The organism is Bartonella sp. AA74HLJMH (assembly GCF_042197045.1).
GTDB lineage: Bacteria > Pseudomonadota > Alphaproteobacteria > Rhizobiales > Rhizobiaceae > Bartonella.
The window spans coordinates 1-57,671 of record NZ_JBHIRJ010000006.1 but is presented as its reverse complement, the minus strand read 5'-3'; the positions used below and the strand labels follow the sequence as shown (position 1 = coordinate 57,671).

At 36.1% G+C, this 57,671-nt stretch carries 47 protein-coding genes, 2 tRNA genes and 1 other RNA gene (1 of these 50 running past the window's edge); 19 read left to right on the top strand and 31 right to left on the bottom strand.

The features are described 5' to 3' along the window. The 11 genes from mraY to ettA all read right to left on the bottom strand — a co-directional run. A protein-coding gene (gene mraY / locus ACFINH_RS05325; protein WP_375611992.1) for a phospho-N-acetylmuramoyl-pentapeptide-transferase crosses the window boundary here: on the bottom strand, positions 1-553 show its 5' portion. 518 nt of this gene lie to the left of the window's left edge; the window shows 553 of its 1,071 coding nt (coding positions 1-553); its start codon is at positions 551-553; the stop codon falls past the left edge of the window. 22 nt (positions 554-575) lie between these two features. Next, positions 576-1,997 carry a UDP-N-acetylmuramoyl-tripeptide--D-alanyl-D-alanine ligase gene (murF, locus tag ACFINH_RS05320; RefSeq protein WP_375632328.1) on the bottom strand — a complete coding sequence of 474 codons (1,422 nt, stop codon included), beginning with the start codon at positions 1,995-1,997 and terminating at the stop codon, positions 576-578. After that, positions 1,994-3,445, bottom strand: a complete 1,452-nt coding sequence (locus tag ACFINH_RS05315) for a UDP-N-acetylmuramoyl-L-alanyl-D-glutamate--2,6-diaminopimelate ligase (RefSeq protein WP_375632327.1) — start codon at positions 3,443-3,445, stop codon at positions 1,994-1,996. Before ACFINH_RS05315 ends, murF begins: the two co-directional genes overlap by 4 nt. A gap of 23 nt (positions 3,446-3,468) precedes the next feature. Next, entirely contained in the window at positions 3,469-5,211 is a 1,743-nt protein-coding gene (locus ACFINH_RS05310) for a peptidoglycan D,D-transpeptidase FtsI family protein (RefSeq protein ID WP_375613364.1), read from the bottom strand. Beyond that, a complete protein-coding gene (locus tag ACFINH_RS05305) occupies positions 5,211-5,615 on the bottom strand; it encodes a hypothetical protein (RefSeq protein WP_375611988.1) in 405 nt (134 codons plus the stop codon). The genes ACFINH_RS05310 and ACFINH_RS05305 overlap by 1 nt, the downstream gene beginning before the upstream one ends. Next, positions 5,612-6,610, bottom strand: a complete 999-nt coding sequence (gene rsmH, locus ACFINH_RS05300) for a 16S rRNA (cytosine(1402)-N(4))-methyltransferase RsmH (protein ID WP_375632326.1) — start codon at positions 6,608-6,610, stop codon at positions 5,612-5,614. Before rsmH ends, ACFINH_RS05305 begins: the two co-directional genes overlap by 4 nt. Before the next feature lie 264 nt (positions 6,611-6,874). Then, positions 6,875-7,265, bottom strand: an RNA gene (gene rnpB / locus ACFINH_RS05295) — RNase P RNA component class A. A gap of 83 nt (positions 7,266-7,348) precedes the next feature. Continuing rightward, positions 7,349-7,858, bottom strand: a complete 510-nt coding sequence (locus tag ACFINH_RS05290) for a lytic transglycosylase domain-containing protein (RefSeq protein ID WP_375613362.1) — start codon at positions 7,856-7,858, stop codon at positions 7,349-7,351. A 1,361-nt stretch (positions 7,859-9,219) separates the two neighbouring features. Next, on the bottom strand, positions 9,220-9,597 hold the full coding sequence (locus tag ACFINH_RS05285) for a hypothetical protein (protein WP_375632325.1): 378 nt from the start codon (positions 9,595-9,597) through the stop codon (positions 9,220-9,222). 2,157 nt (positions 9,598-11,754) lie between these two features. Further along, positions 11,755-12,693: an ArsR/SmtB family transcription factor gene (locus ACFINH_RS05280; RefSeq protein WP_375632324.1), complete on the bottom strand. Its 939-nt coding sequence runs from the start codon at positions 12,691-12,693 to the stop codon at positions 11,755-11,757. A gap of 640 nt (positions 12,694-13,333) precedes the next feature. Then, positions 13,334-14,983 carry an energy-dependent translational throttle protein EttA gene (gene ettA / locus ACFINH_RS05275; RefSeq protein ID WP_375613359.1) on the bottom strand — a complete coding sequence of 550 codons (1,650 nt, stop codon included), beginning with the start codon at positions 14,981-14,983 and terminating at the stop codon, positions 13,334-13,336. Positions 14,984-15,143: 160 nt separating this feature from the next. Here ettA and ACFINH_RS05270 point away from each other — a divergent pair, with 160 nt between their 5' ends. After that, positions 15,144-15,680 (top strand): hypothetical protein, encoded by a 537-nt coding sequence (locus tag ACFINH_RS05270; RefSeq protein ID WP_375613358.1) that lies wholly within the window; start codon positions 15,144-15,146, stop codon positions 15,678-15,680. A gap of 46 nt (positions 15,681-15,726) precedes the next feature. Next, on the top strand, positions 15,727-16,335 hold the full coding sequence (gene pncA / locus ACFINH_RS05265; protein ID WP_273790795.1) for a bifunctional nicotinamidase/pyrazinamidase: 609 nt from the start codon (positions 15,727-15,729) through the stop codon (positions 16,333-16,335). Positions 16,336-16,788: 453 nt separating this feature from the next. Here pncA and ACFINH_RS05260 read toward each other — a convergent pair whose 3' ends face one another. Next, positions 16,789-17,841: a DUF475 domain-containing protein gene (locus ACFINH_RS05260; RefSeq protein ID WP_375613357.1), complete on the bottom strand. Its 1,053-nt coding sequence runs from the start codon at positions 17,839-17,841 to the stop codon at positions 16,789-16,791. A 359-nt stretch (positions 17,842-18,200) separates the two neighbouring features. Between ACFINH_RS05260 and ACFINH_RS05255 the strand changes: the two genes are divergently transcribed. Together ACFINH_RS05255 and ACFINH_RS05250 are read left to right on the top strand one after the other, a co-directional pair. Beyond that, on the top strand, positions 18,201-18,740 hold the full coding sequence (locus ACFINH_RS05255) for a helix-turn-helix domain-containing protein (RefSeq protein ID WP_375632323.1): 540 nt from the start codon (positions 18,201-18,203) through the stop codon (positions 18,738-18,740). Between the two features lie 387 nt (positions 18,741-19,127). Beyond that, the gene (locus ACFINH_RS05250; RefSeq protein WP_142416545.1) at positions 19,128-19,307 is read left to right on the top strand and encodes a DUF1508 domain-containing protein; all 180 of its coding nucleotides are present in this window, start codon (positions 19,128-19,130) and stop codon (positions 19,305-19,307) included. A gap of 530 nt (positions 19,308-19,837) precedes the next feature. Here ACFINH_RS05250 and ACFINH_RS05245 read toward each other — a convergent pair. From ACFINH_RS05245 to ACFINH_RS05230, 4 genes are all read right to left on the bottom strand, one after another. Then, entirely contained in the window at positions 19,838-20,008 is a 171-nt protein-coding gene (locus ACFINH_RS05245; RefSeq protein ID WP_375621377.1) for a hypothetical protein, read from the bottom strand. Positions 20,009-20,060: 52 nt separating this feature from the next. Beyond that, entirely contained in the window at positions 20,061-20,372 is a 312-nt protein-coding gene (locus tag ACFINH_RS05240; protein WP_375611977.1) for a hypothetical protein, read from the bottom strand. Between the two features lie 305 nt (positions 20,373-20,677). Then, positions 20,678-20,926: a hypothetical protein gene (locus tag ACFINH_RS05235; RefSeq protein WP_375632322.1), complete on the bottom strand. Its 249-nt coding sequence runs from the start codon at positions 20,924-20,926 to the stop codon at positions 20,678-20,680. A gap of 21 nt (positions 20,927-20,947) precedes the next feature. After that, positions 20,948-21,073: a hypothetical protein gene (locus ACFINH_RS05230; protein WP_375611975.1), complete on the bottom strand. Its 126-nt coding sequence runs from the start codon at positions 21,071-21,073 to the stop codon at positions 20,948-20,950. A 610-nt stretch (positions 21,074-21,683) separates the two neighbouring features. On the opposite strand from ACFINH_RS05230, the gene ACFINH_RS05225 reads away from it, so the two are divergent. Further along, positions 21,684-21,998, top strand: a complete 315-nt coding sequence (locus ACFINH_RS05225; protein WP_007347852.1) for a helix-turn-helix domain-containing protein — start codon at positions 21,684-21,686, stop codon at positions 21,996-21,998. Here the strand turns inward: ACFINH_RS05225 and ACFINH_RS05220 are convergent. Beyond that, positions 21,922-22,104, bottom strand: coding sequence for a hypothetical protein (locus ACFINH_RS05220; protein ID WP_375611974.1), 183 nt, complete (start codon positions 22,102-22,104; stop codon positions 21,922-21,924). The genes ACFINH_RS05225 and ACFINH_RS05220 overlap by 77 nt on opposite strands. 1,696 nt (positions 22,105-23,800) lie before the next feature. Next, positions 23,801-23,877, bottom strand: a tRNA-Ile gene (locus ACFINH_RS05215). A 170-nt stretch (positions 23,878-24,047) separates the two neighbouring features. Between ACFINH_RS05215 and ACFINH_RS05210 the strand changes: the two genes are divergently transcribed. Next, the gene (locus ACFINH_RS05210) at positions 24,048-24,791 is read left to right on the top strand and encodes an SIMPL domain-containing protein (protein ID WP_375613351.1); all 744 of its coding nucleotides are present in this window, start codon (positions 24,048-24,050) and stop codon (positions 24,789-24,791) included. Positions 24,792-24,820: 29 nt separating this feature from the next. On the opposite strand, the gene ACFINH_RS05205 is transcribed toward ACFINH_RS05210, so the two are convergent. The 3 genes from ACFINH_RS05205 to dnaG all read right to left on the bottom strand — a co-directional run bounded on the left by ACFINH_RS05205 (position 24,821) and on the right by dnaG (position 30,236). Next, entirely contained in the window at positions 24,821-25,282 is a 462-nt protein-coding gene (locus ACFINH_RS05205; protein ID WP_375613350.1) for a YcgN family cysteine cluster protein, read from the bottom strand. 610 nt (positions 25,283-25,892) lie between these two features. Beyond that, a complete protein-coding gene (gene rpoD, locus ACFINH_RS05200) occupies positions 25,893-27,908 on the bottom strand; it encodes an RNA polymerase sigma factor RpoD (protein WP_375613401.1) in 2,016 nt (671 codons plus the stop codon). A gap of 390 nt (positions 27,909-28,298) precedes the next feature. Next, positions 28,299-30,236 (bottom strand): DNA primase, encoded by a 1,938-nt coding sequence (gene dnaG / locus ACFINH_RS05195; RefSeq protein ID WP_375632321.1) that lies wholly within the window; start codon positions 30,234-30,236, stop codon positions 28,299-28,301. A 134-nt stretch (positions 30,237-30,370) separates the two neighbouring features. On the opposite strand from dnaG, the gene ACFINH_RS05190 reads away from it, so the two are divergent. From ACFINH_RS05190 to ubiC, 4 genes are all read left to right on the top strand, one after another. After that, a complete protein-coding gene (locus ACFINH_RS05190; protein WP_375632320.1) occupies positions 30,371-31,588 on the top strand; it encodes a mechanosensitive ion channel family protein in 1,218 nt (405 codons plus the stop codon). Positions 31,589-31,657: 69 nt separating this feature from the next. Continuing rightward, on the top strand, positions 31,658-33,349 hold the full coding sequence (locus ACFINH_RS05185) for a Na/Pi cotransporter family protein (protein ID WP_375611968.1): 1,692 nt from the start codon (positions 31,658-31,660) through the stop codon (positions 33,347-33,349). Between the two features lie 855 nt (positions 33,350-34,204). After that, positions 34,205-34,456 (top strand): GlsB/YeaQ/YmgE family stress response membrane protein, encoded by a 252-nt coding sequence (locus ACFINH_RS05180; protein ID WP_375611967.1) that lies wholly within the window; start codon positions 34,205-34,207, stop codon positions 34,454-34,456. 1,155 nt (positions 34,457-35,611) lie between these two features. Next, on the top strand, positions 35,612-36,118 hold the full coding sequence (gene ubiC / locus ACFINH_RS05175; protein WP_375611966.1) for a chorismate lyase: 507 nt from the start codon (positions 35,612-35,614) through the stop codon (positions 36,116-36,118). Positions 36,119-36,794: 676 nt separating this feature from the next. On the opposite strand, the gene ACFINH_RS05170 is transcribed toward ubiC, so the two are convergent. Continuing rightward, a complete protein-coding gene (locus ACFINH_RS05170; protein WP_375609255.1) occupies positions 36,795-37,247 on the bottom strand; it encodes a GatB/YqeY domain-containing protein in 453 nt (150 codons plus the stop codon). A gap of 259 nt (positions 37,248-37,506) precedes the next feature. Between ACFINH_RS05170 and carA the strand changes: the two genes are divergently transcribed. Beyond that, complete coding sequence (carA, locus tag ACFINH_RS05165; RefSeq protein WP_375632319.1) at positions 37,507-38,703, top strand: glutamine-hydrolyzing carbamoyl-phosphate synthase small subunit; 1,197 nt, start codon at positions 37,507-37,509, stop codon at positions 38,701-38,703. An 870-nt stretch (positions 38,704-39,573) separates the two neighbouring features. Here the strand turns inward: carA and ACFINH_RS05160 are convergent. Then, entirely contained in the window at positions 39,574-40,794 is a 1,221-nt protein-coding gene (locus tag ACFINH_RS05160; RefSeq protein ID WP_375613346.1) for an MFS transporter, read from the bottom strand. A gap of 759 nt (positions 40,795-41,553) precedes the next feature. On the opposite strand from ACFINH_RS05160, the gene ACFINH_RS05155 reads away from it, so the two are divergent. Next, on the top strand, positions 41,554-42,393 hold the full coding sequence (locus ACFINH_RS05155; RefSeq protein WP_375613345.1) for a DUF1460 domain-containing protein: 840 nt from the start codon (positions 41,554-41,556) through the stop codon (positions 42,391-42,393). Positions 42,394-43,685: 1,292 nt separating this feature from the next. On the opposite strand, the gene ACFINH_RS05150 is transcribed toward ACFINH_RS05155, so the two are convergent. Next, positions 43,686-44,594 carry a cation diffusion facilitator family transporter gene (locus ACFINH_RS05150; protein ID WP_375628783.1) on the bottom strand — a complete coding sequence of 303 codons (909 nt, stop codon included), beginning with the start codon at positions 44,592-44,594 and terminating at the stop codon, positions 43,686-43,688. A 764-nt stretch (positions 44,595-45,358) separates the two neighbouring features. Between ACFINH_RS05150 and ACFINH_RS05145 the strand changes: the two genes are divergently transcribed. Beyond that, entirely contained in the window at positions 45,359-46,168 is an 810-nt protein-coding gene (locus ACFINH_RS05145; RefSeq protein WP_375632318.1) for a TrmH family RNA methyltransferase, read from the top strand. A 280-nt stretch (positions 46,169-46,448) separates the two neighbouring features. Here the strand turns inward: ACFINH_RS05145 and mnmA are convergent, their stop codons facing one another. After that, positions 46,449-47,672 (bottom strand): tRNA 2-thiouridine(34) synthase MnmA, encoded by a 1,224-nt coding sequence (mnmA, locus tag ACFINH_RS05140; RefSeq protein WP_375621388.1) that lies wholly within the window; start codon positions 47,670-47,672, stop codon positions 46,449-46,451. A 390-nt stretch (positions 47,673-48,062) separates the two neighbouring features. Between mnmA and ACFINH_RS05135 the strand changes: the two genes are divergently transcribed. Next, the gene (locus tag ACFINH_RS05135) at positions 48,063-48,338 is read left to right on the top strand and encodes a DUF1153 domain-containing protein (protein WP_273790817.1); all 276 of its coding nucleotides are present in this window, start codon (positions 48,063-48,065) and stop codon (positions 48,336-48,338) included. 139 nt (positions 48,339-48,477) lie between these two features. Here ACFINH_RS05135 and ACFINH_RS05130 read toward each other — a convergent pair whose 3' ends face one another. Beyond that, positions 48,478-48,864 (bottom strand): flagellar export protein FliJ, encoded by a 387-nt coding sequence (locus tag ACFINH_RS05130; protein WP_375606932.1) that lies wholly within the window; start codon positions 48,862-48,864, stop codon positions 48,478-48,480. Between the two features lie 563 nt (positions 48,865-49,427). On the opposite strand from ACFINH_RS05130, the gene ctrA reads away from it, so the two are divergent. Continuing rightward, positions 49,428-50,129, top strand: a complete 702-nt coding sequence (gene ctrA, locus ACFINH_RS05125; RefSeq protein ID WP_273790819.1) for a response regulator transcription factor CtrA — start codon at positions 49,428-49,430, stop codon at positions 50,127-50,129. 223 nt (positions 50,130-50,352) lie between these two features. Here ctrA and chpT read toward each other — a convergent pair whose 3' ends face one another. Beyond that, positions 50,353-50,991, bottom strand: a complete 639-nt coding sequence (gene chpT, locus ACFINH_RS05120; RefSeq protein WP_375632317.1) for a histidine phosphotransferase ChpT — start codon at positions 50,989-50,991, stop codon at positions 50,353-50,355. A gap of 214 nt (positions 50,992-51,205) precedes the next feature. Between chpT and ACFINH_RS05115 the strand changes: the two genes are divergently transcribed. From ACFINH_RS05115 to ACFINH_RS05105, 3 genes are read left to right on the top strand one after another with little or no spacing between them, the layout of a single operon-like run. Next, positions 51,206-51,802, top strand: a complete 597-nt coding sequence (locus tag ACFINH_RS05115) for a DUF1134 domain-containing protein (protein ID WP_375613340.1) — start codon at positions 51,206-51,208, stop codon at positions 51,800-51,802. Between the two features lie 27 nt (positions 51,803-51,829). Further along, positions 51,830-52,216 (top strand): hypothetical protein, encoded by a 387-nt coding sequence (locus ACFINH_RS05110; RefSeq protein ID WP_375611956.1) that lies wholly within the window; start codon positions 51,830-51,832, stop codon positions 52,214-52,216. After that, a complete protein-coding gene (locus tag ACFINH_RS05105; RefSeq protein ID WP_375611955.1) occupies positions 52,206-52,472 on the top strand; it encodes a hypothetical protein in 267 nt (88 codons plus the stop codon). Before ACFINH_RS05110 ends, ACFINH_RS05105 begins: the two co-directional genes overlap by 11 nt. Positions 52,473-52,796: 324 nt before the next feature. On the opposite strand, the gene ACFINH_RS05100 is transcribed toward ACFINH_RS05105, so the two are convergent. Together ACFINH_RS05100 and ACFINH_RS05095 are read right to left on the bottom strand one after the other, a co-directional pair. After that, positions 52,797-53,915, bottom strand: coding sequence for a DegT/DnrJ/EryC1/StrS family aminotransferase (locus tag ACFINH_RS05100; RefSeq protein WP_375632316.1), 1,119 nt, complete (start codon positions 53,913-53,915; stop codon positions 52,797-52,799). A 49-nt stretch (positions 53,916-53,964) separates the two neighbouring features. Beyond that, entirely contained in the window at positions 53,965-54,921 is a 957-nt protein-coding gene (locus ACFINH_RS05095; RefSeq protein ID WP_375632351.1) for a Gfo/Idh/MocA family protein, read from the bottom strand. Between the two features lie 164 nt (positions 54,922-55,085). Here ACFINH_RS05095 and ACFINH_RS05090 point away from each other — a divergent pair. Beyond that, positions 55,086-55,162 (top strand) — tRNA-Met (locus ACFINH_RS05090). 214 nt (positions 55,163-55,376) lie between these two features. On the opposite strand, the gene ACFINH_RS05085 is transcribed toward ACFINH_RS05090, so the two are convergent. Together ACFINH_RS05085 and ACFINH_RS05080 are read right to left on the bottom strand one after the other, a co-directional pair. Further along, positions 55,377-56,840, bottom strand: coding sequence for a replicative DNA helicase (locus ACFINH_RS05085; RefSeq protein WP_375632315.1), 1,464 nt, complete (start codon positions 56,838-56,840; stop codon positions 55,377-55,379). Then, on the bottom strand, positions 56,797-57,671 hold an 875-nt coding region (locus tag ACFINH_RS05080), incomplete at its 5' end, for a phage late control D family protein (RefSeq protein ID WP_375632314.1). The genes ACFINH_RS05080 and ACFINH_RS05085, both read right to left, overlap by 44 nt.

Below are 57,671 nucleotides of genomic sequence, written 5' to 3'. Positions count from 1 at the left end.
TACCCGTCGCAACAATGACGAAAGCAGAAAAAGGAATAAAAAACCAGCCCAAATTGATAAGATAATCTTTTAAAAAAGGCAAAGCTAATCCAGATGAGCCAATTTTCAAGATGGCAAAAGCCGCAATTGCCGCAACAAAAAACTCCAAGCTTAATCGTGCTTTCCCAGAAAATCCTTTGTCTGTTTGTTTTGTGACCTTAAGATAATCGTCATAAAATCCAATTCCCCCAAAAGAAAGCATAACCAATAGCGATACCCAAAAGTAAATATTCGATAAATTACCCCATAAAAATGCCGATACCACAATGCCGATTAAAATCATCAATCCACCCATTGTAGGTGTTCCAGCCTTTTTAAAATGTGTTTGAGGACCATCAGCACGAATCGGTTGCCCCTTACCCTGCCGCAATTTAAGAGAAGCAATGATGCTAGGTCCAAACAAAAAGACGATAAGCCCCGAAGTAAGCATAGCCGCTATCGTGCGAAAAGTAATATAACGAAATACATTCACACCTGGAAGCCAATCACTAAACGAAGAAAAAAATAGCATCATGGAATAAAAAAACCTCTTAAAACTATGAAGAAACCGCTTTATAGCGATCAAGCAATGCAGTCACAATATTTGATGAACAAAGGCTATTGGATGATTTAACCATAAGCAGATCCCCAGAAGAAATTTCTGCTAAAAGAAGCGATAAAATTTTCTCAATATTTTCAGCATAATGAACCTTAACACCAGCAGACAAATCACTGACTAAAGATTTCATCGCCTCACCAAATAGAAAAACCGGATTAGCACCAGAAAGACGTATTGGTTTTATTAAATCACGATGAAGCTTTTCACTATACTCCCCTAACTCTAGCATATCTCCTAAAATAGCAATTCGCCGCCCCCCTTTCCCTACAGGCCCTGTAGCAAGAAGCTCAAGTGCAGCACGCATAGAAGCAGGATTTGCATTATAGCTTTCATCAATGAGATAAAATTCACCCCCATTTGATAAAGACAGTCGATAACGAACACCTCGCCCCTTTTGAGAAGAAAAATGGCGAAAAGAAAGAAAAACAGGCTCTAGCTCAACCCCCATAGCATCACAAGCAGCAATAACCCCTAAACTATTTTGCACAATATGGCGCCCAGGAGCATCAATTTGGACCTCCCTATCCCGCCCCCCCATACGCACAATCATAGAAGAACTATCGGTTAGAAGACGTATATCATGCGCTTGATAATCAGCATCTTTAGTCTCACCAAAGCTTAAGATCTTTTTTACACCGCATTTCTTTGCTTTTTGAACGAGATAAGAAAAAAAATCACTATCCGCATTTAAAATGGCAATGCCTTCCTCATCCAATCCTTCAAAAATTTCAGCTTTTGCCTTTGCTATTTCTTCAAGATCCTTGAAAAAACCCATATGTCCTGCACAAATATGCGTAATGAGAGCAACATGCGGACAAACCAGTTTGACCAGAGGGCGAATTTCATCTCTGTGATTCATGCCAATTTCAAAGATACCATAATCACTCTCCACAGGCATCCGCGCTAAAGTGAGTGGAACCCCCCAGCAATTGTTTAAAGAAGCGAGATTCGCATGAACATTCCCAGCCGTTGCAAGTGCTTGTTTCAAAGCTTCTTTTGTCGTTGTTTTTCCCACCGATCCTGTTATCGCGATAATCTTAGCTCTTGAACGTTTGCGTGCAGCTTGTGCAAGTTGTTCTAAGGCTTTCAAAACATCAGGAACGACAATGAGTGGAGCCGATATCTTTTTCATATCCCTCAAACGGTGTTCCGCAACGATAAGAACGCCTGCACCTCGTTCATAAGCTTGCGCAGCAAAATCATGACCATCAAGATAATGCCCTTTAATGCAGAAAAAAACATCCCCTTCCGCAAGAGTACGGCTATCAATGGAAACCCCAGAAAAAGTTTCTGGCAGGCTTCCCATTACAACACCATTAACTGCAGCAACAAGTGCTTGCTTATCCCATAAAGCTGTCATTTCTTTCGGTCCTCTAAAGCTTCTATCGCTTTCAGACGATCTGAAAAAGGATAAGTTGTCTGCCCTATAATTTGGCCATCCTCATGACCTTTTCCAGCAATGATTAATGTATCACCAACTTTCAAAAGCTCCACCGCGTAAGAAATAGCCTCTCCACGATCTGCTATCTCTATTGCTGTTGGCACCGCCTGTAAAATATCCTTGCGTATTTTTTCTGGCATTTCTGTGCGAGGATTATCATCCGTTACAATAACAATGTCCGCTTTATCCGCCGCAATTTTTCCCATCAAAGGTCTTTTCCCTTGATCACGATCTCCTCCACAACCAAAAACAACGATCAAGCGCCCTTGCGTAAAGGGACGAACAGAAAGCAAAACCTGCTCCAAAGCTTCTGGTTTATGGGCATAATCAATGTAAACAAGCGCATTATTTTCTGTCTTTCCCACAAACTCTAACCGCCCAGGTGCCCCCTGCAAAGTTTCAAGCGCAGAAAAAACCTTACGAGGTGAAACGCCCGTTGCAATTGCTAACCCCGCTGCCATAAGCGCATTGGCGACCTGAAAATCTCCAGCTAAAGGCAAATCAAATGTATAAATATTGTTTTCCACACGACACTCAATACACTGTTTTGAGCGTTGATGTTCGACACGATTAATCGTGATAAATTGCCCCTTACGACCAATTGTCAAGACACGGCGGCGCGCTTGTGTAACAACATCAATAAACTTTTGTGAATAAACATCATCAGCAAAAATCAAAGCAGGAGCAGATACAGGCAAAAGTGTATCAAACAACCTCATTTTAGCCCGCAAATAATCCTCTACCCCCGTGTGATAATCCATGTGATCTCGCCCTAAATTGGTAAAGGCACCAGCCGTTAAACGGACTCCATCAAGTCGTCCTTGGTCAAGCCCATGCGAAGAAGCTTCAAGAGCTGCATGAGTCACACCTTCATGAGAAATTTCATAAAGAAGACGGTGCAAGACGACCGGATCAGGTGTTGTGAGAGAACCATAAACATTCCGTTTAGGAGAAACAACACCAACCGTTCCTATACTCGCAGCACAAAATCCAGCATAAGTCCAAATTTGCCGAAGAAAAGAGACAACAGATGTTTTACCACTTGTACCAGTCACAGCAACAACCGTTTCAGGCTGAGAACCGTAAAAACGTGCAGCTGCCAACGCTAAACTATGACGAACATTAGAAACACGTAAAATGGGAACAGATAAATCCTCAAGAACAGCATGATAATCTGTAACGATTGCTCGTGCGCCACGCTTTATCGCATCATCTATATAGTGTCTTCCATCACTTTTTTTCCCTTGAACAGCGACAAAAACATAGCCCGGCAAAACTTGCCGAGAATCCACACTGATTCCTGTTATTTCTATTGAAGAAAGACTTTCATCTTCAACACATTCTGTAAAAACTGTTCCCAACAACATGATAACGCACCTTTATATTCATTTTACCGTTGTTTAACGAAACTTGAATTGCTCTTTTTACTTAAAAGAGGCTCATATTCTTTTTTAAAATCGGGTTTTACACCAAGAAAACTAGCTGTGCGACGAACAATATTAGCAAGCATTGGTCCAGCATTCATTCCCGCTGTTGCTGAACGCTGTCCCTCCTCTGGCTTTGGTTCATCGATAATTGTTAAAACAACATAAGCAGGATCTTCAATAGGAAAAGCAGCAAGAAAACTATTGAAATTTTTTGTTTTAGAATATTTTCCATTTTCAACTTTTTCAGCTGTTCCTGTCTTACCACCTACACGATAGCCTTCTACTTTTGCATTACGTCCAGAACCAATATCACTATTTAATTGATAAAGGTAACGCATATTTTGACTTGTTTTAGCCTGCAAAACCCGTTTTGCATGGTGCAGAGTTTGTTCTTTTGTCCGTTTTAAAAATGTCGGAGCAATTAACCAACCACCATTCATTAAAGCAGCAGCCCCGACAGCTGTTTGCAAGGGTGTTGTTGCCATACCATGCCCAAAAGAAATCGTCATAGAATGTATATCCTTCCAATGATGTGGCACAATAGGGTGGGCAACTTCAGGCAACTCTGTTGTGAGACGATCCAGTAATCCAAGTTTTTGTAAAAAACCACGATGTTTATCAATCCCTATCGCCAATGCCTCTTTAGCAGAACCAATATTAGAAGAATAAATAAAAACCTCCCATAACGTTAAGGGTCGATTTTTTCCATGAAAATCATGAATAGTATACCCACTACTTGCTTTTATTGGCTTTGAAGCATCAATAATACTGTTTAAATGAAAAATATTGGAATCAAGTGCCATGGCGGTCGTAAAACTTTTAATAATTGATCCCATTTCAAAAGCTCCTGCCGTCATCCGATTGAGACGATCACTTTTTAAAGCTTCGATAGGATTTCCAGGATCAAAATCTGGTAGTGATGCCAAAGCCAAAACTTCCCCCGTATGTATATTTAAAATAACAGCTCCTGCAGCAATTGCCTTATAACGCTTCATAGCCTGAATAAGTTCATCATGAACAATTGCCTGAACACGCACATCAATCGAAAGCTGAACTTGTTTTAACGATTCTTCCATGGCAAGACCAGCGGCACGCAAAGCACTCAACCCCGCATCATCAATATATTTTTCCATACCTGCAATGCCCTGATTATCAACATTCACCATACCGAGAATATGGGAAGTTACAGGTCCATCAGGATAAAAACGACGAATTTCAGTCCGAAAACCAATTCCTGGTATACCAAGAGCCATAATTTGCGTCTTCTGCATTGGTGTTAACCCCCGCTGTATCCAAGAAAAACTAGATTTTCTTTTTAAGCGCTTATAGGTTTCCTGCCAATTAAGATCAGGCAAAACTGTTGAGAGCAATTCAATTGTTTCATCCACATCAATAATACGTCGTGGCTCAGCAAAAAGTGAATAAGTTTTAATATCTGTTGCCAATAAACGACCATTACGATCAACGATATCAGGCCGTGCCATCAATTGAAGAACTCCAGGCCCTTTTGCTTCTTCAATCTGTCCACCTTCCAACCCATAAGAAATAAGGCAAGCCCCCATGATGCCATATAAAATTAAAAAGCAGAACAACGAAAAAAGCAAACGTGGACGACTAGAATAGGGACGACGAACAGAAACATTATGATTATTCAACGAATTCTTTAAGCGCTTTTTCTTCTGTGAGAATAAAAAAGTCGATTTCATTACTGCGCGCCTTTTTGGACAACACTATTGATCTGAGAAGCCCGATTATTTGTCAAAATATCTTGATTATCTTCCAAGATATTTTGTTTAATCACTTCTTCAATTTGATCATGTACCCGTACCGGAATGTCTTTAAACTCCACGATTTGACGCGGCTGTATAACCTCTAACCCAAGTTCTTTCTGATAACGTTTCGCAAGTTTTTGCATGCGTGAAGGCCTTATCATCACAGCCCACTCAGCATGAAGCAAACTTACCGTATTTTTTGCTGCAGCAATTTCATGCTCAAGATGAAGAACTTCGTTCATTCGCTTTTGAACATCATATTTTACCTTATAAGTAAGTCCTGCCATACAAATCATAATCAACACTAAAATCATATCAAATGTACGAAAAACTGTCATTTTTTGCTGCCTTCAAAACTGGCAATCTCTGCTAAACCAAATAATTTCATATCTGCTGCAAGAGCCTCTGCTTCAGTCCGTACACCAATACGCAACCTCGCAGAACGTGAACGAGGATTTTTCTGTAACTCCTCTTTAGTTGCCGTGATCCCACCTCGAAACAAAGGAAAAAATGTTGCTGGAGCAGCCTTCATTTCAGGCAGATAGCGTGATCTCATACACTCTCCAGAACGAGCCGAAAAAAATCTTTTGACCATACGATCTTCAAGAGAATGAAAACTGACAACCCCCAAACGACCTCCAGCTTTTAAAACGCGTTCAGCAGCAAATAAACCACATGCCAATTCACCAATTTCATCATTAACATAGATACGAAGAGCCTGAAATACACGTGTTGCCGGATGAATACGATCTCCCGGCTTACGTCCTATCAACGTTTCGATAGCATACGCCAAATCACCTGTACGCAAAAAAGGCTGCACAACACGACGCTTTTCAATCATCCGTGCAATTCGCCCCGCATAACGCTCTTCCCCTAATATCTTAAAAATACGTGCCAAATCCCTTGCTTTTAAATGATTGACAACATCGCTGGCTGTAAAACCAGTCTGAGCCATTCGCATATCCAATGGACCATCTTTTTGAAAAGAAAAACCTCTTTCTGCTTCATCAAGCTGCATTGAAGAAACACCAATATCCAAAATAACTGCATCCACCTTCTCTTCAACGACACGATCGAGCTGTGAAAACGCCATATGGACCAAACGAAGGCGTGGAAAAAATTCTTCAACAAGCGATTGTCCTGCACTGATAGCATGAGGATCACGATCAAGAGCAATCACCTGTGCCCCTGCCTTTAACAAAGCGCGCGTATAACCACCAGCACCAAAGGTGCCATCAATCACTTTTGCTCCAACCAATGGCATAAGCCCAGCCAAAACTGGCTGTAACAACACTGGAATATGGCGTTCAGCTCTTTGATCCTGCTTTATCAAAATAATCCGTCTTGAAGTTATGCTGTCTTAAATCAACAGCTCTCTCATAGCAACTGATCTTAGAATAACCTAGCCTTCAACTTTCATATTAATCACAATGAACGAAAAAACTAAAGTTATCCCAAAACAGATCCTAATGCATTATACTTAAAGAAATGTTATAATTTTTTAAAACACTCTTTGCTCAAGTGTCCATTTCAAACACACCGACTCCATGAAAGCCTATATGTAACCGATCTTATAAAATATCGCGTATCATCATGAAATATCAGTCGGCCTATAAGCCGGGTTCTGTAGAGTAAAGCTTACACTTTACATGGCAACCATTCATCTGGGACGGATGTTACCATCCGCCTCGTGCAACCTACCCGAATGACTCGCCCGGAAATCGGCTGCAAAATAAATTTTGCACGTCATTTCTATTTGGTCTTGCTCCCGGTGGGGTTTACCTTGCCACATTCATTACTGAATGCGCGGTGGGCTCTTACTCCACCCTTTCACCCTTACCTATAAAAATAGGCGGTTTACTTTCTGTGGCACTTTCCCTAGGGTCACCCCTGCCGGGTGTTACCCGGCACCGTCTTTCCATGGAGCCCGGACTTTCCTCACCTGCCGTATTTCAGTATCAGACAAGCGCGGCTGCCCAGCCGACTGACATACTGATTTATAAAACATTTTCTGCTCCGTGAAAATAGCATCTTAAAATATTTTATGACAAACCTCTCTCAACAGATGTTTTTATTTTAATGAAGCCAGATAAGTCTTTACTTTTGCGCAATATTTCGCTGAAATGGAATTCATTTTTTTTGCAGCATGACCTGCGTTATATTTAAGGATTGTACCACACGTACTTCCACCACTGAGTTTATAGGCCCTTGCCAAATAACGCATACCATATTCAAGATTGGTCGCAGGATCGTACAAATCCTGTACAGAACCACTAAAGCCCAACCCTCGTGCCGTAGAGGGTTTAATTTGCATCAAACCTATTTCGCCAGCAGCCCCCTTTATACCTGCCTTATAATTACTTTCAACTTTTACAACAGCATGTGCTAAATTAACGGGAACATTATATTTATTCGCAAGTTTCTGAATAAGAAACTCATAAGGACGAGCAGAAATCTTAGAAGCAACAATCACTGAGGTTTCTCCTGATTCCGCAACATTTAAGACACTATGAGTCCAACTTATATCAAATACAAAAAATACAGCACATGCTGTATTTAACAAGATTTTCAAAAATTGCATTTTCTTTCTCTTCACTCAAACATTCTCAAATTCTAGCCGCAAGTAATTTGCAAATGTATTATACAAAAAAGAAAGCAAAAGAACGTCTTTAAAAAGGAAATAGTAAGACAATTTCAAGCTAAAATTATGAAATAAAAGAATATATCTTTATGCACAAGTCTCAGATTTCTCTATATCATAAAATAAAAAAATAAAAAGACTATAATTAATCTTATAGCGTATCAAATAAAATGATATAATCTATAACTTGCGGCTATCTCTGTTGTATCAATCAATTTTTATATTAAAAAAATAGCATCTGAACTAGATGTAATATTTTTTACATAAGATTATTAATTTTTTTATTGAGATCAATCCCTCAAAGAAAGAGAGACAAGAGCATCTTTTTACCGAAGATGCTCGATATCAAAAAAGGTTCACAAAAAATATAAACCGTTATCAACGCTTCTCTCTGATTAATAAACACCCACTGCACTCTTTATGTCCGATAAAACCTCAAAAAATCACAAAACAAATCCCCCCATCATTGCGCATAAAAAATTCATAAATATACTAAAACCATCATACTCTTTACCAATTCAAAATATTGCAACAGACTTTTAGCTCTCAAGATGTCTCAAAGAAGCTTTTTAATTCCTTTTTAAAAGAGTTTTTATCCACACAAGCCTCTACTTGTGGTATACAAGAAACTGATTTTAATTTTTTCACCATGGATAAATTTAAAATGAGAGGATTTTACAATTCTTAAGATTCTCATTCAATATAAAATGATAAATTATCATTATAAAACAATATACTAAAAAAGTTATATCCGTTTTTATCCCTACAACAAAGCTTAACAATTACTTGTGTCTATTTTTTTGAAAAATGTTAGAAAACTCAATACCCCCAAAGCCTTTTTAAATAAAAATAGACCTCTCATCTTCATTCAAATATTTTTTCTTTGTCACAGACTATCATCTTATCAGTCTTGCACCTCATTTTCAGAAATCATACAAGTGGATAAATATCCTAAAATCCGTAGAACAAAAAAGCTTAAATCCTTTAAAAAATTTTATTTTCTCATATCAAATAAAAAAATAACCGGCATATAAAATGCAGTTAACGTGTTTTATTATAATCAATACTGCTTTTGTCATTGTAGCGATTGATAATGCAATTAACTTGGACCAATACCCTTGATAGACTTTCTATCACTCCTGTAATGATTGCAACATTACCCTTATACTCCAATTGCTTACCTTTTGAGAGATAAATTTTGTTAATACCTTACAAATTGATTATCTCCTCGCACTTTTCAAAATTTCACGAAAAGCTCTTTCTCCTTAAAATAAAACCCAAAAGCGCGATTAAAAAAATAGCTAAAAATAAGCATTAGCAACGGAAGGACGAGAAATCGCTTTCGAGAGAGCCATAGCAACAGTTTCACCAGATTTTTGAGCCTGCTCACGACTCTGACCACTTTTAGAAGCAAGCGCAATTACATCACGACGCAGCTTCGCAATAAACAACTCTTGCTGTTGAGGGGTCATTTTAGAAAGATGCTTGATAATATCTGGAAAAGATACGGATAATCTCTCTAATAACTCCTCCTCTGTTACATCAAGCTGCTGAGAAGAAAAAGAAGAGCGACCGGAAAAAAACTGATAAACAGCACTACTTTGAGAAGCAAAAAAGACAGCGCCAGAAATAAAAAATACAAATAAAATAAAAATAATACGATGTGAAAAAGATCCCATTATCTCTTACCTAAAGATCACAGAATACAAACATAGCTTCCTTTTATGATTCTCCTTATAACATGCAACAATGCCTCAATAAAGAAAAATCAAATTATTAAAAATGAATACGCTAACACTATCCGCCCAATAAGACTCGCCCTTCTATGTATTTAGGTACTATAGGCGAAACAATAACAGATCTTACACTCCCCCCTAATAACACCTTACATTTCCTAAAATAATTACAAAAAGCCTGACTGAGGAAATCCTCAGTCAGGCCAGACAATCTAGGGGATCCACGCGGGGGGGGGGGGGAGGAGGTTCCCCGATTGTCCTCTTACATCAACCACTAAGATAGCCGATGCAATATTCTTGCTATGGAATAAAATTCTTTAAACAACAAGAAATTCTTATCATCTTCTACGCAAAAAAACATAAAAGAATTATAAATTATTTAAAAATGTTTAAATTTAGGCAAAAAAAGTTCAAAATGACCCAATTTGAAGCAATTTTATTTCAAGAAGCTTCAATTAGAATCTACGATCATTATAACTTTTAAATAGTTTCTTTCATAACCCTGATGATCATATTAAAAAACAGTAATTTCTAGGTATCCACCCTATAAAAATCAAACTACGTAAAAGTAGAATCACTTTTCCAACAGCAATCACCACAAAAAGAAAAACGTAGATTTTTAAAATCTTACACAAATAACCGTAAAAAATGGAAAATATCTTCTTGCAAGAAAGCTATGAATTATTTAAATTAAAACAATAAATTAGAGAAAATAAAATCTTATCTACCTTTATAAAAAATTTCTGTAAATGATCATTAAAATATTGTTACATCCCTCATATAACAATCAATGAGGAACTTAAACAGCTTAATCTTATGAGAAAATGAGAACTCTGAAGGTATTTTTTTCGAATCACGCCCCATCGTCATTCCAAATAACGATAAACCATTTTACAATAACCAACAGTCTCTAACGCATTTTAACATAATAAACCGAAATCAATGCAGACATTTTCTCTTAATCTCTATCATTTAAATGATCCCGTAAAATAATACACACAGTAGTTTCTATGCTCAAAAATTTTTATAATCTGTTCTTCTAACGTAAACAATTCATTGATTTACAATCATAACTCATCATTTTACAATTTACATGAGAGATCTCAAGAACGTAAGGTTCCCTTATTTTAAATCTTCGTCTATTGAATTAATGAATAGCCATACTATAGCACATCACAAACAAGAAGAAGCATATGGATAAAAAACATAAAACGATGATGCCGGCTTACAACTTTTACTTAAACTAAAGACGATGATGCCCTATCAATTTTACGCTATACCCACGGACTGCGTCATAAGATGAGCGGCAAACATAAAAAGAAAGAAAATACTTTTGGCAAAAACAATGGACTTATTTAATAACCTTTATAACTTCTCATGATAAAGAGATACGAAACTTTAGTGTAATATCACACTTTTCTTTCCTACTTTCAGCCACAGACTATCCCTAGATCATCGCCGATCTTATTTTTATGAATATAATGCATTGTCTTACCCTTTTACTTTTTCGTCTTTTTAGAGCATCTTTTTGCACCCCTCACTAAAAGTTCCAACGTACTCCTTATCTAAAAACCTGTTTTAAAGAGATATTTTAAGATCTATTGGGCACCACCATCTTTGACATTTATGAAGGTATGAGCCTTCACTATGATTATATTGTGCGGCATTATATCATATTGCAGCCGCTCTCACATTTAGAAGATGTATTTTCTTTTACAAACGGTATCATTAAGATAAATACCTTCTTTTGTAGCAGACAAACAGACTCTTTCGGATTCTGAAACAGGAAATTTGAAATGAAACAACATTCCTGTATTTAAACCTCTTATTGAGTCTAAAAAAATCAATGATCTTTTAAAATCAATATATTGGCTAATAAAATATAATATCAAGACACCTTAAATAATGATCCTCGTAGGCTTAACTCTATAGAAGGTGCTTCATTATACAGCCTACACGCCGCTATAAAACACCAATACTTCCATATAAAAACATAATACAAATGTAAAAAACAATAGCTCATCAATGATTGAATAAAGTTTTATCTCTACGCTATTCCTTGAGAAAAATCAGAGTATAAAGCACGTTAACAAACGCGATTTATGCAAAATCTACTTGTTTATCTTTGATATCGTCAACCAATAAACGCGGATCATGAGCAAGCCAAAGCGTAGCAATCCCCTCCTCACTGTTTTCATTTTGTATAGGAGTAAGACAAACCGTTTGTTCTAGAACAAGTCCCGCATTTTTAAGCCATTGTTCTATTTGTAAAGCCGAAAATCCAAAACGCATATGCACTTGATCAGAATATGAAGACTCAATTTCATGATAACCAAAATCCACAATCAATAAACGGCCATGAGGACGCAAAACACTTGATATCTCATGAAGGAATATTTCAGGATTTTCAAGAAAATGTAAAACCCAATGAAGAATAACTAAATCAAAAGTTGTATCTCCAACAGACAAGTGAAAAACATTGCTATCAAGCACAACTTGAACCGCATGCGTATAAAGATTAGAAAACAATTTTAAGATAGAGTCTCCACCTCTTCCAATATTCAACATCGTCTGAAATGGTTTATCGCCAATGATTTCAAGTAACGAGTTTTCTACACCATGATCTGCCATATAGGATGACCGTAATACATCCCGTTGCAACGCATTTTGTAAGAAATGCTTCTTCCTCGTTTTTTGACGCTGCTTTTTAACATCCTTCAAACGTTCTAAATCATGCGCTAACAACACATCATCCTTTGGCAAAGCCGAAAGAATACCTATCACAATGTCTTTACCCCAAAAATCATGACAAAGCTTAAAATAAAGGCTATCCCCCTTCTGATAACGCTCAATCAATCGTGCTTCGTACAATAAACGTAAATATCGTGATATACACGCTTGCGACTGATCAAGAATAAAAATAAAATCAGGAATTGTTAAATCTTCATGATGTAAGAGCCTAAGAACACGTAAATGGCTTACTTCTGCGACCGCTTTCAGCAGCACAATCATTGCATCTAAACTTGCACTTTTTTTCATAATTATCCCCTAAACATTCCTATAAACATTTGTTTGTAGGAAAAAAAGTCAAGCATACAACGCATATTCTCATCTATTTTGTTCTCTCTATTTTATCATACTATGAAAAAAATAGGCTAATGTAAAAAACAAGCAGATCTTATCTCCCTGCTTCTCGTTATAATGAGAATACATTGATTTATAATAATAATTCATTTTTAACTTGAATAAAAAACCGGAATACCGTAGATTTTTCTCATTTCAAATCTATTCATGATAAATCAATCCAAATCATTCTCTTACAGCTCATAAACGGAGGGGACAGATGGATAAAAATACCTTTTATGCCCACCTAAAAACAAGAACTGCATACTATTGAGAAAAAATAACATGATAATGCCAGCTTGCATTTTTATTAAGTAAAGATGATAATGCTCAATGACCAAGGCATTTGTAGAAGTAATACTATACGCTTCATCCCCTCCTTTTCATTGCAGTTTTACAAAAAATAACCCTATTTAGGTCATAATTTCATAAAGTGTCTCTTACTCTTTTCAATGAATAAAAACTCCCACAGAGTACACACACACTTTATTTATGAAATAACAAACGCAATAAAATACACTATTATTCTAACAAAGTTGCGATAAGATAAAAAATTCTAGCGTGTAAGAGGTTTATAATTTGCATGCTTAGGATTAAGAGATTCCGCCCCAAGACGACGAACTTTATCAGCCTCATATTCAGCAAAATTACCTTCAAACCATTCTACATGACCATCACCTTCAAAGGCTAAAATATGTGTTGCCAATCGATCAAGAAACATACGATCATGCGATATGATAACTGCACAACCAGCGAAATTTTCCAATGCATCTTCCAATGCACCCAATGTTTCAGTATCAAGATCATTTGTCGGTTCATCAAGAAGAAGCACATTCCCCCCCTCTTTTAGAAGTTTCGCCAAATGTACGCGATTGCGCTGCCCTCCTGATAAATTTGCCACCTTCTGCTGCTGATCTGCCCCCTTGAAATTAAAAGCCCCGCAATAAGCGCGGCTATTCATCTCATATTTGCCTAATTTAATAATGTCATTTCCACCAGAAATTTCCTCCCAAACAGTTTTATCCCCCACCAAGGAATCGCGACTCTGATCCACATAACTCATGTGAACTGTTTCACCGATACGTATCTGACCTGAATCGGGCTTTTCCTGTCCCGTCAACATTTTAAACAAGGTCGACTTTCCCATACCATTGGCCCCAATAACGCCGACAATGCCACCAGCAGGAAGTTTAAAAGAAAGAGAATCAATCAATACACGTTCACCATAAGCTTTAGAGAGATTATCAACCTCAATAACAACTTGTCCTAACCTTTCTCCAATAGGAATAATGATTTGCGCCTCTCCAGGACGGCGCTCACGTGCTGCTTGAACCAACTCATCATAAGCCTTAATCCGAGCTTTTGACTTTGCTTGTCGCCCTTTTGGACTAGAAGCGATCCATTCTTGCTCACGTGATAAAGCACGTTGACGCGCTGCCTCTTCACGGCCTTCCTGAGCCAAACGCTTGGCTTTAGCCCCCAAATAAGCAGAATAGTTCCCCTCATAAGGAATACCTCTACCGCGATCTAATTCTAAAATCCAACCCGTTACATTGTCGAGAAAATAACGATCATGGGTTATCAAAAGCACAGCCCCAGGATATTCACGTAGATGCCTCTCAAGCCAAGCCGTCGTTTCAGCATCTAAATGGTTTGTCGGTTCATCCAAAAGTAATAAATCAGGTTTTGACAAAAGCAATTTACAAAGTGCAACACGCCGCTTCTCACCACCCGAAAGTTTTGTTACATCCCCATCGGCTGGCGGACAGCCAAGAGCAGCCATAGCCATTTCCACTTGACTTTCTAAATCCCAAAGATTCTGACTGTCAATAATGTCCTGAAGCTGTGCGCTTTCATCAGCCGTTTCCTCGCTATAATTCATCATCAATTCGTTATAACGCTCAAGAATTTCCTGTTTATCTGCAACACCTTCCATCACATTACCACGCACATCTTTGCTCGCATCAAGCAAAGGTTCTTGTGGTAGATAACCACAGCGTGCTCCTTCAGAAATCCATGCTTCTCCCGTATATTCCTTATCTAGCCCAGCCATAATACGTAAAATAGTTGACTTCCCTGCACCATTCGGCCCTAAAATACCGATCTTCGCATCTGGATAAAAAGACAAATGAATATTTTCTAGAACTTTTTTATTGCCGTAAGACTTGTTAAGCCCAGCCATATGATAGATAAATTGACGTGCCATAAATTTCTCTTTATATTATGCGATATTAAAGATTAGGATTTTGAAAAAACTGCTTTTGCTTTTTGAAACTGTACAGTAAATAGCACTTACGTCGTATCAAAAGCTTTCGCTTTATATTGGTACATTTTTTCTAATCTCACAAGCCCCAGTATGGTCCTGAATGCAAAAAAACATCCCCCTAAAGAGCAAAAAGCAAATCTTTTTAGCTGTACCTGAAACCTGTTATCAAACATTGCCTCTCTTTTCCATACCAGATATAACATTGTATTTTTATCGTATTAAACCGACTTATCAATGTAATATGGTACCACAAAGAAAAGCAATTCTCTATGCGCCTTCTTTTCTCGCTTTATGGGCTTTATATTACGCAGTAAAAAATCCTTCTCTTTTTTCATCGATTTTTTGCTACGGAAAGCAATGGACTTCACCCCTTGCCTTGATATGGCTTAAATTACGTTTACAAAACGACCGCCGCCTTATGGGATCTGACGTCCCAAGCCCAATGATCATGAAAGCTTTGCATCAACACGTAGCAACAAATGAATACAGTGCCCTTCCCATTGGTACGTGGTTACAATTCGTAAAAAACTATAAAGCCAATTGTAAAAACTTATCCATCCCCCTCTTTTGGCTTGATAATTATAAAAATAATATCAATATCCAGCACATCATTTCAAAACTTCAAGACGACATATAGCTTTTTAAAAATACGATAAAAGCTCATCTCGTATAGGAATATATTTATGGAAAAAAAAGCCTTAATCGTCATTGATGTTCAAAATGACTTCTTACTAGGTGGAGCACTTGCCGTACCTCAAGGTGATGCTATTTTACCCGCCGTCAATAATCTCATAAATCATTTTGACCACGTTATCTTAACCCAAGACTGGCATCCCAAAAACCATTGCAGCTTTGCTTCCTGCTATCCTGAAAAAAAGCCCTATGATACAGTCATTCTTGACTATGGTCCTCAAATACTTTGGCCTGATCATTGCATACGAGGAACACAAGGAGCAGAATTCCATCCATCTCTTAGAGTAGAAAAGGCACAACTTATCCTTAGAAAAGGCTATAATCAAAAAATGGATAGCTATTCTGCTTTTCTTGAAAATGATCAAAAAACACCAACAGGTTTACAAGTTTATCTTAAAGAACATGGTTTTACTAAGCTCATTATGTGTGGCTTAGCAACTGATTTTTGTGTCGGATTTTCTGCTCTTCACGCTATGCAATGCGGTTTTAAAGTCAGTGTTTCATTAAATGCCTGTGCTGGTATTGATGTAAACGGATCACTAAACACTATGCTTAAAACAATGAACGAAGCCGGTATAGAACTTTTAATGGTCTCTTAAAAGATCCTTCTCTAATCTACCATTATAATAAACTGATTTATAAAGGATAAATCATTTTGCACATATTTAAGTAAGAGTCCAGAATATCGTAAATTCTCTCATTTCAAACCTGTTTCAAAACCATTCTCTTACACGTTACAAAGAGAATCCAATGTATGAATAGAAATCGTTCAAAAAAACATGCAAAAAGGCCTCTTATGAACCATTAATGCAAAAGTTTGTCATAGTATTGAAAGCTGGTAAAAAGTATAACATCAGCTTTCTATCTTATATTTAGGTCAAAAAGTATCCTAGAGATTGTACATTATTGGCTTCATGGATAGTATCATGCAATGAACTCAACTTTAAAAAAACGCAAATAAGCAATAAAATAGTATTTTATTTTGCATAAAAGACCTCTTTCTATTCAAAGATATGCGATAAACAAAAGTGTGAAAAAGAAAGAAATCTCCATTACTTAGATACAACATGTTTATCTAATTGACGATGCTTAAAACGAATCGAAGAATATAATGCCATTCCAATAATACAGACTCCCACAAGTCCTGTTAAAACTTCAGGAACCGATATAATCGTTTGCAGATACATAATCACTGCAAGAACTAGAATTGCATAAAAAGCACCATGCTCTAAATAACGATAATGCAATAATGTTCCTGATTCAACCAACATAATTGTCATAGAACGAACGTAAAATGCTCCGATACCAAGACCTATCGCAATAATAAAAAGGTTGTGTGAAAAGGCAAAAGCACCAACCACGCCATCGAAAGAAAAACTAGCATCAAGAACTTCTAAATAAAGAAACGCCCCTACTCCCCCGTGAGCTACTGTTGTTAAAGTCTTTTGAGGAGTATCCAAGAGATGACCGACAACTTCAACACCGATAAAGGTCAAAAGTCCATAAAGTGCTGCCAATAAAAAAGTTATTTTATTTTCTGCATCAATCTGAGCTGAAACAAATAAGATCAAAATCAAAACAATTGCAATATCAATTCCAACAAGTGCCCCAAACTTTTGAGCAGGTCTCTCTATAACATTAAGCCAATGTACTTCTTTTTCAGAATCAAAAAAATATTTTAAGCCAACCATCATAAGGAAAGTTCCTCCAAAAGCAGCAATCCCCATATGCGCATCGGTTAAAACTTCAGCATATCGATGTGGTTCCCATATCGCTAATTTGACTGCCGCAATTGGATTAATCCCAACAGCAACGACAACCACCAATAATGGAAAAACAATTCTCATCCCAAATACAGCTATCAAAATGCCCCATATAAGAAAACGACGACGCCACAATGGACTCATTCTACTAAGAACACGCGCATTGATAATAGAATTATCAAAAGATAAAGAAATTTCCAAAATTCCTAAAACAAAGCAAATAAAAAAATATTTAAGAAAACCAGTAATACTTTCCGTTTCAAACCAACCAATAACCCCTCCTAAAAAGACACCAATAATCGTGAAAAAAAAAGCAAACCCAAAATAGCGTAATAGGGCCATGATCATTCCTCAAAGTTTATTTTCTACTTCATCTAAGCACACCCAGTACCAATCCAAAGTTTGCATCTCTTTAAAGTTGCATCTATTAATGCAGAGGTGTATAGAATATATATGGTAAAGTTACATGAAAATTCTCTCAAAAAAAGCAAGAGACAAATGTAGCAACAAGGAATTTTGTTTTGAAGTGAATATCAATTGTCAATACAATAAGTGCAAGATTGCTTTCTATCTACACAAATAAAAAAAATAACAAGGAATTAAAGCTATAATATTGACATTATATCATAGAATATTAATACATAGTGTGCTTTTATTATTTAATGATTTATACCATGATGATTTACCGAGGGAGATAATTCGTGGCACGTCCTGAAACTGAATCAAAAACCATATTTGGAAAACGTTTACGTTATGTACGTCTTGCTTTAGGCGATCCATCACGTGAAACCTTAGCTAAAAGTTTTAGCATGACAAAAAATTCCATTGCTTTTTATGAGCGTGGAGAGAGAGAACCCAATCTTAGTGTCTTACAAACATACCGCACGTTATATGGTGTCAATATTAATTGGCTTTTAACTGGACAAGGAAAAATGTTTGACACCGAATATACAAAAGGTGATTTTGACTGGAATTATTTTATTAAAAAAATCGAGGGACTGGAAGAAACACTTGTCGATAGTGATCGTAACGAAAAACTAAATCAAGAAAAAATCGACAGTTCTTATGAAAAATTGCAGCAATATTTGTCAAGACAAGGTTTATCAAATGGTTTTAACCCTAAAACTACAACCTCTCTTATCGATATGAAAGCTAAAATGGCCAATTCTTATACCCTTAGCTTATTCATTGATTTACTCATTCGAAGCGTATCCCAAAAAGAGGTTATAGCTAATCAATAAACGTCTATTTCAAAAGAAAAAGCAAGAAATGATTAAACACCAGTATGGAAAAAAGTATTTTTTACTTTATCCATGCTGGTGAAGTTTTATATAATTTATAAACTTTATTTCTGTAACGACAGAAAAATATTTGCGTTGTAAATGAAAGTATAGTGTCTTTAAATTAAAAAAATAATTTTATAGTATAAAATTCTCATTCATATCTTATTGACAATAAATTTTTTCTTGTTAAAAGAATAATAGCTCTCATAGAAATTATTTTTTAAGGTCAGAAAATTTAAGGGGAATATATTGACGACTTCCTAGAGAGACATACATTAATGTTTACAAGCGGATTAGTTAAATATTTATCCTGAAAATTATCAGTTATTTTATGAGGTGGGAAGCATGTATTTTGAGGTGTTTCAAGGAGTTCACAATCAATGGTACTGGCGTTTAATCTCAGGAGATGCACAAAAAATTGCTTTTTCTAGTAAAGGTTATCCAACAAAACAAGATATCCTAATCAATATTGAGCAAATAAAAGAAATTACACATAAAGCTCTTATTAGAGAACTACAGTCCTAACATTCTTTACCATTAAAACAAGCGTTTATTTTGTGTAATGGTATGGTAGTTACTTTTGTGACAAATGAAAAGTGATTGATTTGCCCTCAATGAGAGGAAGTTTTTGTATTATTTCTGACACTCACAAAGAACATTCATATTCTTACAGATTATATGTTTATTTTCAATCATACTCAAATCTCTATAGCCTTTATCAAAAAGAAAATCTCTTAAGTTTTGTATTTTTCATAAAAAATAAACGCACATGAAGAGAAGATAAATCATCAATGAGAAATATATTTACTCTACAAGATATTAATATCTTTTACGTTCATATTCCTCTTCTGTATCTGATAATCATAACTGACTTACCCATTTCATCTTCATAAAAAGCAAATATCTCTTTCTTTCTATTATCATGCAATTTTTTATACCTATTAGCTGAAACTATCGTAGCATTTATACCTTACATCTAAAAAGAACGTGCAAAACTGTTTCCAGCAATAATATAAAATTGCTGGATTGTATAGACGCGCTTTTTAATAACTAGCCTACCTATAAACTGGTTTATCATCATAAACTCTTATTTTATGATCAACGACGCTCTGTCTTATAAACTTAAATGTTGTCATAAAATCAGAGTAAACTTGAATATTCTCTTCCAATACAATCTCTCCATCAGCACCATAATTGGCTTCATTAAAGTTTATCTCTCTCGTCATTCCAATCTTCCTAACACATTTCCAAACCCTTTAATGCAAAATATGAATACAATCACTCTTTATCATCTTCAGATTTAAGCATTTTTTTATATTTCTTTTCATTTTTTTCATATTGCTTAATTTGTTTTTTCAGTTTTTCAATTGCTTGGTCGCGTCTTTTAATCACCATACTTTGCTCTCTAATAGCCCTATCTCGTTCTTCAGTCATCTTCATAGTATCTCTTAAAAATTCATGCTTTATTCTTCTAGATTCCTCTTTTAAAATTTTCACTTGACTGCGATAATATAAAGAAAATCGAAATATAACCCCGCTGCACAACAAAACAACAATCATTGCTCCCAATAAAATTTCGTTTACACTCATTTGGATCTCCCTTAATTGTCGCTCAAGTGATCATCTTGACCAATTTGTTTCATCCTCAATCAAAAAAAGAATGCAATAAATCGCATGTTCCAAGTGTGAACAATCACTCTCGGCGTTCTTATTTTCTCCATTAAAGCTTTGATAAATGACGCAAACAAATCTCTGAAAGCGGCTAAATCTACACTCACACCAATTATTTGCGACACATTTATTGACACAAAATACAAAAAATAAGGAACGTCAAATAAAACTAACGACGCAATCCAATCATACAAGCCTTGCCCAAATCGTTCCTATCTTCCTTTTTACGCCATGTGGAATGCGGCTATATATGAAAGTTTTTCATTATTACAAAAATCTTCAGTGTCACAAAGCTCAGCATTTCTGTAAAATTTTGCCTTCCCACAAATCTTTACATCACCACAAACTAAAGCATCATTATAAACTCGAGCCTTTCTAAAATCACGAGTATCACCACAAAATTCAATACATTGAGCATTCAAAACTTGATCAAAAAAGACCGCATTAGCATAAACATATGCATCTCCACTCATATTCAAATAACGATAAAGTTCTTACTTTTCATAAACATGCGAACTCTTACGAACCACTAAACAACCATATGTTAATGCATTGTTATCAATAACAACATCATTATAAACACAGACTTCATTATAAACCGCAGCATCATAAAAACACATTCATCCCCATAAGGGCATTGATCGAATGTACAATTCTACCAAACAACCACCTTTGTGGATCAGATTACCTTCCTGTTTAATAAAATATCCAAGATCACTTTTTTGATATTTCCCATTTTTTTACGCATATATACGATATACCATCTGATAGTGATCTAATTTATTACAATAAAGAAGAAATCAGTATTCTTTGTCTATGCAATTTATATTTTTTCTACAGCCATTATCCTATCTCTTAAGGCTCTAAAGCTTCGTTATATTCACACACTACCCCAACATCAGAATTTTTTTTACAAATTCTGATGTTGGGGTATATCTTGATTTATAATGCTGCTACGTATACTATCATAGTGAAATCTCATAAACATACGAGTGTGTATCGCCCTTTCTGGTATACACATTTACTTTTTCACAACCGTGGAACTAAGCAACCATTTTTATTGATTCGAATCTGAAAGTGTATGGGGACATTTTGTTATTAGTTAAAAACAACTCTATATGCTTCCTTAGCGAAGAGCTACACATGGATATTTTCACGCTCCTTGTATCATATATTCTGGATTCGCAACGCAATATTAACGCTATAGCGTAAATATGTAAAGGTCTAAAAATGACAAAGACTGAAAAAGATTGGTTCCAACGCTTAGTTGAATTGATAAAAAGTGACGGACGAACAATGATTGAAATAAGCAGAGCTGCAGGCTGTGGACAAAATTACGTCCAACAAATGATAAATGGAGGCAAGAGACCTTCTGTAGATAAACTCATGGCTATTTTGAATACACTGGGAAATGCTAGTGCCATATATGTAATAACTGGTTTCAACATCTCCGATGAAGACTTAAAACTCATAACTTTGATTTCGTCTGGAGATAAAAAGAAGATTGAAGCCTTAAATGTTCTGTTGAATGAGCAGAATCTGTAGCATTTTCTACTTTATCCAATATCGCTTGCTTTTGAGACGTCGATAAAGACTCCCATTTCACAATAATATCAGATAAAGTTGTTTCAAATTTTTTATCATTCTTCATAGTCATACTCCATGTAGTCACACTATATAACGCTAAAGCGTTCAAAATATATCTCATACCTTAGAAAAAAATATTTGCAATAGGCAGTATGGAAGCAATTGTGTACAAACTTATTTTACAAAATCAGATGAAGTTCTATTAGTCATGTACCATAGTGAAACAGAAAGCATCACACGATCCAGACCTTCTTATGAAAATTGGTATAATCTATCAAAAACGCGAATAATGTTACGCAGATCTTGCGATTCGGACCAATAAAAACTAATGTGAAAATATCCCTGAAGACACTCCTGAACTCTATATAAGAGAACACGAAAAAGCTTTTTTGAAAAAAATACATCACAATTTATTCTACATAGCACCATCTATGTTTTTTTAACAATATTGCAAAGCGAGAATATAACAATGTTATAGGAATAAATTCTTATAAACAGAGCCACACTACCTAAAACTCTGTAACACATTTACAGGTAACCTCCCCTCTAAACCCACCTTGTAAATACTAATATAAGTCTCTATCATAAGCAAAAATGATACTATCAAAAAAATAAAACGAATCACCACGCACAATCTTTGTACGTAAATTTTATATAGATTTACAACAAGAGAGAAATTCCCTTATGCAAATGAAGAATTATATTTTAAAAGTATGACTTTGAAGAAGAAGTATACTTTTCCAAAAAACACCCTCCCTGCCAATAATTTTTCATAAGAGAAAAAACTCATAATAAAGATAAAACTCTCTATACGATCAATACGAGAAAAATGTTAGCAATACAAAAAAGTGCTAGGGTTACCGCAATATTGCCAATTCCTTATCAGAGTAAAATCAAAAAAGACATCTGCTCTTCAATAATAATTCGGATCACATGAAAACTCTATAATTTAAACATTAAGCAAAAAATACACAAAAACAGAAAATGGCATTTTAACAAATTTTCCAATATCATAGAAAACATTTCTTACAGAATAATAAAATGCTTATTACAATAGAATCTGGATGATGCAAAGCGATAGAAACAATCACTCAATTGACTTTTCAAAGAACAATTAATAAAATTCTTTTCAAAAAACACGCCACCGTCACTATGAACAATATTTCTCAAGATATTAAATAGAATTCCTTTCTTGGGAAAAAGAAAATATCAACGAATGTTATCATCGTTGCCCCATGATACATATGAATGCCCATAGATCACATTCTCTTATACACTAACCTTTCATCACAATGATGCTATTCGAACGTCTAAAAGACATTAACATCACTTAGAAAAAAGCAAATTTACACTAAATGTTTTTTGAGCCATTTGTTCTGAACAGGTACAATCTTTAAAATTGGTTTTATTGAGGTCTGTTTATTTGCAGAACAAGTATAAATAAACTTATCCAATGAAGCTTTTAGCCTTCTATTTTATGAAGAACACCATATAGAAAAAGTACAAAACAGTATATGAATTAAGAAAGTAAATAGCGCCCCATATCAGTTAATCCAAATGCTAAAAGGTTGCAAATGAGAGAACTTCTTTGATGAGACTAAGAAAACATACCATCATATTAAAGCGACTGAGAGAAAAAACTGCAACAAACAACGACCAAAAGCTTCTAAAACAAACAGGAAAATAAATAAAAAACGAAAAAGGTAGAATCTCAAAACTTTTATATAAGCGATCCATTTTTCTATTGTACATTTCCCTATTGGTGGGCCCGGAGGGACTCGAACCCCCAACCAAGCGGTTATGAGCCGCTGGCTCTAACCAATTGAGCTACAGGCCCTAAATAGGTTGCTTCTCTCTAAACTAAAATGCCCTATGATACAAGAGCTGACAAAGATTATAACCCATCTTTTTCTCTTTTCTATTGGTTTTTTTTTCAGTGCTCTAATTTCTTTACAAAAACTCTTAAAAATGAGAGAATAATTAACTGACAAATATAAAGGTATAGATATGATAGAAAAGAAAATTCAACCACTGAAGAGTTCTCTGGTTAAAACAGTTATATTAGCATTTACACTCTTAGCCACATCGTTGACTGTACGTGCTTATGCTGAAGAAAATAAAATGAAAAATGCAACGATTACAGTGACAGCAATCGGAGAAAGTCAAGCAGCACCGGATATGGCCATTATTAATTTAGCCGTTGTTACCTATGACAAAACTGCCCAAAAGGCATTAGCTTCCAATAATCAATCCATCAATGATATTATAAACGCTTTTAAAAACAATGGCATCCAAGCAAATGATTTGCAAACATCAGGCTTATCCATTTATCAGTCAACCTCTGATAAACACCACGAAAAAAAGAATAATGAAAAACTCTATCATGTTTCAAATTCTTTAACCGTGCGCATTCGTGATCTTACCAATGCTGGTAAAATCTTTGATCAAGCGATGACACTAGGTGTTAATTCAGTTAACGGCATTACTTTTACCAACGCAGATACAAAGCCATTTTATCAAGAAGCACGTAAAAAAGCCATTACTGAAGCCATTGAAAAAGCGCAAACGATAGCGCAAGCAGCCGATTTAAAATTAGGAAAAATTATTGAAATCAATGAAAAGGATGATTACTATCACCCAACACCACGTCTCATGAGTAGAGCAGCAGATGTAAGCTACGCAAATACAAATTTTGCAGGTGGTGAATTAAATTATAACGTGAGCGTCACTGTAGTCTTTGCGATCGATTAAGTCACAAACAAGTTGTATAAAAAATCATATTACTGGCCTTCACGTAGAAGACCAGTAATGTGATAAAGATAATCTTCCTCAGATAATAATTCGTCTTCGTAAATCTCTATTTGTCCGCGTGCAGAAATATGCGCTGTATGTACCGTCTGACAATCCCCTGATACCAATGGATGCCACCAATGAAGATCTTTTCCCTCATAAATTAATCTATAAGCACAACTTTCTGGAAGCCAACGCGCTGTTTTAACTGTCGTAATATCTAGCGATATACAATCTGGTACAATTGATTTACGATGAGCATAATCTCGACACCTGCAGGTTTCCCCATCTAAAAGACGACAAGCAATACTGGTTGCATAAAGATCACCCGTATCATCGTCCTCAACTTTATGGAGACAACAACGGCCACAGCCATCACAAAGGCTCTCCCACTCAGAAATGGAAATCTCTTCTAATTTTTTTACTTTCCAAAAGGGAAGTTCTCCACTCATAAACTCAGACACACCTTTTTTAATTAAGACGATCTATAAAAAATGAAACGTTTAATTTCTATAATTTTATCTATTTCTGTCTCTTAAAAAGATTCAACTCAATGTATACTTTAAACCATGTTCTTAAAAGCTATCTGAATAAAAAGAGAATATTCAAAAATAGCGCATATAAATGAACATAACCTATTGAAACATCTCTTTGTAAACTTAACGAAGAATAAAATGCGTCACCTAAAATGATAGAAAAATTCCGCAAAGAACATACATTTTTCATCAAAAAGTCCGTATGTTGCAATATAAGTTTATTCCTAACAGATCTCATTTCTTAAAAACGAGCCGCGCTATACGCAAGGTAATGTTTTTATCGTTCATTTCTTGAAAGCTCCCCTACTCTCTACTCCATAACCACCCTTTGCCCTATATCTATTCTTCTGAGACAGAGAAGTATAAAGCCCCAAAGCTAAGAAAAACATTAAACATCGAAAACTTTCTAGATTGTTCAAATTCTTCCTATGTTTTTCTCAAGAAAGCATCCAAGTACAACGTGACGCACCACCCCCTTCATTAAGAAGAAGGAGGAAGTTATTAAAATGCACACGAATTCCTTTATTTAAGAATCGAGAAAACTGCGCAATTTTCGTGAACGGCTAGGATGTTTTAATTTACGAAGTGCCTTTGCTTCAATCTGACGAATACGCTCTCTTGTAACTGAGAACTGCTGTCCCACTTCTTCCAATGTGTGATCGGTATTCATCCCTATTCCAAAACGCATCCGCAAAACACGTTCTTCTCGTGGTGTTAATGAAGCAAGAACGCGTGTTGTCGTATCTCGCAGATTAGCTTGGATAGCTGCATCAATTGGTAATAACGCATTCCTATCCTCAATAAAATCACCCAAATGGGAATCATCTTCATCACCAACAGGCGTTTCGAGAGAAATAGGTTCTTTTGCAATTTTAAGAACTTTTCGTACTTTTTCTAACGGCATAGAAAGCTTGCTAGATAATTCTTCTGGTGTTGGTTCTCGTCCAATTTCATGGAGAATCTGACGCGATGTACGAACGATTTTATTAATTGTTTCAATCATATGAACAGGAATACGAATTGTACGTGCCTGATCAGCAATTGAACGTGTAATAGCTTGACGAATCCACCATGTTGCATAAGTTGAAAATTTGTAGCCGCGCCGATATTCAAACTTATCCACAGCCTTCATCAAACCGATATTGCCCTCTTGAATAAGATCAAGAAACTGCAAACCACGATTGGTGTATTTTTTTGCAATTGAAATGACAAGACGCAAATTAGATTCTACCATCTCTTTTTTCGCAATTGTTGATTCGCGTTCACCTTTCTGCACCTGCATAACAATCCGACGAAATTCACCAATCGAAATAGCCGTTTCTTGCGCAAGATTTTGTATTTCACTTCGCAGTTTTTGGATTTCTTTTGCTTCACGCACCGAAAACTCTTTCCAACCAGGTGTAGGCAAAGCAGAAATATAATTCATCCAATCCGCGTCCAATTCACGCCCTTGGTATTCTTTTAAAAAGTCCTCATGGCCAATGCCATAGCTATTGGCAATCCGTTTCAGCTTACCTTCATTATGAATCAATCTCTTATTAATGTCATAAAGCTGTTCAACCAAAGCTTCGATACGATTTTGGTTTAAAGAAAGGGATTTTACTGCTTGAATCAACTCACCCTTTAATTGAATATATTTCTTCTTCTGAGAAGATGTAAGAGCCCCCTCTTTACGCTCTGCCAAACTGCTTTCAACATGCTGATCTTGTAATTTTCGTAATTTCACATAGGTTTGAGCAATAAAATCCAATGTTTCCATAACTTGAGGACAAAGTTCATTTTCCATTGCAGCAAGCGATAAGTTAACATCGTCCTCGTCCTCTTCATCATCGTCTTCAATGTTTCTCTCTCCTGCGCTCTCCCCCATATTACGTATACCAGAAGACATTTTTTCTTCTACGGTCTTATCAACTTCACTTCGCTCAATAACAGGAGCCTGCTTTGCTTCTGGACCAGCATAAGTCGTTTCAAGATCAATAATTTCACGAAGAAGAATACGCTGCTCTTTTAACTCGTCACGCCAGATAATAAGAGCCTGAAAAGTCAAAGGACTCTCACAAAGTCCCGCAATCATTGTCTCACGCCCTGCTTCAATACGCTTAGCAATGGCAATTTCGCCTTCCCGCGAAAGAAGCTCAACAGCTCCCATCTCACGCAAATACATACGCACCGGATCATCCGTACGATCTGTTACTTCGCGTTTATTCGTTGTCGTTGCAATTGCATGGCTAGAGGCTTCTACTAAATCACCCCCCTCTACCGTAACTTCTTCTTCATAATTTTCAGACTCAACTTCATCCTCATCATCCACAACATTAACCCCCATCTCAGAGAACATCGCCAAGATATCTTCAATTTGTTCGGATGTAACCTCGTCAGAAGGAAGAACAGCATTGAGCTCATCCATTGTTACGTAACCATTTTTTTTGGCAAGTTTAATCATTTTCTTGATGGCATCATCAGAAAAATCAAGAAGAGGACTATCCAAACTCGCTTGGTTTGTTACTTCTGCATTATCTTTCTGTTTAACCTTTGTTGCCATACCATAACTCCACTCGATCACTTCACAGTTTCCATGTAACCATAGTTTCCATGTGACCAGTTTTTTTGTTCTCACTAAAATCTACCAATAGTTACCCATATATACTGCCTGTTAAGAGATTACCATTGGAAAGAATACATTTTGTATACGCCCTGACATCCAGACAAACTTGACATCCAGACAAAAACGCGGGAAAACTCCAGAAGTTTCCCCGACACCTCTCAGCCCTTCTGAGATAATCTCTGCACCCTATCGTAAGAACCAATTTCCCGCTTTTCCTAAAATTTACCCGCTTTTCCTAAAATTTAATTGTCATCTTTATAAAAATGTCACTCCACATAAACTTCCTCATCTAAAATTTAAGTGACTGATTCGCATTAAAAAAGCGAATCATTTTATCGTATCTTGTGTATTCCCGTCTATTTTTTCATCCAACCAACTTCCAAATCCTTCAATTAACGCTTCTGTTGCCTGCATCTGCTCCAGCTCATTTTTTACCTCACGAAGCAGATCAAAAACCTCACTCTTAGGATTTTCTACAAGTTGCTCTTCAATATCCTGTAACCTCTTATGTAGGTGGTGTTCTTGAAGATGCAAGTAGACAGCTTGTTTTAATATAGCACGCGCATCTTCTATAGGGGCTCCACCAGGAATAATACGCATACCAATATTTTGCACAAGATGTTTCATACGCTCTAACAGAGCCTTTTGCCCTCTTTTTTCTAAGAACGCAACCATCGTCTCTTTATCATGAAGCTGTTGGTCCCCAAGAATTTCCAACATAGCTTGATGAAAAATTATCAATTGAGTATTTTTTAATTCTAACTCAGAAAGAATTTCAAAATTTTCATACCACAACTCAGGATAGTAAGCTAAAGTAAGTAAAATCACTGCTTCACGCAAAGGGATAGATTGCGAAGAATTTCGTACTATTTCAGAATTTGCTAACAGAGAAAAGGTTTGATCTTTAAAGGTCCTATTTGGTGAAGATTGACCATATCGCCCTTCCTCCCTTTTTTTCGAAAAAGAGGGACGAAAAAAATCAAAAAGGCGTTTTTTTACATCTTGCAAATAATAACGACGGACATCTTCATCCTTAATCGTAAAAATTTGTTGTTTTAGTTGTTTTTCTAGCGCTGCTCGTGCCTCTGGAATTTCAAAATGCTTTCCATAGGTAGCACGCCACCATAAAAGCTCACTCAAAGGAATAGCTTTTTGCAAAAAAGAAGAAAAAAGCTGTGCTCCACCAGCACAAACAATTTCATCAGGATCTTTCCCTTGTGGCAACAAAACAAAGCGTACACAAACCCCAGCCTTTAAAAGAGGCAACACACGATCAGCAACACGAAAAGCAGCTTTTAAACCAGCATCATCACCATCAAAACACAAAATAGGTTCCTTCCCCATCTGCCATAAAAGCTCAATTTGCGCTTCCGTTAATGCTGTCCCTAAGGGTGCTACAACTCCTTCAAAACCAGCTTTAGTCAATGCAATGACATCCATATACCCCTCAACAACAAGGAGTGAATGAATTTTTTCATCGCCAACAAAGCGACTATTTTTGCGAGCTGCTGCCGCGTTATAAAGTATATTTCCTTTATGAAACAGCACTGTTTCAGGGCTATTGAGATATTTTGCTCGTGTCTCTTTCTCTAATGCACGCCCTCCGAAAGCCACCACACGTCCACGCAAATCTTCTATAGGAAACATAATGCGATTTCTAAATCGGTCATAAGAATCCGCGCTCTCCTCATGCACTGAGAGAAGCCCACATTCTTCCATTTGCTTTATTGAAATGCCCCGTGCACTCAAAGCTTCTTTCAAAGCTGTACGCCTTACCGGTGCAAAACCAATGCGGAAACGCTCTACAAGCTCTGGTGTAACACCACGTGCATCCAGATAACGACGTGCTTGCGTACCTTCTTTATCGCGTAAATTATATTGAAAAAAATCTGTAGCAATTTTCATCACATCATAAAGGTCAGCTTTTTCCAGTTGACGTTTATGACTTTGTGAATCCAAAATAGGGAGTTTTATTCCCGCAAAATCAGCCAAACGCTCTACACTTTCTGAAAAGTGCAATCCATCAAGCTCACACAAAAAGGTAAAAATATCTCCACTTACACCACAACCAAAACAATAATAGCGCCCTTTATGATCATCACAATGAAAACTTGGCGTTTTTTCACCATGAAATGGACAACAACACCAAAAGTCTCCCCGTGAAGGCTTACTTTTTCGAGGATCAAAATCCACCCGTTGCCCAATCACTGTTGAAATTGGGAGTCTCGTACGCAATTCATTAAGGAAATCGGGCGGAAAACGCATTATCTCTCACAGAGTTTGAAAATTCTTTTTTGCATATTTAACGACTTTAGAGCATAATTCCAATACTTCCTCTTAAGCAGTTGTAAAATTTTAAACCCTCAACTGCATATGTTTTTAGAAATGGAGAATAAAAAGTGATCGAATTTATTGCTCAATATCCGTGGTTAGAGGCTATTTCTTGGCTTGTTATTCTTACTATAGCTGCCCTTTTAGTGAACTTTCTAGGACGAAAATTACTTATTCACGGAGCAAAAAAACTCTCTTCTTTTCTCCCCAAAAATACAACGATCGATATTAATAATGCTATTCAATACATAGCGGATATCATTTCAGCTTTTATTCTTTCAATTGGTGTTAATTTTATCTCAACATTGCCCGATGCATTTAGCACTGTCATCAGTAATGTTGCCAACGCCTTCATTATCTTCTTTGTCGTCCTGACAATTTCTTCCTGTCTCAATGTCATTAACATCCTTTACGAACAACGACCAACAGCACGACTAAAACCAATAAAAGGTTATATTCAAATTGCTAAAATTGCACTTTTTGCTGTTGCAACAATTTTAATGGTCGCTACATTGATTGACCGTTCCCCTCTTATTCTCTTCTCCGGTCTTGGTGCAATGGCCGCGGTTCTCATGTTAATTTTTCAAGATACGCTTCTTTCTCTCGTTGCCGGTATTCAAATTTCATCTACTGATATGGTTCGCGTTGGTGATTGGATTGAAATCCCCAATCTCGGTGCCGATGGTGATGTTATTGAAATTGCCTTGCATACTGTTAAAGTTCAAAATTTCGACAACACCATCACCTCAGTTCCTATCCGTAAACTTGTGACCGACCCTTTTAAAAATTGGCGTGGAATGCAAGAATCGGGTGGCAGACGCATCAAACGCTCTCTTTTTATTGATCAATCAAGTATCCATTTTCTCACAAAAGAAGAACAAAAATATCTTTCCCGATTTAATTTATTAGAAAATTATTTCACACAAAAAGTAGCAGAAATTGATCAATGGAATGCTCAATTAGATAAAAATCATGATGTCTTAGCCAATACGCGCCGTTTAACCAACATTGGAACTTTTCGTGCTTATGTTTTTGCTTATCTACAACAGCATCTAAACATCAACCCTAATATGACCTATATGGCACGACAATTACCTCCTACAGAAAATGGTTTACCCTTAGAAATCTATTGCTTTACGAACACCACCGTTTGGATCGACTATGAACAAATTCAAGGCGATATCTTTGATCACCTTTATTCCATTCTGCCCTGTTTCGGTCTAAAGGTTTTTCAAAATCCAAGCGGTTATGATTTTAATCAAGTATTAAAAGCAAAAGTGAAATAAAAACAATAAACTTCAATTTATTAATTTGAGGCAACCACATTCACAACAACAAAGAAAGAATAAAGTATCATGAATGGTTCATTGGTACTCCTTCATCTTGCCGGCGCTATTTCTTTACTTCTCTGGGCCACACGCATGGTGCGCACAGGAGTTGAACGCGCCTATGGTGACAGACTTAAATATAAAATGTGCCACGTCGTTTCAAAACCATTGTTTGCCGTAAGTTTTGGACTTTTTACAGCAATGATTTTACAAAGCTCTACAGCAATAACACTCCTCGTTGGCTCTTTCGTTGAATCTGGTTTTGTCTCTGGAGTAGCAGGACTTATGGCTGTACGTGGAGGAGAATTAGGATCAGCAATCGTTGTAAAAATTCTCACCTATGACCTCACTCTTGTTGTACCCTTGTGTCTTTTAATTGGCACTTGTATCTTCATGACAACAGAAAAACGTGAATGGCGTCAAATAGGACGTATTGTCATCGGTATTGGTCTTTTGATTTTATCTTTAGAGATGATAAGTACCGCGACAGAACCTTTACGTGAAAGCGAAATTTTACCTAGCATCATTCGTTATCTTTCAACCGATCCTATTTCCACTTTTTTGTTGGCTGCTGGCTTAACCTACCTCTTACATTCATCCATTGCAGGAATCATTTTGCTGGTCAATTTTGCCAACTACGATCTTATCCATACGCAACTCTGTGTTGTCATGGTTCTTGGTGTCAACTTTGGCTCTTCTCTTATAGCACCACTTTTAACGCGCAACGCCTCTCCTAATACCCGCCTCGTTCCCTTAGGAAATTTACTCATGCGTGGGGCAGGGTCAATCCTTATACTTATCTTATTTCTCTCCTTTCACCCTCCCATCACATGGCTTGGCAATAACGCCCCTACTCAAGTGATCAACGCCCATATCATTTTTAATGTTTTCATTCTCCTTGCTGGAATACCACTTTCAAAATGGGTTTTAAAATTAACCACTCAGATCGTGAATATAAGTGCAAAAAAAATGCAAGCCGACAAAACGCTCAATTTATCCGATCAAACAGCTCTTGATGACAGTGTTCTTGATCGCCCAACTCTCGCCCTCTCGAATGTCATGCGTGAAGTCATTCATATTTGTGATCTTGTAGACATCATGCTAGAAAAAATTATGGGACTTTATGAAAAGCCTGATCCCAATATTATTCGTGAACTCAACCAACTCAACACCATATTGGACAAAAAACATATCGCCATCAAACTTTATCTTGCACGATTAGCGGGACAAAAATTATCTGACGAAGAAGCTCTTCAAACGCAAGAACTTCTAGGTGCCTGTATAAAATTAGACCAAGCAGGCGATATCATTATTCATAATATGTTGATGCTGGTTAAAAAGAAACAACAAAAAGGTTTACAGTTCAGCAGCGAGGGCTGGAGTGACCTCCTTCGTTTCCACGCCATTGTACTAGCCAACGCGCATATAGCATTTAACGTTCTCGTCTCACGTGATACACACACTGCACACCTATTGGTACAAAAAAAAGATCAACTACGAAACTTAGAAAAAGAGATGAGTTTAAAACATTTTAAACGTCTGCGTGAAGGGGATCTCAAAAATGTAGAATCATCCAGTCTTCATCTCGACACTGTGCGCGACCTCAAACAAATCAACTCTCTTTTGACCTCAATGATCTACCCCATTTTAGAAGAACAGGGACTTCTTCAAAGTTCTCGTCTACGCAACCCTGCTGAAGAACAAGCAGAAAAAACTTAAACTTTTCAAATAACTTGAATAAAACACACATCACATCGATTATTCAATTTTGAATATGGTCAAGATATTGATTTAGTCAAAATATCTTATTATTCGACAATTTAAATGAGCTTTCTTCATCGTAAGTTTCTTTCATTTAAAATCTATTCATGATGAATTGCTCAAAGTCATTTGCTTGCACATTACAAACAAAGCAGCATGTAGAATAGAACTCTTGAAGAAAGACGTAAAAATGCCTAACCATCTCAAAGCCAAAACTGTTAAACACATAAAGAATAGGTCAAGAGTATGATAGTTCCAACCTAAACCCGCCTTGTAAAAAGGGAACCGCTTCACAGTAGCAGCAAAACAGAAATACTCTATAAGGAATACAAAACCCCACAAAAATGCAACATTTATATCAAGATTGGTAGAGGTTCAACCTATACAGCCATGCTATAACGTGTCAACAAAACAGTTTTCATTTCAAACATCATTGATATCAATTGGCAAGCTCCAAACTTTTAAATATCCATTTTACTTATTACTTTAATCACAATTTTTTTTAATTTAAGAGAGAGCTTAAAAAGCTTATAAATACAATTTATGAGTTCTTAAAACATTTTCACTAATATTTTCTTCTTTTATTCATATTTATCAATTAATTAATTTGTTTATAAATTAAAATGTATTATATAATTTATACTTATTAAGTATTATATATAATATAAATGTGAATATTATTTTAATATAAAGGAAAGTAATAAGTAAAATCTCTAACAGAAATATCCTTTCCACTGGGTAAAAAAGGAATAAACCTTGATTTTTACAAAGTTTACTCTAGTTACAATTTAAATTCAGGCAAAGGAGGGTATCATGGAAAATGCAAACATAGGTTGGATTGCAGCTATTATTATCGGCGGGATTGCAGGTTGGGCTGCACAGTATATTATGAAAAGCCAAACAGGAATATTGTTAAATATTATCTTAGGGATTATTGGCGCTGCGCTAGCAAGCTTTCTTTTTAGTCTTTTAGGTGTAAGTTTTGCTGGTTGGCTTGGCTATCTTATTTCAGGTTTTATAGGAGCCTGTATTCTTATATGGATAGGACAAAAAATTCGATCATAGAGTATTTATTTTTTACACCTTTTGGGATTCAATACAAAACTAGGAAACAACGAGCAGAGTTTAAAATATTCCCCTGTAACTTGTTGTTACCAATTTTGATATGATGGTGAGATGCTTAAGCTGCGATTTTAGGCATACACCATCACCGTATTATAAAACCAAATGCAGTAAAGAACTTTATAACGCACCATTTCATACCTATATAAACTTACGCATATCAGGAGAGATATGTTGCGTTACTTTAATAAAATACGAATTATTTTTGTACCACGTGCGCAAATCCAGCTTATCTCACTGTAATAACAACCCATAAGGTTACAAAAATCACTAACGATGATTAAAAATTCTACCGTATAATGCTTAACACCTATACACTCTATCAACAACACCCTTTTTACCAAGAAAACTCGAAGAGCTTTTTTGCATCTTAAGAAATAAAGAGAGACAGCAAGAATAAAATGATAAATATTTTTTCTAATCTATGAAAGAAAATAGTATCTAAAATAAATATAAAAATTAAATTATAATGTGTTTTTTTAAATTTATTTTTAATAATAAAAATATATAAGTAAAAATTAATAATATTAATGCAAATTTATTATAAAATTAATACACATTATGTGATGTAATATTTCAAAATTTTAATAATATAATATATTTTAGATTTTGCAAAAAATATATGCATTACTATAAACTTATTTATTATAAAGAATACGATCTCCTTTACATCTCAATTCAAAAGATTTGAATATCTCTTCTCTTTCTAAAGTATAAAATAAAGTTTTGTTCCTCTTAAAATTTCCTCTTTATATCATCTTGCATAGATGAATTTTTAGCTCTTCTTTATATGCGTTACAAACGAATTTTAAAGCACGAAACATTTTTCCCATTGCTCTCATGCGATAAAGAAATTTCCGTAATGCATTGTGAAAGCGCTTTGAACAAAACATAATACTTTATTTTGCTTTTTTAAATGAAAAAATCCTATAATATATACTTCCTGCATATCTTCTTTTAAAAACCTTTGCTTTCGATTTTCCCTTTGATATCTTCCTGTTAAAATCTTGCTGCTTTTATACTCCTTGTATTACAATAGAGCTATCTATTTAACCCAACATAACATATGGAATAAGACTTTAGCTGTGGAGTAAAGCGATGTCTGATCTTGAAGATTCCATCTTACCACCTCTAAAGTGGTTTTCTGATCAAAATCCTCCAATACCAGAAAATGTTCGCGATTGGCTCATGGAATCGGGCTCAATGACGCTTCGATTAAAGAAATATTGTACCTGCCTCCAAGTTCAACCACAACGTGAATGTTTTATTACGCGAGATAAATTAACAGAAGAAGCAGAGCATCTCCCCGAAAATGCGCGTTATTGGCTACGCGAAGTCATATTAATGGGAGATAATAAACCTTGGCTCCTTGGACGCACTGTAATTCCACAAGAAACCCTCCTACACAATCAAGCCTTGATGCATTTGGGAACTGTACCTCTAGGACATTATTTATTTAACAATGACAAATTAACCCGCGATTACATTCATATTGGTCAACAAGGTGCGCTATGGGCACGCCGTTCCCGTTTGCGGTTAACGGGTAAGCCATTGTTGCTAACTGAACTATTTTTAACAGATTCACCACTGTATCCCCACAAATAGAGGTTACTCATTTTATTCTGCATAACTTATAGATTTCATATAGCTTATAAGGGATTTAATCAGAGAAAAGAATTTCAAAATCATCTCAAGAACACATTACAAACAAAGACTTCTTTTCAAAAGATCTTTTTATTTCATAAACTCAGCTTAAAAATGTCTCCCCTAGAAAAAACGTTTTAAAGTTCTGATTTTCTTATCATTAAAACCAGCACTTGAATTAAAAAGATACACACCATATTGATAAAACCATCTACGTTTAAATTTTTTGCTGAATAATCACTACTCTAAATATGGTAACTCTTTATCAAACAAATGCTTTGAAACAGCAAAAAAGACAATAATACACTCCCCAAAATTGGAAATCTGTATCAATTAGCTTAATCATTCTGTTTTAAAATTTTTAACAGTGCTGACAATAAATCTTTTTAAAAAAGTAAAAACTCTATAATCTTTTTGTTTTTTAATGGTCTAACAGCTTTGAAGAACAGAAAAATATAATACATAAAAGATATTTCATTGCTCTATGAGAGCCCAAAAAGTTTAGTTGATATCAAAAAGTTATTTTTTTGATAATAGTATGTATGTACAAGATAAATGACATTTATCAACATCCTACTGATTTACAAAGGCGACGCACAATAAAAAACATTTTCCACCCCCCTTGAATTAACAAGATCTATTGCAATTTCTTACGAAGACTATTGCACACTTTAGAAAAATTCATTTGCCCCGCATACCGTTCCTTAAGCCATGCCATCACCTTACCGATATCGCGTAATTTTTCTGCCTTTGTTTGTGCCAAAGCTTCACAAAGAACCTGTTCTACTTCCATCTCCTTAAGTTGATAGGGAAGAAATTCACGAATAACTTCTATTTCTGCTTGTCCTCTCTCTGCCAATTCCAAGCAACCAGACTCTTTATAGGCTCGCATCAATTCTTCACGCTGTTGAAGCATTTTAGTGAAAACAGACTGTATCTGCTGATCATCCACTTCTAGCTTCCCTTCATCATAATAAAGAATATCACGATCCCTAACTGCAGCATTCATTAAACGAAGTGTAGCAAGACGCGCACTATCTTGCGCTTTCAAAGCAGCCCTAAGAGCCCCATCAATCTGGTTACGCAACATAAATTTATCCAATTTTTGTTCAAGAAGAAGATGCCTTTTAACCAATCTTTATCCATCTTGCAATGGAGAATAAAAAAATAATTAAGGACTCGATCTTCGAAAAGCTAAAACAAGACTTTACCTCTTCATGGAATGTACTTATACTGCCTATTTCAAGCGAAACGTTACCAGAATAATATACACAGCATCTGCTAAAGGTATGATTTTTGTGTAAAGTTGATCATTATACCTTTCAGAGAATAAATTGTGGATACATACTATGATACAAGCGACTTCACCCAGCCACCCTTGGAGTATCAAAAAACCGACAGCCCTCTTAGTCTTAGCAGATGGAACCGTTATTGAAGGCAAAGGAGCAGGTGCTACAGGTATCGCTGAAGCTGAAGTGTGTTTTAACACCGCCATCACAGGCTATGAAGAAATCCTCACAGACCCGTCATACACACAACAAATCGTTAATTTTACTTTTCCTCATATAGGAAATGTAGGGGCAAATAGCGAAGATATTGAAGATCTCTCTCCTCTCAATTGTCATGGTGCTGTTGGCGCTATTTTCAAAGCAGACATTACACATCCCTCAAATTATCGATCCAATGAAAATCTTCATCAATGGCTTAAAACGCGTAAAATTATTGCACTTTGTGGTATTGATACACGTGCACTCACAATTCTTATTCGTGAAAAAGGTGCACAAAATGCTGTCATTGCACACGATGCTAATGGAAACTTTGATATTCCTTCTTTAAAGAAACGTGCGCAAAAATGGCAAGGTCTCGTCAATCTTGACCTTACGAAAGACGTGACATCTCAATCATCAATGCAATGGAATGAAAAACCATGGAGTTGGAATAAAGGATACGGTACAAACAATGTGCACAATCTTCATATCATTGCAATTGACTACGGTATTAAACGTAATATTCTTCGCCTTATGGCAACACAAAAAGCACGCATTACTGTTGTGCCTGCTCACACAACTGTAAAAGAAATTCTGGCAATGAACCCTGATGGCGTTTTTCTTTCTAATGGACCAGGAGACCCCGCAGCTACGGCTCAATATGCCATTCCAACAATCAAAACATTAATTGATCATAATTTACCAATTTTTGGAATATGTCTTGGTCATCAACTTCTCGCTCTTACGGTTGGTGCAAAGACCGTGAAAATGCACCAAGGACATCATGGTGCCAACCACCCAGTTAAAGACCTTAACACTGGAAAAGTTGAGATTGTATCGATGAATCACGGTTTTGCCGTAGATTCTTCCTCTTTACCACAACATGTTCAAGAAACACATATTTCTCTCTTTGATGGTTCAAACTGTGGTATTCGAATCATTGGAAAACCTGTTTTTTCTGTTCAATATCACCCCGAAGCTTCTCCTGGACCACAAGATAGCCACTACCTCTTTCAGCATTTTAGTGATCTCATTATGAATTATAAAAAAATATCTTAAAATAAAAAGCCTCACCTTTTAACTTCTCTCCTTTAAATTATATCATCTTCCTACGCACAATTATATTATTTTTATACCTACAACTTATTGAATAAATATTCTTATTGATCATTCTAAAACTAAAAAGAGCGCACTGAATAACTTAAATTTTTCTCCCTCCTCTTCTCTTAAGGTCGTATCCATCAAAATCATTGGCTTCTCCCCCCAAGCAAGGTAAGTGTATCGATAAAAACTATTTTTAAAAAGAGTAAAGTGTCTAAACTTCAAATAAGCATTTGATTCACAATACAATTTTAAGCATTCTATTGTGCATGAGAAGCATAACTCCTCCTAAAGAATAAAAAAATTAAAGTGTGAGACAATGCAACAAATCTCTACTTTTTAAAAGATATTGCCGTAGATGGTTTTGAAAACTGTAAAGCCGAATAAAAAAGTAATAGCAAAACAGAAAACATCTTTTCAATTTTACAACTTTATATTCTTCCAAAATGAGGTTTTCTTTCGATTCCAGAAGTGATGCCAACAAATATAAGCAATATTTTACTTCCAATTTGCCATATAAAATTTGGAATTGTTCATACAATACTGATACATCTAACTCAGATACGTTTTAATCTTTGTTTTCAATATGCTGCTGCATTAGCACTGGATATTAATTTGCAAGCAATAGAAAAAATACGGACTCCCCCTCTACAAACAATATCACAAAATAAAAAAATTATTTTTACTAAATGAGAAGGATATATCGATATTTTATACAACACTTTGTGAAACAAATATCACAAAAAACTTTCTGCCTATAAAATGATACATTTTGTTTATCTTGTGCATTCTTTAGCAAAATAGTACGTATCAGCCCCTCTCAACAAATTAACGTACCCGCAAGGCAAAAATAACTGTCGCAACGACAAGAAGAAAAAAGCCTCCAACAAAAGGAGCACCAGAAAAATAAAACAGTGCATTTTTATCTGTAAAACATTCAAAAAGAAACACATAAAAAACAGAACCAAATGTTAAACTCAACGAAATAACAGATGTCATCGCTCCTTGCAGTTCTCCTTGGACATTTGTCGGTACCTGCGCTGAAGCAATCGCACGTATAGGTGCATGAACAAGATATTCAAGCATTGTACACGCACAAACCATATAAACCATCCACCCCTGCGTCGCGAATGTATAGCCCAGCATAGCAACGGAGGCAAACAAAAGCCCCACTATAACAATATGCCAATCACTCCATCGTTTAGAAAAATAAGGCAAAATGAGAGCGACTACAATAAATTGGCCTATCCCAAAAATACTATAGGAGAGTCCAATAGAAAAAGAACTCCAATCATAGCGTTCTTTTGCAATGAAAGCCCAAATGCTTAACCATACAGATTCCGCAAACCAATAAAGAAAAAAGACCAATAACACCCAAAGAACCATCGGGTATTGTTTCAGATGCCAAAAAGCACCTAAGGGATTTGCCCGCTTAATATCAAAAAAGCGCCTATTCCATAAAGAAAGGGTTTCTGGAAGCATAACCCAAGAAAAAATAAAATTAATGAGTGAAAAACCAACAGCAAAATAAAACGGAATACGCGGACCAAACTGACCTAAAAAACCACCAATAAACGATCCTAAAATAAACCCCAATGCGGATGCAATGCCTAACAGACCAAAATTGCGTGTACGGGTTTTATCATCAGATATATCCGCAAGATAAGCTGTACAAGTTGCAAAACTAGCGCCACTTATCCCTGACAAAAGACGCCCGATAAATAACATAGAATAGCTCCATGCTATAGCACATATGAGATTATCAAGAGCAAAGCAGATAATAGAGAGAAGCAAAATAGGACGACGACCATAACGATCAGAGAGATTGCCAATAACAGGAGCAAACAAAAACTGCATCACTGAATAAGCTGCAAGTAATTTTCCTCTTTCTACAAAAGATGTACTGACCTCTTTTCCAGTTAATTGAGAAAAATACTCAGGCAAAACAGGACAAATGATCGCAATACAAAGAATATCTAACAATAAAGTGATGAACACTAAAATGAGCCCACGCTGAGCAAATTTCGGATTGAGCATTTGGTCTTGCATAACATACACACTATTTTACGCATACAATGACTCCCCCGCTCTCTTTTAACTCCCTTTTCCTTTTAAAAGTATTCTATACTGTATACTTTTCACATACAAAATAATAACAAAGTAAAAATTTAAGTAAGAGTCAAGATAAAACTATAAAATTACGTTTTAATTGGTGTATCTTTAGTTGCTATCTCATTGTCAAAGAATAAAAATTTTTTTGCATTATACGAACAAAATATTTGTGCGACAAACTCATGAACAAAATTTCATGAAACACAGAGTATTTCCAATAGTTTTAGAGACATTACGATGAATTTTATCAGACATCATTTTCCCCTCTCATACCACCGTTTTCAGGAATCTCAATTCCATTGGATACGTTAGATATACTATAGTAATTGAAACCTTTTAAAAGATAAACTCTTAAAAAATTTTCTTACCCTCAGAATATGCTATAAAGTTAAAGCAGCAACACCAGAATAGCTTAACAACGTAAAAAGCTCATCATATTTTTAAAAATATTTATTTGACAATAATTTTGATTAAAAAATAAGTATATTATAGAGAAAAATCCTTTAATTCTATAATCTTAGAAAAGATTCATATCGTTTGCAATTTGTGGAACCTTATTTTATCTTTATATTCATTGATACTCTTAATGATTATATGCTAGCATTAAATCTAAAGATGAACATGATAAGCATTTAAAAAAATAGCACTTTTAGAAATAGTTCATCATGAATTTTTAATTCAAAAATGGTGTATAAAATGCGAAAAATATCCCTATTAATTCTCATATTAATGTTGGTAACAGGATGTGATGTTCAGGATTCTGATTCACAAGAGAGTATTTTAGAAAATAAAATAAAAACACAACAAACAACCAACGTAAACCTAGATCCCTATACTCTAAATAAATTAAATACTCTTCTCAAAAAACGTTCAGAAACAAATTATCAGGAAAAAGGGGCACTAATTGACTTTCTTTCTGAAGCTTTTTTAGGGACACCTTACCAAGCAAATATGTTACATGGCTCAGAAAATACACCAGAAAAACTGATTATTGACTTTAGAGGCTTAGATTGCTTCACTTATCTGGATTATGTTGAAGCATTGCGCAAATCAACATCCCAAACAGAATTCATAAATAACGTCATAAAAACACGTTATATTAACGGTAATGTTCATTTTTTAAATCGGAAACATTTTTTTACAGATTGGGCTTATAGAGAATATAAACTCGCCACTGATATTACCGCTGAAATAAGTCCCCATGCGGTAAAAATAGAAAAATATCTCAACAAAAAAGCTGATGGTGAAAGCTATCTACCTGGGTTGCCAGTTGTGAAACGCACGATAACGTATATTCCAAGTAACTTTATTAATGAGGAGGTTATAGGTCGTTTACAGTCTGGTGATTTCATTGGTATTTATACGAAACTTGCTGGATTGGATGTAACACATGTGGGCTTCTTTATCATGACAGATAAAGGGCCAATGTTAAGAAATGCTTCTTCACGAAAAGAAAACGAAAAAGTCGTTGATTCTCCTTTTATGAATTATGTTGAAAAAACACCAGGAATCATTGTTTTAAGAGCTCTTGAATAACATCATAGCGATATGAAATATCTTCTCTATTCTTAAAATATATACTGTCGTTATTCAGGTAAACATCTAACTTCGTTCAAGCTATACGGATATAATATATTTGTTTACAGTTTTAAGAGAAAAAAGTCGTTTTGATCTAACTTTGTTTATAGGTATGACAAAATCATTTTTGGAGAAATCACGGATTTGTAATCACTTTTACTGGTTGAAAGATTAAAGACAGAAAAGACTCTATTATAGTATCACGCTTTCCTTTCATATTCTCAACCAAGAGTTATCTTTAGATTACCGCTAATCTGATCTTTACGAATATAACGCAAAAAACACAAACGAACGTTTGTAAAAATAAGTAAAAGTAAAGCCAGATATGTTTGGTGTTGTTTCATAAAGTATTTTATAAAAATTCAATCTACCTCTCTAATTTATTGCATATAAATTTTTGACTTTATAGCATTGTTTTCCTTATAAAGTCTTTGCTTTTTGTTATTGTCTATCAATTAAAATAGCTCTAATGTAGAAGCATATTTATGATTAGGATGCACCAATACTGTACGAGTCCTTGTAAAATTTTGATGCCAGATTGGAATGAAAATATGAAAGCATCAATTAAAACCAGTTTCTATCTTTAGCATCATTCTTTAGTTCAGCTTTGCGATTTTCTACAGCAACGACAATAATATCCTTCAAAGAGTAGAGACATGAGCATTATTTTTTTTCATTCTTTAATGAGTCCCCATCCTTCATGCAATAAAGAACACTCTAAACAGAATCCATTGTATCGATAAAACAATACATTTATTAGCAACAATAATGATGATTAATCTATGATCACAAAATTTAAAACCCTATTCATAACTTTTATATAAAATTTATAATTAAATCTCATTAAACTTATTACGAAGGCTTCACTCCTCTTCGCCCTAAGAGACGAAACATCTACTCCCAACAGTCTGTAAACAATCCGTTTTCTTAAATGGATTTAAGCTGCTAATCATTTCATGAGATTCACTTACAAAAGAATACAGCGGTAAGTCCTATTTTGAATATTTACTTCATACTCTAAAAACACTTAATAGATCAAATTTTATATGCCTTATCTCACCACACCTTAAATGACAGTGTTTTAACGAAATAGAATAAATCTTGCCTTAAATACTCTGTTTAACCTTGTATACTTGATTGATGCAAAAATAAAATCAACAAAAGAGCATCATCGTATTTTCGAGAGGTATGAATCGCTCCATCATAAAAAACAGCCCTTATAACATAACAGACAATTCGAAAAAATCTTTTTATATAAAAGGGATCACCGTTGTACCAGGAGGCAATTTTGCCTCATCTTCAGGCTCGACATGAATAGAAATACGCACATTATCAAATTCTTTTTGAAGAACAGCTTCGATTTTATCACAAATTTTATGTGCTTCTCCTACCTGCATTATAGCAGGCACAACCAAATGAAACTCTATAAAAGTAACCCTCCCAGCAACACGCGTCCGCAAATCATGGACCTCAAGCGCACCCGATGCATTTGCAGAAATCAGCTCCCGAATCCGCATGCTTTCATTCAATTCAACGCCAACATCCATTAATCCCTGAACAGCACTTCTAATCACCTTCCAGCCCTGTAAGAGAATATTAACGGCAACGATTATCGCTAAAATTGGATCTAAAGCTCCCCATCCTCCGACAAAACCAGCAATCAAACCAATTAAAATTGCAAGCGACGTAAAAACATCAGTTATAAAATGTACTCCATCAGCTTTAAGAGCCGGTGAGCGATGGAGTTTTCCCTGCCCAATAAGAACCATTCCCCACATACAGTTTATGACAGTTGCAATAAGATGAATAGCAAGCCATATTCCAGGCTTCTGCAACAATTTAACGGTAGAAAGAGCTATCCATGCTTCTCTTAAAATAACAATTGCCGCAATAATAATGAGTACCCCTTCAAGAATTGCGGAAAAATATTCCGCTTTATGATGCCCAAAGGGATGATCATGATCTGCTGGCTTCATACTCACTTTAACAGCCCACCATGCTGCTAATGACGCAAGAATATTAACGATTGATTCCAATGCATCAGAATAAAGTGCAACCGAACCTGTGATGTGATATGCCCAATATTTCAAAGCAAAAACAATACACGCAATAAAAATAGAGTATAAAGTTAAGCTTTGTATATTGATTTTTACATCCATGAACCTCATCCTTTTCTTCACGAAATAGGGAATTAATATTTTCAACCATATCATTATACTTTTGGCATAACGACGATCTTTCCTCAATATTACAGAAGCTTCATCATACAATAAACGCCTCAGCTCACCATTATTATCGTAAAAACTGCTCAGTTACACGAACAGCACCAATAAATAAAGAAGAGAGAAAATAATAGAAAGAAGAGTTTTCCCAAGAGCAATCAAACACATAACCTTCATTATTAATCGTTTTCTGAATAACTTAAAGCCATCTCACTTCTCATAAACGAAAAACTTGTTTTTGCTCAAATCTATCATGATCATGCATTATTTTTCAGTCTTATGATGTGCATTATAACCCATCTATAAGCCATCTTTGCACCTTAGAAAAAATATCTTAGCGCTCTACGGTAATCTTACAGGTCAATAGGATTTTAAAATATGATTTACTAAAAATTTAGATATAAAAAGAAGAACAATGATTACCCTCAAAAAAAAGAATCTGGGCATTGGGGACCCAGATTCTTTTCCCTTAGAAATTAAGGGCATACAGAACTTGGGAAATAGCGGGGACCCAAGACACTGCACCCGATACAAGAAAAATATATGATTCCGTATCAGTATTTTTACATTATACCTATGGTTGTATATTGTCAACATAAATTCTACCATAAGTTTTAAAAAATATTTTTTTATCTCTTCTTTTTAAATAAAACAAATTCTAACATCTGGAAATCATAAGAGAAAAGCACTAAAAATCTCGCATGCATTTGAATATCATAACAATCAATGAAACAGATGATTCACGCCTAAAAGCCTATCATAATATCCGTGAAAAAGATCTTGTTGGACGGCAACATCAATTTATTGCTGAAGGCAAAGTAACATTGTCCGCATTACTACACTCAAAAGAGTTTTCTGCCATCTCACTGCTCATCGTAGCAAACCGTCTCTCTGGACTTCTACCGCTTTTAGAAAAAACACAGCCCCTATGTCCCATTTATTGCGTTCCACAAAAAGTTATGGATAATATCACCGGCTTCCATGTTCATCGTGGTGTTCTGGGTATTGGTAAACGCAAAATACTGCCATCTTTACAAAGTTTTTTACAACATCTTCCAGAAAAAGCTTTGATTCTTGTTTTATGTGGTATCTCGAATCACGATAATATGGGATCAATTTTTCGTAATGCAGCAGCCTTTGCCAGTAATGGCATTATTGTCGACAAAACCTCATGCGACCCACTTTATCGCAAATCAATAAGAGTGTCTGCCGGCGCTGCTTTAAAAGTACCCTATACGCAAAACGCTGATATAGATGACATTATAGCTGCTCTAAACGATGAAAACTTTCATCTTTATGCACTCTCCCCTTCTGCCTCACACACTCTCAAACAAGCCAACAAAAGCAAAAGAATAGCACTTATTTTTGGAACAGAAGGCAATGGCTTACCACTCCACATACTACAACAATCAAACACCTTACGTATTCCCATGACTGACGGTTTTGACAGCCTTAATGTTGCCACAGCCTCAGGTATTGCACTTGCTCATTTTACCAACTTTGACCACTAAAGATGATAACACTTCAAGTTATAGAACATACCCAATGTTGTATGTTATCTACCAGTCTCCAATAATATTGCCGTTCCCTAGCCTTTGAAAGCATTGATAAAAAACATTTTTACATTTTCTTTATCATCACTTTCCACACCCTAACCCCGCTTATGACGTGCAGAAGATATAATTTTGATGGATTCAATCATAAAACAAACTTTCAATGAGAAAATCTTCCGGAAGTCTCTCATTCAAGTTTAAGATTAAAAAATATCATTATAAATCAATTTACTATGCTTTATAAAGCTGTTGTTTTTAGTTCTGAGGAAACAGGATCTTTTGTTTCGAGATTGCATAAAACGCGCTTCAACATCATTTCAGTATCAGCTGCACGTTCTGAATGTGTTACAAATCCTCCCCCAAGAATACGCGCCTCATGACCATTTCCATCATAAAGAACGCAAGCTTGCCCTGGTGCCACACCATTTTCACATTCCAATAAATCAACGGAAAAAATACCTTCTTTATAATGTAAGCGCGCAAGGTGAGGAGGACGCGTTGAACGCACCTTTACAGCCACCTCAATACCTTGAGAAGGGAAATTATCTAACGACTCATCACCAAGCCAATTCACATCACGTAAAAAAAGCTTATGCGTTTCTAACATTTCACGCGGTCCAACAATAACACGTGCATTTTCCACATCGAGATAAACCACATAAAGCGCTTCACCCGTTGACACCCCAATACCACGACGTTGACCAACCGTATAATTAACAATTCCCGAATGTTTACCTAAAATCTTTCCATCAATATGGACAATAACGCCAGGATTAGCTGCTTCTGGACGCAGTTTTGCGATAACATCTGAATATTTTCCTTGTGGAACAAAACAAATATCCTGACTATCATGCTTATTGGCAACCACAAAGCCCATTTCTGCTGCCATTTCACGAACGCGGGCTTTTGGAAGGTCACCAAGTGGAAAACGCAAATAATCAATCTGTTCTTGTGTCGTTGCAAAGAGAAAATAACTCTGATCACGATCATTATCGAGAGGACGAAAGAGTGCTCGATGCGCTCCGTTGGAACGCGAACGAATATAATGTCCCGTAGCCAAAGCATCCGCCCCCAATTCGCGTGCCGTTGCTAATAAATCAGCAAACTTAACCGTTTGATTACATGCAATACATGGTACTGGGGTCTCTCCATGAGCATAACTTTCTGCAAAAGGATCAATAACAGCTTCGCGAAAGCGCTTTTCATAATCAAGAACATAATGCGGTATTCCTAGTGTTTCTGCAACGCGGCGTGCATCCTCAATATCTTGTCCTGCACAACACGCCCCCACCCGATGCGTTGCTTCCCCATGATCATAAAGCTGCAACGTAATGCCAATAACATTATACCCTTCCTTTTTCAAAAGACCTGCAACAACCGATGAATCAACCCCCCCCGACATTGCAACAACAATGCGAGAATCCTCAGGTTGTCCTGGTAAATCAAGACTGTTTAAAAACATGTATTCATTCTCTATTTAATGCTCTGTTTAATGGCTAGCCATATGTTGACATTCTGATGCACGCTCTTTAGCACTTTTACACGATTAATTGTCTTTATATTATTTTTTTATCCTTTCCACAACCATAGGCATTACTTTCTTAAAAGCTGCTGCAAACAAAAAAAGAATGATGGAAATAAGGCATAATGGTAATCGTTTAGGAGAAAACCTTTTTTCTCTTTTGAAAAATCCGGTAAAATATTGCAAGAATCTCTTCTACACACTTCAACTTGAGCTTCTTTTTACATACCCAATCACTTTATTAATTTTTTCTTTCAGCGCTTTTAGCTCTTTTTTAAATTTCATGCTCTATAAACGAATCAAGTCCTTGACTAAAGGTAGAGGATACGAATGAGCAACTTGATAAAAACACAAATGAAATATGTTATTGGGCCAGATGGAAGTCCGCTTACAATTGCCGACCTACCGCCGCAAACAACACGGCGCTGGGTGATTCGTCGCAAAGCTGAAGTTGTTGCGGCTGTCAGAGGTGGATTGTTAAGTCTTGACGAAGCGTGCCACCGTTATACTTTGACTGTAGAAGAATTTCTTTCATGGCAAAGTTTAATCGATGAACACGGTTTAGCGGGATTACGAACGACCAAGATTCAACACTACAGGCATTAAGTTGCCATTGATTAATAACATAAAGCAATCTATAAAACAGCCAAACTTGATAAAAGTTTGGCTGTTTTATACTATATCCAAAAGATAAACCTGAAAGAATGGATTTTTCAATAATTGCTTTTATCATCCAGCCATTAAATTAGCCAACCATTGAATTAGATTGAATCAAAATATCCTTATCATCCGCAGCAATCTTCTTTTCTCGTGCTTCCAAAAGCTGTGCACGTTGCAGCTCTGTATTAGCTTCATGGAGAGCAATTTCAGCATTTGTTTTTTGAAGTTCTAAATCACGAATTGAATTGATCAGATTATCACGTCTTTGCCGCGCTGCACGCGCAAAAGCAGAATAAGCAAAATGGTGAACATCATTGTTTCCAGATTTACGTTCTTCATGAGTAATCTGTGCTTCCAACTCTAACACCATTCGTTCAAATTCTGCGATCATCATCTCAAGCTGTGCAATTTCACGGCGCTTTCCACGCACTTGAAACATCCTCAATCGCACCATATTTTCTCGTGGCTTCATACTCACTACTCCTTGATTGCGCCAACTCAAAACTCGCATTCACACCCAATAAATATCTCTTAGTTATATATCTATCCGACAAAAACAGTCTATTAACTTGAAATTATAATAATTTTTGCCTTGCATTAAAGCATCTGAAAATACAATCTGCTTTAAAGAGCAATAACTATTTCTTTAACTTTTCCCCCATTATAAACTGAAGAGGTTTAAAGCTCAGTAAATAAACACTGAAATTGTAAAAAAGTAATTTATAAAGCTCTTTTACAAATTTTTTTAAGTTAAAGTTTATAGAAAAAGCTCTCCTTTTTTATTATGTTAAAAAATATAGGATTTTTCTAAAATAATTTTGTAGCCTCTTTCAAAAATAAAAATATTTTGTTAACCACTATCATGGATAGTGGGGAATTTAGTAGTGATTGTTACGCGTACTACTGAAATGTTCATAAACGCTTTGTTATAAGTGTTTGATTTAATGAATTGTTTTTATAACAGTGGTTTTGCTAACTGATATAAAATAGAAATGCTCCTTATGATTCGTGAAGGAGCAAAGTGAGGGATCTAAAATGCGCGTATTATTAATTGAAGATGATAGAGCAGTTACTCAAAGCATTGAGTTGATGTTAAAGTCGGCTAACTTTAATGTTTATATCACTGATCTGGGTGAAGAAGGTATCGATTTAGGAAAACTCTATGATTATGATATCATTTTGCTTGATCTGAATTTGCCTGACATGTCAGGGTATGATGTCTTGCGGACTCTAAGGTTGGCAAAAATAAAAACTCCTGTCCTAATCCTTTCTGGTATGAATGCCATTGAAGACAAGGTTCGTGGTTTTGGCTTTGGAGCAGACGACTATATGACGAAGCCTTTTCATAAGGATGAGCTCATTGCACGTATCCATGCAGTTGTTCGTCGTTCAAAAGGACATGCACAATCGGTTATTGTTACCGGAGATCTCACCGTTAACCTTGACACAAAAACTGTCGAAGTTGCAGGGCGCCCTGTTCACTTAACCGGTAAAGAATACCAAATGTTAGAGCTTCTCTCTTTACGCAAAGGTACCACCCTTACCAAGGAAATGTTTCTCAATCATCTCTATGGTGGAATGGATGAACCAGAACTAAAGATTATCGATGTTTTTATTTGTAAATTGCGGAAAAAATTGGAAGCAGTCTCTTCCAGTGTAAATTACATTGATACAGTTTGGGGACGTGGTTATGTATTACGTGATCCAGTTGAAGAGAACGTACGAAAAACCGCTTAAGCAGTGAACATGCACATTGTAAAATCTCGGAGTGTAGCGGGCCGAGATTTTTTCCCGAGATCTTTTCTCTGTTAAAAGTAGAGAACTCGCACACTAAAAATCTCATATAGAAAGCGCTTAAAGCTTAAGAAGTAACCACACCCAATTTACACATATAACCTTATCGCTCATAAGTTCAATCGAAGCCACTTTTCCCAACACAGCTTAAGCGCTTCTCTCTTATTCAAAGCTTTTTTACACTTTCTAAAACAATACAACCATCACTTTCATCAATATTTATTTTCATCTCTGTCATCTGAGCAAGTAACATTGTGTAATAAAATTGGATGACATGTGCATCAATAAGCTCTTCTTGAACTTCTCCACGAAATAACGCAAGAAAATGAGGGGGTATACGGAGAGTTCTACCGAAAACCTCAAATCGAAAAGAACGTTTATTTTCTTCTTGCAAAATCATAACAACAATTTCACCACCACGAGAAACTGTTGCGTTTGCAATCAATAATAAATTAAGCAAAAGTTTAACTTCATCTTTTTCTAACAATAAAGAAGAAGCTTGCCATTTTAAAGTTGCTTTTTCTTCTTTCATATATTGTTGAGCAACCTGCTCTGCAGTCCGTGTATCTATTTGTCCTCCACTTGCACCAGCAAAACCAAAAGCCAATCGCGCAAATTGTAGACGTGCAGCAGCACTCGCAACAGATAAACGCACCAATTGTAAAGCATCTTCTTCAGCTCCTCCTTCATCATAAAGCTCCATTGCATTTTGAATAGCCCCCACAGGTGAAATCAAATCATGGCAAATACGACTACAAAGCAAAGCAGCAAGATCCATAGGTTTCAAAGAAATATCTAACGTCATAATGATTGAAAACTCCTAGATTCAAAAAAACAAACTTTATTTTAAAGAAAAACTCTTAACATCTGATGCATAATAGGAAACATTAACAATCATGCTAAAAAATTCAGAAATAAATTCAAGAATTTAAATAACCTTATATCTTATTTTTTATTTGAATAGAATGAAATTTCTAATATTATCTTTTTGTTTATCACTAATAAAAGGAGAAAACTCCATGGCTCTCTCTCTGCTCAAATACTGGTACAAAAATATTATATCTTTAATCTTCCTTTTATTCATCACCATAAACACTACACAAGCTCGACTAAAACCAATAGAGCAAAACGAACCTCATTATTCACTCCAAGAAATTATTGATTCTGGTCATATTTTTTTTGGAAAAACAGCCAGTGGTCTGGCTGTTGCAATTCAAAATATTTTTTCAAAATACGGTTATCCCAATGCCTATATTTTAGGAGAAGAAGCTTCTGGTGCCTTTTTTGCTGGATTAACCTATGGCGAAGGAATGGTTTTTACCAAAAGCTATGGTCAACATAAAGTTTTTTGGCAAGGTCCCTCAGTAGGATGGGATTTTGGCGGCCAAGGCTCCCGTTTAATGATCTTAGTTTACAATCTTAATGGCATAAATAATTTATGGAGACGCTATGGTGGTATTTCAGGTTCGGCCTATTTAATTGCAGGTGTTGGTTTTCATGTCCTAAAATACCATAATACCTTGTTAATCCCAATACGTACAGGAGTCGGCGCACGCCTTGGTATCAATATAGGATATTTAAAATTAACACATAGACCGACATGGAATCCGTTTTAAACGGTTTCTTATTTGAAAAGGGGTATTATGCTTATTCAATCATTTCTTTTTTTTATACTTGGAGTTGCTTTCACTTCCTGGTTACTGGTGCTTTTATCTCCTTTTATTTGGCGTAAAGCCGTTCATTTTGCGTATAAAGATGTTTGTGCGAAAATGCCATTATCACTCGCGGAAATAGAAGCAAATCACGATTTTCTTCGTGCACAACATGCTGTAGAATTAGCAAACAACCAACAAAAGTACGAATTTTTGCAAAAAAAATATGTCCAACAAAAAATACAACTGAGCCAAGTAACAGAACAATTTTATCGGCTATGCCTCCCCACAAAAGATACTCTCACCAAAGAAGCGATAGCAATCAAACAAAATATCGCCACACTACACACTTCCAAAGGAAAGACAAATGATGCGTGAAAAAGTCGCACACTATCAGCAACGCTTACAAAAAATCCAAACTCATGAGCTGGACACGACCGCTAACCACCAATTGCTAGAAGAACTCCGAGAAGAAACAAAAGAACTTGCAGCAACATTGGCAGCTCAAATAGCGCTACAAGAGGGGAATACATCACCCATCAACACATTGATTCAAAAATCCAAAAGCAAAAATGACCTAGCATCACGTATTCGCCAAAAAATAACTTTTCTCTCCAAAAGCCCTGTTAAATAAGTTATCTTTTAAAACACCTTAAATGAAGAGTAAAATCAACAAAGGTTCATTGTAACTTTCATAACCCAAATCCTTTTTACTAAACGTGACTTTTTTGCTAAGCTAAAGGACAAAGTTTCTTAGCCCATACCGTTCTGTTAAAAAATATCTTCTTGTCTAGAAGCTTCACTTTCTAATCATATCACCGCTCTAAAGGACAACATTTCATAGGTCCTAGAAAGGAAATAATACCAAAACATTGGCCACACACTCTAACAAAAAATACCTTCTAAGATGGATCACCAATAAAGCTTTGACCATAATTTTAAGGATAAAAACACGCTCTCAAGAGTGATAAAAATCTCTTATTTTTTTGATAATCATATCCTGATCCGTTTGTGTCAAGTAAGGATGCATTGGTAAACTTAAAACACACTCTCCTAAAGACTCTGAAACAGAAAGGGAATCTTTTACATAAGGGAAGTGTTTATAAGCTGGCTGTTGATGTAAAGGAGTTTTATAATAAATCATTGTAGGGATAGAATTTTTTTGTAAAAAATCTTTTAATTTATCCCGTTCTTTTACCTTAATCGTATATTGTGCATAAGCAGAACGAATATTTTCTCCTATTTCTGGAACTGTAACAATATCTCTTAAGCCATTGGAATAGCGTTGAGCAATTTCTACACGCTTTTCCATTTCATCTTCAAAAATCGCAAACTTTTCTAGTAAAATTGCAGCCTGAATGCTATCTAGGCGCGAATTCATACCAATACGTACATTGTCATATTGCGTTTCACCTTTACCATGAAACAAAATAGAGCGTAAAAGTTCTGCAAAATGATCATCATTGGTCATCATAGCGCCTCCATCACCATAACATCCTAATGGTTTTGCAGGATAAAAACTTGTAGCAGCCACATCACCAAAAGCACCACACATAGTATTATCGCTTCTCCCCCCCATAGATTGAGCAGCATCTTCAATTACAAAAAGATTTTCCTTTGCAGCCACTTGAGCAATTTGCATATAGTCAGCAGAAAGCCCAAATAAATCAACGGCAATAATAGCCTTTGGCTTTAGACGTCCCTCTTTTTTTACCATTTCGATAGCGTGAGAAAGTTTTTCAACATCAATATTGAATGTATCAGGTAAAACATCGACAAAAACAGGTTCAGCCCCCACCAAAGCAACCACTTCAGCCGTTGCTGAAAATGTAAAACTAGGACAAAAAACAGCATCCCCTAGACCAATATTTTTAGCCATAAGAGGCATCTTCAAAGCATCTGTTCCATTAGCACATGCAATCACATGTTTAACGCCAAGATATTCTGCCAATTTCTCTTCAAATTCTGTTACTTTTGGTCCCAAAATATACTTACCACTAGCGACTACATGCGCAATTGCAGAATTAATTTTATCTTCAATACGCGCACGCTGCGCCCCAAGGTCGATGAATTGCATATTAACTCCATTGATCATCACAAGAATGCAAAAACGCTACCTATCTCTTTTATCTATCATAATTGACATCAGCAGCTGTTAAAATCCGTAAAACCGCAATAGCATCATCACCATTTGTACGAGGTGATTGACGCGTTTCAATACAATGAAGGAAATGCCGTAATTCGCAAGTAAGCGGCAAATCTTCACAAACATCAATATAATTCAGCTCATCCATGCTAAAAGCCCACTCTTGATTTTCTTTCCAAACGGCAAAATGGTGCATTGCCAATTTACGACTCCACGGTTCCATATCATCAAAAACGAGTATAGCCTTTGTTCCAACAACAGTTAAACGCCTCTCACGATAAGAACTCAAGCGTGAAGTAAAAAGATGACTACGCACGCCATTTGGAAAAATCATATGAATATGAGAAAAATCAGAAATCTGATCAACGACAGCAGCCCCCTCACCGCGAATTTCGGAAGGTTCACATCCTGTCAACGCCAAAATCATTGAAAGATCATGAGGGGCAAGATCCCATAAAGCATCACTGTGTGTGTGAAATTTTCCAAAGCCTAATCTATGAGAATAAATATATCGCACATCTCCCACATCTCCGTTTTTCACCAATTCACACATTTTTTCAAAAGCTGGATGAAAACGCAAAATATGGCCCACCATAAAAACTCGCTCATAGGCCTCAGCCTCCTGAACTTGGCGTTTAGCATCAGAAACATTCAAGGCTATTGGTTTTTCCACCAAAACATCTTTACCATTTTTAACAGCACGGAGCACATTTTGCGTATGCAATTGTGGCGGCAACGCTAATACCAGCGCATCAATATCTCGATGAGTAAAAAGATCATCTGGTGTAATAACCTCTACACCATACAGTGTTGCAAAACTAGCAGCACGATCATTATCAATATCAGAAACTGCTGCTAAAGCCCCGAGAGAGTGGAGTGTCCGTATATGATTTTCACCCCAATGACCGCATCCTAAAACCGCTACACGTGGCACCATTTTCATGCCTTACCTTACTTTATCATATGAAAATTACACTTTTACATATCGAGGATAAAATAGAATGACAAGAGAAAAGCTTAAAAACGACGCTTGACATCTTACTATTCTACCCCTTATATCCGCAAAAGATGTAATTATTGACAATTATGATTGCTTATTTTGGCGGAGTAGCTCAGTAGGTTAGAGCAGAGGAATCATAATCCTTGTGTCGGGGGTTCAAATCCCTCCTCCGCTACCATTACTTTTTTGTTGTGTGTGTAGCTTACCAACTGTAGCTTGTTTGTAGCTTTGTAGCTTGCCAGCGGTGTAGCTTGCCAGCGGGTTTTGTATATTTTGCCACTAGGTTTTGTACCAATTTATTTTTTCTCAAAGAGTTTTAAAGATGTTCTCAAAGGGTCTTCAAATGCCTTTCAAAGGATATTTAAAGCTCTCTTTAACGCATTTTTCTGCTCCTATTTTTCCAAATCACTAAAGCATGTAAAGTCGGGTTGAAAGGCAAGGGGAACGATTCCTGTCGGACCATGGCGTTGTTTTGCTATAATAACCTCGGCTTTACCCTTGGCTTGCTCCATTGCCTCTTGCCATTTGCTATACTCAGCAGTGCCTTCTTTTGGTTCTTCATTTTTGAGATAGTATTCTTCACGATAAACAAACAGCACAATGTCGGCATCTTGCTCAATTGAACCAGATTCACGTAAATCGGAGAGTTGTGGACGTTTATCGGTTCGGTTTTCAACTTGACGCGAAAGTTGTGACAGAGCAATGATGGGAATATTGAGTTCTTTTGCAAGTGCTTTTAATCCGGTGGTAATGGCTGTAATTTCTTGAACGCGATTTTCTAATGAACGCTTTGAACCGCTTGTCATGAGTTGGATATAATCGATAATCAAGACATCTAGACCATGTTGTCGTTTGAGACGCCTTGCACGGGCGGACAATTGTGCAAGGGATACACCACCTGTTTGATCAATATAAAGAGGGATTGTTTGTAAGGAACGCATTGCGTAAATGATGTTGGTAAATTGCTCTTCTGAGATATTACCACGACGCATATCAGAAGAAGAAACCTTTATTTGTTCTGAGATAATGCGAGTTACAAGCTGTTCGGATGACATTTCAAGTGAGAAGAATCCTACTATACCCCCTTCATTGGCTTGGCTGTTATCATGACGCTTGCAAGCATTGGCAATATTAAAAGCAATATTGGTCGCCAGAGAGGTTTTCCCCATACCAGGGCGCCCTGCAAGGATAATTAAGTCAGATGCTTGTAATCCTCCCATTTTTTCATCAAGGGTTTTGATATGGGTAGCTATCCCTGAGAGTTTTGAAGAACGCTTTTTTGCAGCGCTTGCCATGTTAAGTGCTTTTGCAATGGCTGTATTAAAGTTTTCAAACCCGCCCCCATATTTGCCTTTTTCGGCTAACTCAAATAATTGATTTTCAATCGTTTCAATTTGTTGGGAAGGTGTGAACTCCAGAGGCGCATCAAAAGCTGTATTGGCAACTTCATTGCCAAGATTAATCAAAGACCGGCGGATAAAAAGATCGTAAATGACGCGTCCATAATCTTCAGTGTTAATAATAGTGACTGCCTCTGTGGCTAAGCGAACAACATACTGGTATACAGTAATATCTCCAACTTTTTCTTCCATTTGGATATAGGGCTTGATTGTAATGGGGTTTGCAAGATGACCCTTTTGAATAATTTGTAAGACAATCTCAAAGATCTTTTGGTGTAGCGTTTCAAAAAAATGTTCTGCTTTGAGAAAGTCTGAAACGCGATCGAGTGCATTATTATTAATCAGGATTGCTCCAAGTAATGCCTGTTCCGCTTCAATATTATGGGGAAGTTGACGAAAAGAAGAAGCAAAATTATCTCTTGGATTTTCTGTTTTTAGCATGTTTGATGTTCTCATTGCTTTCTTTTCCCTTGTTTGGTGCCTCGAGTGTGATTTCTGTTGTGTATCCGCTTTGTTTTTCATAGCGGTGGGTGACGGTTGCAGCTTTCCATGGCCCATTGATTTGCCCACGAAACCCTTGAAGGATGAGAGGTTGATCCGCCATGATTTCAGGGCGTCCCTCAAGGGTCAAAGAACCACTGCCCACAGCACAACACAACCTGTCCGACTCGGAAGCAGCAGCAGCTCGTGCTTCCTCCTCACAAGTGTAACAAGTCCGTAAACGCCGCACGGGACCGCTAAACCCTGTCTGATGTTTGACTTGGCATTGCTGCCCTTTTGAGCGATCAAAATAAGAAGCTTCAATGGTGCCATATTGCGTGCGTGGCTCTAACGTGAATTCCCAGTTAGAACAGTCATGCTTATGGATGTCGAGTGCTGGTAAATTGTCCCCGCTTAAAAACAAAAACTTATTGTCCTTGATCAAAAAACGTGCCCGCATGCGATCGGCAAGGCGGGTTAAAAAATCAACAGCCGATTGATCTGTACGAATCACATAAGGCAAAGTTTGTGTGGTGAACTGGGGACTAACCTTTGCTTGATAGCCATGGCGTTTGGCAAGTGTCTCAACAATCTCACCAACAGTTTTGTGATCAAAATGCTCACTCACCTGTTCTTTGAGCTCTTTACGCATCGAGGCACTTTTGCCACAAAGGCGCAAAATCTCTCCATCACTGCCCCCACAACTTACAACTGATTCGACAACAAAACACCCCATAAATGCACTGATGCTGTTCTCATAACCAAAGATCACCTGGAGAGCGTTGCCCGTTTGTGGAACCTCTAAAT

What these genes read in the sequence shown, in the direction of transcription:
- ACFINH_RS05170 (WP_375609255.1), bottom strand. Translation starts at nt 37,247, where the DNA reads ATGTTGCGTAACCAGATTGATGGGGCTCTTAGGGCTGCTTTGAAAGCG.
- ACFINH_RS05105 (WP_375611955.1), top strand. Translation starts at nt 52,206, where the DNA reads ATGATGCGTGAAAAAGTCGCACACTATCAGCAACGCTTACAAAAAATC.
- ettA (WP_375613359.1), bottom strand. Translation starts at nt 14,983, where the DNA reads ATGGCACGTCAATTTATCTATCATATGGCTGGGCTTAACAAGTCTTAC.
- chpT (WP_375632317.1), bottom strand. Translation starts at nt 50,991, where the DNA reads ATGACGTTAGATATTTCTTTGAAACCTATGGATCTTGCTGCTTTGCTT.
- ACFINH_RS05155 (WP_375613345.1), top strand. Translation starts at nt 41,554, where the DNA reads ATGCGAAAAATATCCCTATTAATTCTCATATTAATGTTGGTAACAGGA.
- ACFINH_RS05135 (WP_273790817.1), top strand. Translation starts at nt 48,063, where the DNA reads ATGAGCAACTTGATAAAAACACAAATGAAATATGTTATTGGGCCAGAT.
- ACFINH_RS05085 (WP_375632315.1), bottom strand. Translation starts at nt 56,840, where the DNA reads ATGAGAACATCAAACATGCTAAAAACAGAAAATCCAAGAGATAATTTT.
- ACFINH_RS05145 (WP_375632318.1), top strand. Translation starts at nt 45,359, where the DNA reads ATGCATTTGAATATCATAACAATCAATGAAACAGATGATTCACGCCTA.
- ACFINH_RS05130 (WP_375606932.1), bottom strand. Translation starts at nt 48,864, where the DNA reads ATGAAGCCACGAGAAAATATGGTGCGATTGAGGATGTTTCAAGTGCGT.
- ACFINH_RS05205 (WP_375613350.1), bottom strand. Translation starts at nt 25,282, where the DNA reads ATGAGTGGAGAACTTCCCTTTTGGAAAGTAAAAAAATTAGAAGAGATT.
- ACFINH_RS05310 (WP_375613364.1), bottom strand. Translation starts at nt 5,211, where the DNA reads ATGAAATCGACTTTTTTATTCTCACAGAAGAAAAAGCGCTTAAAGAAT.
- ACFINH_RS05260 (WP_375613357.1), bottom strand. Translation starts at nt 17,841, where the DNA reads ATGGCCCTATTACGCTATTTTGGGTTTGCTTTTTTTTTCACGATTATT.
- ACFINH_RS05290 (WP_375613362.1), bottom strand. Translation starts at nt 7,858, where the DNA reads ATGCAATTTTTGAAAATCTTGTTAAATACAGCATGTGCTGTATTTTTT.
- ACFINH_RS05160 (WP_375613346.1), bottom strand. Translation starts at nt 40,794, where the DNA reads ATGCAAGACCAAATGCTCAATCCGAAATTTGCTCAGCGTGGGCTCATT.
- ACFINH_RS05100 (WP_375632316.1), bottom strand. Translation starts at nt 53,915, where the DNA reads ATGCAATTCATCGACCTTGGGGCGCAGCGTGCGCGTATTGAAGATAAA.
- ACFINH_RS05245 (WP_375621377.1), bottom strand. Translation starts at nt 20,008, where the DNA reads ATGACGAGAGAGATAAACTTTAATGAAGCCAATTATGGTGCTGATGGA.
- ACFINH_RS05305 (WP_375611988.1), bottom strand. Translation starts at nt 5,615, where the DNA reads ATGACAGTTTTTCGTACATTTGATATGATTTTAGTGTTGATTATGATT.
- ACFINH_RS05210 (WP_375613351.1), top strand. Translation starts at nt 24,048, where the DNA reads ATGATAGAAAAGAAAATTCAACCACTGAAGAGTTCTCTGGTTAAAACA.
- ACFINH_RS05150 (WP_375628783.1), bottom strand. Translation starts at nt 44,594, where the DNA reads ATGGATGTAAAAATCAATATACAAAGCTTAACTTTATACTCTATTTTT.
- mnmA (WP_375621388.1), bottom strand. Translation starts at nt 47,672, where the DNA reads ATGTTTTTAAACAGTCTTGATTTACCAGGACAACCTGAGGATTCTCGC.
- ACFINH_RS05220 (WP_375611974.1), bottom strand. Translation starts at nt 22,104, where the DNA reads ATGAAGAATGATAAAAAATTTGAAACAACTTTATCTGATATTATTGTG.
- murF (WP_375632328.1), bottom strand. Translation starts at nt 1,997, where the DNA reads ATGACAGCTTTATGGGATAAGCAAGCACTTGTTGCTGCAGTTAATGGT.
- ACFINH_RS05235 (WP_375632322.1), bottom strand. Translation starts at nt 20,926, where the DNA reads ATGAGTGGAGATGCATATGTTTATGCTAATGCGGTCTTTTTTGATCAA.
- ACFINH_RS05180 (WP_375611967.1), top strand. Translation starts at nt 34,205, where the DNA reads ATGGAAAATGCAAACATAGGTTGGATTGCAGCTATTATTATCGGCGGG.
- dnaG (WP_375632321.1), bottom strand. Translation starts at nt 30,236, where the DNA reads ATGCGTTTTCCGCCCGATTTCCTTAATGAATTGCGTACGAGACTCCCA.
- ACFINH_RS05250 (WP_142416545.1), top strand. Translation starts at nt 19,128, where the DNA reads ATGTATTTTGAGGTGTTTCAAGGAGTTCACAATCAATGGTACTGGCGT.
- ACFINH_RS05225 (WP_007347852.1), top strand. Translation starts at nt 21,684, where the DNA reads ATGACAAAGACTGAAAAAGATTGGTTCCAACGCTTAGTTGAATTGATA.
- ACFINH_RS05280 (WP_375632324.1), bottom strand. Translation starts at nt 12,693, where the DNA reads ATGAAAAAAAGTGCAAGTTTAGATGCAATGATTGTGCTGCTGAAAGCG.
- ACFINH_RS05115 (WP_375613340.1), top strand. Translation starts at nt 51,206, where the DNA reads ATGGCTCTCTCTCTGCTCAAATACTGGTACAAAAATATTATATCTTTA.
- ACFINH_RS05230 (WP_375611975.1), bottom strand. Translation starts at nt 21,073, where the DNA reads ATGTGTTTTTATGATGCTGCGGTTTATAATGAAGTCTGTGTTTATAAT.
- carA (WP_375632319.1), top strand. Translation starts at nt 37,507, where the DNA reads ATGATACAAGCGACTTCACCCAGCCACCCTTGGAGTATCAAAAAACCG.
- ACFINH_RS05240 (WP_375611977.1), bottom strand. Translation starts at nt 20,372, where the DNA reads ATGAGTGTAAACGAAATTTTATTGGGAGCAATGATTGTTGTTTTGTTG.
- rpoD (WP_375613401.1), bottom strand. Translation starts at nt 27,908, where the DNA reads ATGGCAACAAAGGTTAAACAGAAAGATAATGCAGAAGTAACAAACCAA.
- ACFINH_RS05315 (WP_375632327.1), bottom strand. Translation starts at nt 3,445, where the DNA reads ATGTTGTTGGGAACAGTTTTTACAGAATGTGTTGAAGATGAAAGTCTT.
- pncA (WP_273790795.1), top strand. Translation starts at nt 15,727, where the DNA reads ATGGAAAAAAAAGCCTTAATCGTCATTGATGTTCAAAATGACTTCTTA.
- ACFINH_RS05110 (WP_375611956.1), top strand. Translation starts at nt 51,830, where the DNA reads ATGCTTATTCAATCATTTCTTTTTTTTATACTTGGAGTTGCTTTCACT.
- ACFINH_RS05095 (WP_375632351.1), bottom strand. Translation starts at nt 54,921, where the DNA reads ATGGTGCCACGTGTAGCGGTTTTAGGATGCGGTCATTGGGGTGAAAAT.
- ACFINH_RS05185 (WP_375611968.1), top strand. Translation starts at nt 31,658, where the DNA reads ATGAATGGTTCATTGGTACTCCTTCATCTTGCCGGCGCTATTTCTTTA.
- ubiC (WP_375611966.1), top strand. Translation starts at nt 35,612, where the DNA reads ATGTCTGATCTTGAAGATTCCATCTTACCACCTCTAAAGTGGTTTTCT.
- ACFINH_RS05285 (WP_375632325.1), bottom strand. Translation starts at nt 9,597, where the DNA reads ATGGGATCTTTTTCACATCGTATTATTTTTATTTTATTTGTATTTTTT.
- ctrA (WP_273790819.1), top strand. Translation starts at nt 49,428, where the DNA reads ATGCGCGTATTATTAATTGAAGATGATAGAGCAGTTACTCAAAGCATT.
- ACFINH_RS05270 (WP_375613358.1), top strand. Translation starts at nt 15,144, where the DNA reads ATGCAAAAAAACATCCCCCTAAAGAGCAAAAAGCAAATCTTTTTAGCT.